Genomic DNA, 54,262 nt, shown 5'->3' on the forward strand with positions numbered 1-54,262 from the left:
CCAAGGTGCCCGCCCGCAAGCGCGGCGCGATGGTGCACGCCTGCTCGGCGGCGCTGAAGGCGCATGTCGAGGAGCTCGGCCGGCTGATCGCGCTCGAGACCGGCAAGGCGCTGCGCACCGAGTCGCGGGTGGAGGCCAACGTCGTGGCCGACATCTTCGAGTTCTTCGGCGGCCTCGGTTCCGAGCTGAAGGGCGAGAGCGTGCCCTTCGCGCCGAACGTGCTTTCCGTGACGGTGCGCGAGCCGCTCGGCGTGGTCGGCGCCATCATCCCGTGGAACGTGCCGATGCTGCTGATGGCGCTGAAGGTCGCGCCCGCGCTGGTGGCCGGCAACGCCGTGGTGGTGAAGAGCGCGGAGGAGGCGCCGCTCGCCGTGCTGCGGATCTGCGAGATCATGAACCGCGTGCTGCCGCCGGGCGTGTTCAACATGGTCAGCGGCTTCGGGCCGGAATGCGGCGCGCCGCTGGTGACGCATCCGCAGGTGCGCAAGGTGACCTTCACCGGCTCCGTCGAGACCGGGAAGATCGTCGCCAAGGCCGCGGCGGAGAAGCTGATCCCCGTCACGCTGGAGCTCGGCGGCAAGTCGCCGATGATCGTCTTCGCCGACTGCGACTTCGACAAGACCGTCTCCGGCGCGCTGACCTCCATGCGCTTCACGCGCCAGGGGCAGAGCTGCACGGCCGCCAGCCGCATCTATGTCGAGCGCCCGATCTTCGACCGCTTCGTCGCGGCGATGAAGGAGGCGGTCAACAACATGGTCATGGGCGATCCGCTCGACGAGAAGACCGACATCGGCACCATCGTCAGCGAAGGCCAGATGGAGAAGGTGAAGGCCTACATCGCCGAAGGCGCCGCGACGCCGGGGGCGACGGCGCATGTCTGCTCCGCCATGCCGACCGATCCGGCGCTGCGCAAGGGGCTGTTCATCCAGCCCGTCATCTTCACCGGCCTGACCGGCGAAAGCCGCCTGGTGCGCGAGGAGATCTTCGGCCCCGTCACCGTGATCCAGCCCTTCGACGACCCGGAAATCGTGCTGGCCGAGGCGAATGACAGCGAATACGGCCTGGCCGCCTCGCTCTGGACCAACAACCTCAAGGTGGGCCTCGACCTCGCGCACCGGCTGGAGGCAGGGCTGGTGCAGATCAACCAGAACCTCGTGGTGCAGGCGAATCTCAGCTATGGCGGCGTGAAGAGCAGCGGCCTCGGCAAGGAAGCCTCGCTGGAGGCGATGCTGGAGCACTTCACGCACAAGAAGACCATCATGGTGAACATGGCATGACGCGGTGACCATATCCCTCGAAAGCAAGAGCAGGTCGGAGCTCGAAGCGCTGCGCAGCAACGCGGAGCGCGTGCTCGCCGATGCCCGGCAGGCGAAGCGCCACGCCGCGGCGCGCGAGATCCTGCGGAACCTCGCCGCGATGCCGAAGCAGCAGCCGGCCGCCGGAAGGCTGCGCACGCGGCCCAAGGCCGTCGAGCTGCTGGCGCAGCTGGCGCGGGAGGCCGCGGAGGAGTTCGACCTGGCGCCGCCGGAAGGCACGCCGCAGCCGCACAAATTCACCGCGGCGAATGGCGAGCCGAAGGTCGGCGGCCGCCAGCGCAACAGGGTGGTGACGGTGGACCGCTACATCTCCCACCGCCGCGGCGACGAGGTCGCGAGCCTCGGCTGGCTTCGCCGGCATGACGAGGACCCGGAGACGGGCGGCGGCTGGTACATCGCCTATACCGGCGCGGACAGCCTGCCGCCGATGCTGCCCGACCAGGATTTCGATGCCGCGCGTGCCGCCTTCCTCGCGCGCCTCGAGGCGATCGGCACGCCGCGCCGGGGCGGGTAGCGGGCCGTCGCTCAGCCGCTGCGTGCCAGCCAGTCCATCAGGATCCGGTTGAACGCCGCCGGCTGCTCGACATTCGGCAGGTGGCGCGCGCCGGGTATGGCGTGGAAGCGGCCATCCGGCACCAGGCGGGCGATGCGCTCGCCCTCGGCCGGTGGCACGGCGTGGTCGTCCGCGCCGCAGAGGATCAGCGCCGGCATGGCGAGCGAAGGCAGCCGCGCGACGTGGGTGAAGGCGCTGATCGCCTCGGCGCAACCGGCATAGCCCTCGGCGTCGGTCGCGGCGATCGTCGCCAGGATCTCCGCCCAGCGCGCGGGATTCGCGGCCTGGAATTGCGGCGTCAGCCAGCGCTCGATCGTCGCCTGGGCGATCGGGGCGCAACTACCCGCCGCGCGCACCGCGCGGATGCGCGGGCTCCAGATCTCGGCCGCGTTCGGCAGCGATTCCGGCAGCGCATCGCAGATGACGACGGAGCGCAGCAGCGATGGGTGGTCCAGCGCCAGCGCCTGCCCGCTCATGCCGCCGAGCGACAGCCCGACATAATGCACCGGCCCGAGACCCAGCTGGCGCAGCACGAAGGCGAGATCCTCGCCAAGCGCCTGCATCGCGTAGGGGCCGGGCGGCGCACCGCTGCCGCCATGGCCCCGCAGGTCGATGCGCAGCACCGCGTATCCGGCTTCCAGCAGCACCGGCACCTGCTCCGCCCACATGCCGCCATCCGCGCCGAGCGAATGCACCAGGCACACCACCTGCCGGTCGCGCGCGCCGAGCAGGTCGGCGTGGATCTTCAGGCCGTCGCGGAGCAGCAGCATGCGCGGCTCAGTCGATCTGAACGTTCACCACGCGCACCACCTCTCGCCAGTTGCGCACCTCGTCGGCGACATAGCGCGTGGCTTGGTCGAGCGAGCCGCCGATCGGCTCGAACCCGCCATCGCGCAGGCGCTGCTGGAACAGCGGGGTCGCCATCACGCGGTTGATGTCGGCGTTCGCCTTCTCCAGCACCGGCCGCGGCGTGCCGGCGGGGAACATCACCGCCACCCAGGCGACATCCACGATCGGCTCGAACCCGGCCTCGGCGACGGTCGGCACCCCGGGCAGGGCGAAGTTGCGCGTGGCACTTGTCACCGCCAGGCCGCGCGCCCGGCCATCCTTGATCTGGCTGACGGCAGAGGGCAGCGAGGTCGCGACCATGTCGATGTTGCCGGCCAGCAGCGCCAGCATCGCCGGCCCCGCGCCGGTGTAGGGGATGTGCTGCGCATCCACGCCGCCGACACGCTTGAACAGCAGCTCCGCCGAGAGATGCGCGGCCACGCCGACGCCGGCGGTGCCGTAGTTCAGCGGCCGGCGCTTCCCGAGCTCCACCAGGTCGGGCAGCGTCCGCGCCTCGCTCTCGGCGCGCACCACGAAGAGGTTCGGCGTGCCGGCGATCACCGCAGCGACGTCGAATTCCTCCGGCCGGTAGCCAGGGTTGCGCGACAGGCTCAGGTTGATCGCGAAGGCGCCGGTGGTGACCAGCGCGGCGTAACCATCGGGCGTGGCCCGGGCGAGCTGCCGCGCCGCGACACCGCCGCCGGCGCCGCCGCGATTCTCCACCACCACCGTGTGCCCCCAGATCGGGCCGAGCTGCTCGGCGAGCATGCGCCCGATCACGTCGGTGAAGCCGCCGGGGGCGAAGGCGACGACGAAGCGCACCTGGCGCTGCGGCCAGGCGCCCTGCGCCTGCGCGCCGTGCAGCGCGGGCGCGGCGAGCGCCGCACCGAGCAGGATGCGTCGAGTGGTCATGGATCGGCCCCTTCCCTCTGGCGTTGCGCCCGCGGCGCCGCAGCACGCATCGCGCCTATCCCCCGGTTTACGCAGGCGGTGCCACCCCGTCCATAATACCCGCCGCAAGGAGCGACACATGCCCGAAACCAACCCCCGCATCCTGCTCGCCCGCCGCCCGCAAGGCGCCCCGGTGCCCGAGGATTTCCGCCTGGAGGAGGCGCCGATGCCCGTCCCCGCCGACGGTCAGGTGCTGGTGCGCCACCGCTTCCTTTCCCTCGATCCCTATCAGCGCGGCCGGATGGACGATGCGCGGTCCTATGCCAAGCCGGTGGAACTCGGCGGCGTGATGGAGTGCCAGGCGGTCGGGCAGGTCGCCGCGAGTCGCGATGCGCGCTTCAAGGAAGGCGACTGGGTGCTCGGCGGCTTCGGCTGGCAGACCTTCTCCGTGCGGCCCGCCAAGGCGCTGATCGCGATCGATCCGGCCGAGGCGCCGCCTTCCACCGCGCTCGGCGTGCTCGGCATGCCGGGGCTGACGGCCTGGGTGGGGCTTGCGGATATCGGCCAGCCGAAGGCGGGCGAGATGCTGGTGGTCTCGGCGGCGTCGGGCGCGGTCGGGCAGGTGGCAGGCCAGCTCGGGAAGATCGCGGGCGCGCGCGTGGTCGGCATTGCCGGTGGCGCGGCGAAATGCGCCTTCGTGAAGGACCAGCTCGGCTTCGACGCCGCGGTGGATCATCGTGCCGCGCTCGACCCGCAACTCGACGCCGCCTGCCCGGACGGCGTGGATGTCTACTGGGAGAATGTCGGCGGTGCGGTGCAGGCGGCGGTCTTCCCGCGGTTCAACAATTTCGGGCGCATGGTGATGTGCGGCATGATCGCGCAGTACAACACCAGCACCGGCGCCGATGCCGCCGGCGCGCCGCCCGGGCCCAATCTCGGCCCCGTGGTGCGCAAGCGGCTGCGCATCCAGGGCTTCATCGTCGGCGATACCGGATGGTCGCGCTACGCCGCCTTCCGCGCCGAGATGCTCGGCCACATCACCGCGGGAAAGCTGCGCTGGAGGGAGGATGTGGTGCACGGGCTCGCCCAGGCGCCGGCCGCCTTCATCGGCCTGCTGGAGGGGCGCAACTTCGGCAAGCTGGTGATCGCACTTGACTGACGGTGCCGCCGACGCGGCAGCCGAGGCAGCGCTTGCTGCACGGCTTGCCGGGCACCGCGTGCTGCTCTGCTACGGGCTGCTCGGCGAGGTGCTGGCCGGGCTCGGGCCGATCGGGATGGACTACATGGCGGGGCAGCTCGCCTGGCTGCGGCGCATCGGTGTGACCGCCGCGCCCGTGCCGCTGCCCACCGCCGCGCCGGTCGCCGAGAATGCCGCACGTCTCGCCGAGGCGATCCTGGCGGAGCCCTCGCCGGTGGTGCTGGTCGCCCACAGCAAGGGCGGGCTGGAGGCGCTTTCGGCGCTGCTGCTGCCCGGCGTGGCGGCGCGCTGCCATGGCTTCCTGGCGCTGCAATCGCCTTTCCACGGCTCGCCGGTGGCGGATGCCGCGCTCGGCATCGGGCCGCTGAAGGAGTTGGCGCACCATGCCCTGCGCGCTGCGCGGCTTGGCGACGGCCAGGGACTCGCCGACCTCACCTGCGCGCTGCGCGAGCCGTGGATGGCTGCGCATGAGGCGGAGATCGCAGCACTGGCCGCGAAGGTCCCGATCGCCAGCCTCGCCACCGCGCTCGGCGAGGCGCCGAGCTGGCGCGAACGGGCCTATCTGCCGCTGGTGCGCTGGATGGAAGCCCGCGGTGCCGGGCCGAATGACGGGCTGGTTCCGGTGGCATCCACCCTGCTGCCAGGCGCGCGGCATGCGGTATTCCCCGGCGGGCATCGTGCGCTGATCGCCGCCGCGCCGGGGCGCGATCCCGTGGGGCTGCTGCGTCGCGAACTGCGTCTGCTGATGCGCCCGGCAAGTCACGTATCGGAGCCTGTCGAGTAATCCTGTAAGGCCGCCGGGAGCACCTGCGCGACCGGAAAGCGTCCCGCGACAAGGCTTTCAGGCAGCTGGCGGAGGGCGGACGCGCGCAGCCTTCGCGCGCGCCCTGCCGGCTTCAGCCCTCCGCGACCTCCACCATCACCAGCTCGGCGTCCTCGGTGGCGGTGATCTCGATGGCGCTCTCGCGCGCCACCGCGATGCCGTCGCGGGCGCCGGCGGCCTGGCCGTTGACCGTGACCGCGCCCTTCGCCGGCACCAGATAGGCCGCGCGCCCTTCGCCGAGCGGCTGCACCAGCGTCTGTCCCTTCTTCAGCGTTGCCGCCATCACCGCGCCATCCACGTTGAGCGGCAGCGCGCCGTTGCCGGCATCGGCGGGACGGCCGGAGGCGAGCACCTCGAACCCTGCCTCGCGCGTCGCCTTCGGGAACTGCTTCGCGCCCCAGTTCGGCTTGGCGCCGAGGCGATCGGGCATGATCCAGATCTGGAAGATCTTCGTGGTCTGCGGTTCCAGGTTGTACTCGGCGTGCACCACGCCGGTGCCCGCGCTCATGATCTGCACGTCGCCGGCCTCGGTGCGGCCCTCGTTGCCCATGTTGTCCTTGTGGGTGATCGCACCCTCCCGGACATAGGTGATGATCTCCATGTCGCGGTGCGGATGCGGGTCGAAGCCGGTACCGGCGGCAATCTCGTCGTCATTCCACACCCGCAGCCGGCCCCAGTTCATGCGGTCGGGGTCGTGGTAGTTGGCGAAGGAGAAGTGGTGCTTCGCGTTCAGCCAGCCATGGTTGGCGCCGCCGAGGCTGGCGAAGGGGCGGATCTCGATCATCTGGAAGGTCTCCCGCGTCTCGCCCGGCGCCATGGCCGGGCCCGTCTGTTCGGCGCACGAGATAGGCGCTGGCAGCCGCCTGCGCAGCAGGGGCGTGCGGATGAGGCCCATTCACCCCGTCAATGTTGCGCGGAGACGCCGATCAGCCCCGCCCCGGCTGCCCCAGGGCGATGCGAAAGCGCAGCGCCTCCGTCCCGCCATGTGCGGGCAGCTTGGTGAAGCGCTCCAGGAAGGTGCCGCCATTCGCTTCGATCACCCGGATCGAAGCAGCATTTGCCGGGTCGGTCACCAGCTCCACCCAGGGCAGGCCGAGCTGCGCAAGCTCCGGCAGCAGCAGGCCGAGCGCGCGGGTCGCCTGCCCCTCCCCGCGTCGCCAGGCCACCACCAGGTAGCCGACATGGCCGAGCAGATGGGCGGGCAGTCCCGTGCTTCCCGTCTGCCAGCGGGCATGGATCACGCCGCAGAAGCCGCGATCGAGAATCCAGCGGGTGAAGCCCGGCAGCCGCGGCACCTCGCTTCCGTCCGGCAGCGTCACCGCGCCGCGGCCTTCGACATCCTCGAGCCCGGCGAGGAACGCCGCCGGGTCATGCTCGATGGCCGCCAGATGCGCCGCAGCGAGGGCCGGGCCGGCATAGGTGGAGGGCTCGAAGCCGCGCCGCAGCGCATCCGCGTAGCCCGGAAGGTGCTCCGCGGCCGGCCGGACGAGCCGCGTGCCGCCTACCTGCACATCAGAACGGGCAGGTCCGCATTCTCCAGCACGTGCCGTGTCACCCCGCCCAGGATGAGCTGCCGCAGCCGCGAATGGCTGTAGGCGCCCTGGCACATCAGGTCGGCGCCGAAATCCCGCGCCGCGCCCAGAAGCCCGGCACCCACCTCCCGCGTCGCCGGCTTGAACGGCACCGCCTCGGCCTCGATGTCGTGCCAGCGCAGATAGGCCTGGATGCCCTCCGCACCCGGACCGCGGCGCTGGTAGTCCTCGGAATAGAGGATGCGCACCGCCTGCGCCCGGTGCAGCCAGGGCAGCGCCGCAGCCACCGCCGCGGCACTCTCCGCGCTGCCGTTCCAGGCGATCACCACGCGCGTGCCGATCGTCGCCGGCGCCACGCGCGGCGCGATCAGCACCGGGCGGCCGGAATCGAACAGCACCGCATGCAGCGCGTCGGAGGAGCTGACATCCTCCTCCGCCTCGGGGTGCGGCACCACGGCCATGTCGAACAGGCGGGACTGCTGCGCCACCACATCCTCCTCGCGCCCCGAGATGGTCTCGAAGCTGAGGCTGACGCCCGGCGTCTTCACGGCGGTCGTGGCATCGGCCACCAGCGTCACGTCGCCATGGACGGTGGTGAAGCGCTCGAAGAGCTGGCGCACGCGGTTGGCGCGCTCGCCGCTCTCGCGTTCGGTGGCGGCCATCATCTCCTCGATCATCGCGCCCGAAAGGCCCTCGCCGGCCAGCGGCGCGACATCGCGCGCATCCACGCGGACATGCAGGCAGTGCAGATGCGCGTTCCACACGCGCGCCACCATCAGCGCGGTGGCGAGCGCGGCTTCCCCGGCAGCGGTCCCGGTGAGCGGCAGCAACAGGCGGCGATAGGCCATCGCACGACCTCCCTTCCCCAAAGCCTTCCCTGTTGAACGTTATGCCTCTGAATTGCCGTTCAAGGCCAGATGCTTGCGCAACATCGCGCGCGCGTCGCCGCTGACGTCCAGCCGGTGCCAGGTGATTGGGCCCGGATCGGCCCTCGCCGCATGCTCCAGAACCGCCACCGTGGCGTCCGAGGCGTCGCCGGTGCGCCCGGCCACCCGCGACCGCAGCACATCGAGCGGCGCCTCCAGCCAGATGCCGGTGAAGGCGGCATCACCGGCCGCCGCCTCGGCCGCCGCACGGTGGGCGGGGTCGAGGAAGACCGCGTCCAGCACCACCGAATGCCCGCCCGCCAATGCCTGGCGCGCGGCGGCAAACATCTCGGCATGCACGGCGAGGCTCTCCGCCTCGGCGTAGGCTTCGGGCGGCAGGCGCTGTTCAGGCGGCACGCCGGCGCGGCGCTTGCGGATCTCGTCGCTGCGCAGATGCAGCGCACCGGGTGCCACCCCGAGCAGCGGTGCGACGTCGCGCGCCAGCCAGGTCTTGCCAGTGCCCTGCAGGCCGCCGATCGCCACCAGCCGCGGCGGCACGGCCCGCAGGAACCGCGCCGCAGCGGCGAGGTAGGGCATGCCGTCCTGCCCGCGCGCCGGTTCCAGCTTGGCACGCACCAGCGCGCGCTGCGCCATCCAGAACGGCAAGGCGGCGAGCATCCCGATGTCGAAGCTGCGCGCCAGCACCCGGTTCATCACGCGGTTGGCGGCCGGCCGCGAGAGCCTGACCTCCAGATCCATCAGCAGGAAGGCCAGCTCATAGCCGGTGTCGATGCGCGCCAGCGCCTCGTCGAACTCCAGCGCATCGAAGGCGACCGGCCGACCTTCCCACAGGCAGAGGTTTCCGAGGTGCAGGTCGCCGTGGCAGCGCCGCACGAAGCCCGCCGCCGCGCGCGCCGCCATCAGTGGCGCCAGCTTGGCGAGACGTGCGCGCATCGCCTCGGCCACCGCCGCCACCTGGCTGCCATCGAGCCCGGCGGCAAGGCAGCCCTCGATGTTGCCTTCCAGCACCCGCGCCATGCGCGCGGGCGCGTCCACGCCCGCAGCCACCGGCGCGGCGGCGAGCAGCGCCGCCACCGCATCCGCCAGCGCGTCGAGCAGCACCGGCTCCAGCCCGCCGCGCGCGGCGATGGCGTCGAGGAAGTGGTCCGCCGGGACGGGCGCCATGCGCAGCACCCACTCCACCGCCTCGCGACCTGGACCCCTTGGGCCGCCGAGTTCCAGCCCGCCGTCGGCGCCGCGGGTGACGGGCAGCACCTCGCGATAGATGCCCGGCGCGTTGGGCCGGTTGAGCTCCAGCTCGCGGCGCACGAAGCGTTCGCGCGCCGCCAGCGGGGCGAAGTCGAGGAAGGGCAGCGTCACCGCCTTCTTGAGCTTGAACGCGTCCTGCGGTCCGACGAAGACGGCGGAGATATGCGTCTCGATCGGCGCCGCGCCGGTCAGCCGTCCGAGCAGCGCCGCGACCTCGCGCTGCTCGGACGGGATGCCGCCCATCCGATTCAGACCGCCGGTGCGCGCGGCGGGCGCCGCTGCGCCCTGCGGTCATCGAATGGCAGGATCACGGGAACAGCATCTCCATCTCCCACCCGTCATTGGCGCGGTGGAAGACGCGGCGTTCGTGCAGGCGGAAGGGCATGTCGCGCCAGAGCTCGATCCGGTCAGGCAGCAGGCGGAAGCCGGACCAGAAATGCGGGCGCGGGATCTCGCCCAGGCCGAACTTCAGCGTGTATTCCGCCACCGCCTTCTCCAGCGCGAAGCGGCCTTCCAGCGGGCGCGACTGGCGGCTGGCCCAGGCGCCGATGCGCGACCCGCGCGCGCGGGAGGCATAGTAGACATCGGCCTCCGCATCGCTCACCCGTTCCACCCTGCCCTCGACGCGCACCGAGCGCTGCAGGCTCTTCCAGTGGAAGCACAGCGCCGCGAAGGGGTTGGCGGTGAGCTCGGCGCCCTTGCGGCTTTCGAGGTTGGTGTAAAAGACGAAGCCGCGTGGATCCACGCCCTTCAGCAGCACCATGCGCGCGGAGGGGCGGCCCTCCGGCGTGGCGGTGGCCAGGCACACGGCATTGGGATCGTTCGGCTCGGACTTCGCCGCTTCGGCCAGCCAGGCCTCGAAAAGGGTGATGGGATCATCCGTCGCCGGCGTACGCGCGAGGTGGTCCAAGGGAAGTCTCCTGCGGGCGGGTGGCTTGCCCCGATGTGGGGCATGTGCCATCCCGCGCCAGCCTCCGCAACAAGCTCCGGTCCCCATATGCCCCAGCCCGAGTCGCCCGATTCCGTCGCTGCCGTACCCAGCGGCACGCTGATGGCCGGCAGGCGGGGGGTGGTGATGGGGGTGGCCAATGACCGCTCCATCGCCTGGGGTATCGCCCGCGCGGTGGCTGCGCAGGGGGCGGAACTCTGCTTCACCTTCCAGGGCGAGGCGCTGGAGAAGCGGGTGCGCCCGCTGGCCGAGCAGGCCGGCGCGAGCTTGGTGCTGCCCTGCGACGTGACCGACGACGCCAGCGTGGATGCGGTGTTCGAGCGGGTGAAGGCGGAGTGGGGCGGGCTGGATTTCCTGGTCCATGCCATCGGCTATGCCGACAAGCAGTTCCTGCGCGGCCGCTACCTGGACACGCCGCGGGCGGCCTTCCTGCAGGCGATGGACATCTCGGTGTATTCCTTCGCATCCGTCGCGCAACGGGCGGTGCCGCTGATGAAGCCGGGCGGCGCGCTGCTGACGATGAGCTATCTCGGCGCCGAGCGGGTGACGCCGCACTACAACGTCATGGGCGTGGCGAAGGCGGCGCTGGAGGCATCCGTGCGCTACATGGCGGCCGACCTCGGCAGTGCGGGGATCCGGGTGAACGCGATCAGCGCCGGCCCGATCAAGACGCTGGCCGCCAGCGGGATCGGCGATTTCCGCTACATCCTGAAGTGGAACCAGTACAACGCACCGATGGAGCGCAACGTGACGATCGAGGATGTGGGCGGTGCGGGGGTCTACCTGCTCTCCGGCCTGTCCTCCGGTGTCACGGGCGAAGTCCACCACGTGGATTGCGGCTACCACATCGTCGGCATGAAGAACCCGGACGCTCCCGACATCGCGACGGTCTGACCGACCCGCCTCCGTGTCGCCGCCGCGGGAGATCGACACGGCGCTGGTTGCACGGCTGGTCTCCGACCAGTTCCCCCAGTGGTCCGACCTGACCGTGACCCCGGTCGAGCCTGGCGGCTGGTGCAACTGCACCTTCCGACTCGGGGCCGACATGGTCGCAAGGCTGCCGCGCGCCGAGCGGTACGTCGCCCAGGTCGCCAAGGAGCAGCGCTGGCTGCCCGTGCTCGCCTCGGCCCTGCCGCTCCCCATCCCGCAACCGCTGGCCCAGGGCCATGCCGGGCGCGGCTACCCATGGTCCTGGTCCGTCTATCGTTGGATCGAGGGCGAGCCGGCGATCCAGGCCCGCATCGCGGATCTGCCGGCCTTCGCGGCTGATGTGGCGGGCTTCCTCCGTGCCCTCTGGCAGGCCGATACCATTGGCGGACCCGCGCCCGGCGCCCACAACTTCCATCGCGGTGGATCCCTTGCCGTCTACGACGCGGAGACGCACCAGGCATTGGAGGCCCTCGGCAATCGCATCGACAGGCCGGCGGCGGCGGTGGCCTGGGATGCCGCGCTGGCGAGCAGGCAGGACGGCCGACCGGTCTGGGTGCATGGCGACCTCAGCGCGGGCAATCTGCTGGTGCGGGAGGGGCGCCTCGCGGCCGTGATCGACTTCGGCAACATGGCCGTTGGCGATCCGGCCTGCGATCTCGCCCTCGCCTGGACCTTCCTGGATCGGCAGGGCCGCCGCGCCTTCCTCGATGCGCTCGCTCCGGACGCCGGCACCCTGGCGCGGGCGCGCGGCTGGGTTCTTTGGAAGGCGCTGATCGTGCTCGCCGGCCTGCCCGGCACCAACCCGGCCGAGGTGGAGACCGCCCGGCGCGTGCTGGCCGAGGTGCTGGACGAGGACGGCCCGGCCGGCGCGTGACGTGCCGGCGCCGGTGCGATAGGAACGCCGCGCCATGTCCCACAACAGCTTCGGCCACCTGTTCCGCGTCACCACCTGGGGCGAATCCCACGGCGCCGCCATCGGCTGCGTCGTGGATGGCTGCCCGCCCCGCATTCCGCTGACTGAAGCCGACATCCAACCCTTCCTCGACCGCCGCCGCCCCGGTCAGAGCAAGTTCGTGACTCAGCGACAGGAGCCGGACCAGGTGAAGATCCTGTCCGGCACCTTCGAGGGCGTGACCACTGGGACGCCGATCTCGCTGCTGATCGAGAACCAAGACCAGCGCAGCAAGGACTATGGCGAGATCAAGGACCAGTTCCGCCCCGGCCATGCCGACCTGACCTATGAGCTGAAATACGGCATCCGCGACTACCGCGGCGGCGGCCGTTCCTCCGCGCGCGAGACGGCGATGCGCGTCGCCGCCGGCGCCATCGCGCGCAAGGTGCTGGAAGGCGTCACCATCCGCGGCGCGCTGGTCTGCATCGGCGGCGACTGGGTGGACAATGCGAAGTGGGACTGGGCGGAAGTGGACAACAACCCCTTCTTCTGCCCCGACGCCACCGCCGCCGCACGGTGGGAGGAGAAGCTCGGCGCCGCCCGCAAATCCGGCAGCAGCCTCGGCGCCATCATCGAGCTGGTGGCCGAGGGCGTGCCGCCCGGCCTCGGCGCCCCGATCTACGGCAAGCTCGATTCCGACCTCGCGGCGGCGCTGATGTCCATCAATGCCGTGAAGGGGGTTGAGATCGGTGCGGGCTTCGCCGCCGCCGGCTTCTCCGGCGAGGAGAACGCCGACGAGATGCGCATGGGCGAGCACGGCCTGGTGCGGTTCGAGAGCAACCACGCCGGCGGTATCCTCGGCGGGATCAGCACGGGCCAGCCGGTCGTCGCACGCTTCGCGGTGAAGCCGACCAGCTCGATCCTGACGCCGCGGAACTCGGTGGACCGCTTCGGGCGAGAGGTGGAGCTGCGCACCAAGGGCCGCCACGACCCCTGCGTCGGCATCCGCGCCGTGCCGGTGGGCGAGGCGATGCTGGCGCTGGTGCTCGCCGACCACCTGCTGCGACACCGCGCACAGAACCCGGACGCGCCGAGCCAGGCCAGGCTGCCGCGGAACTGACCGCCGACGGCGGCCCGAACGCCACGCCGGAACCCCCACACGCAAGCGTCACCCGAAAAGGCTGGCATTCGGGCGCCCGAGGGCGCATGTAGGGCCTGTCACCCCTGCGTCCGGTCCGGCCTGTCCTCATCGCTCCTGCATGGAGCACCGAGCTTGGCCCCCCTCCGTCTCGTCCGGCTGATCCGCCACGCGATGTCCGCGCGGCGGTCCTCGTGCCTATCGGAATACAAGATCTCATGAATGTTGGCACCGTGAAGTGGTTCAACGCCACCAAGGGCTATGGCTTCATCCAGCCCGACGACGGCTCCAAGGACGTCTTCGTCCACATCTCCGAAGTCCAGCGCGCCGGCATGGACAGCCTCCAGGAAGGCCAGAAGCTCGGCTACGAGCTCGAGCAGGGCAACCAGGGCAAGCTTTCGGCCGCCCGGCTGCAGCGCGCCTGATCGGCGCCGGGCGAGGCCGCTTGCGGCCTCGCCCACCCCCCACACTCAAGGAGGCCTCCCCATGGCCCCGCACAAGTTCACCGTCGGCCAGGATGTCGAATTCCTGCCCGGTCCCTGGGACACCAACATCCCCCGCGGCACCTACACCATCACCCGCGCCCTGCCCGGCGACTCAACGGACCGCACCTATCGCGCCCGCAGTTCCAAGGATGGCCTGGAGCGCGTCTTCCGCGAGAACCAGCTCCGCTCCGGCAGCGACGTCTTCGCCGCGCGCTGACCCGCAGGCCGCCGGCACCCATCGGCGACATCCCGCGCGACCCGGCTCAACAATCTGACGCCGCCGCCGGCGAAGCCGCAATTGCGCTTCTCTCGCCATGCTGCGCGATCCCGACTCGGCTGCCCTCCGTCATGCTCTCGCCGGCTGATCAAGCCGCGTGGACCACGCCGGCCAGTCTCGCGGGCTTCCCCCAGCGAAGATGGGCATTGCTGCCGCCGGCGATTTCGCACGTCTGGCCGGTCTTGCAGGTTCCGTCGTCCAGCAGCACGGTCCGCCGGGCCTGAGTTCGCCGCGCGCCGGCGCATGGTGCAGCACCGGCAACATCATCCCCTGCACGAAACGCGCAGCTTCCAGCAGCGGCACCGCGGTGGTTGGAATGATCGCCGTTGCGCGACGCTGCGCGGCACGACAGCCTGCGGTAATCCCGGTGAGCAAGTCCGTTCCCGCGCCGGCCAGGGCTTTGCTCGAACCGCCCGCCATGCGCTAATCGGATCCGACCGGAACCGACCAAGGCCAGGAATGCCCGACACCAATCTGCCAGCCGATCGCCGCGCGGCCTTGCCGCGACGCATGACCGGGAATGGCGAGGTCATCGAAACCTCGGCGCCCATCGGCGACGAGGTGAAGACCACAACCTGTTACATGTGCGCCTGCCGCTGCGGCATCAAGGTCCATCTGAAGGATGGCCGGGTCCGCTACATCGAGGGCAACCCCGACCACCCGGTGAACCGCGGCGTGCTCTGCGGCAAGGGCTCGGCGGGCATCATGACGCAGTATGCGCCATCCCGCCTGCGCGCGCCGCTGAAGCGCGTGGGGCCGCGCGGCAGCGGCGAATTCGCGGAGATCTCCTGGGAAGAGGCGATCGAGACCGCGACCGGCTGGCTGAAGCATGTCCGGGAGACCAACCCGGCAAAGCTCGCCTTCTTCACCGGCCGCGACCAGTCGCAGAGCCTGACGGGCTTCTGGGCCGCGCAGTTCGGCACGCCTAACTTCGCCGCCCATGGCGGCTTCTGCTCGGTCAACATGGCGGCCGCCGGCCTCTACACCATCGGCGGCAGCTTCTGGGAATTCGGCGAGCCGGATTGGGACCACGCCAAGTACTTCATGATGTTCGGCGTCGCCGAGGACCACGACTCGAACCCGATCAAGATCGGCCTTGGCAAGCTGAAGGAGCGCGGGGCGAAATTCGTGTCCGTGAACCCGGTGCGCACCGGCTATTCGGCGATTGCCGACGAATGGGTCGGCATCCGCCCGGGCACCGACGGGCTGTTTGTCATGGCCCTGATCCACGAGCTGCTGCGGACGGATCGCATCGATCTCGACTTCCTCGTCCGCTACACCAATGCGCATTGGCTGGTGGTGAAGAACCCGGGCGGCGCGGATGACGGCCTCTTCGCGCGCGACGCCGATGGCAAGCCGCTCGCCTGGGACCGCGTCCGCGGCGCGATGGATGCGGCCACGGCGGAGATGCAACCCGCCATCGTGGGCGAGCACACCCTGCCAGATGGCCGGATCGCCGTACCGGTCTTCCAGCTGATGGCGGAACGCTACCTCTCGCCCGACCATGCGCCCGAGAAGGTCGCGGAGCGCTGCGGCGTGACCGCCGAGCGCATCCGGCGCCTGGCATCCGAGATCGCCGACATCGCCTTCAACCATACCATCACCATCGACCAGCCCTGGACCGACAGCCTCGGGCGGCGGCACGAGAAGATGGTCGGGCGGCCGGTCTCCTTCCACGCCATGCGCGGCATCAGCGCCCATTCCAACGGCTTTCATACCTGCCGCGCGCTGCACCTGCTGCAGATGCTGCTCGGCGCGATCGATGTGCCGGGGAGCTGGCGCTACAAATCGCCCTTCCCGCGGCCGATCCCGCCGGGGCCAGGGCCGGCCGGCAAGGGTGCGAAGCCCAATACGCCGCTGGCGGGCAACATCCTCTCCTTCCCGCATGGCCCGGACGACCTGCTGGTCAACGACGACGGCTCGCCGATCCGCATCGACAAGGCGTTCAGCTGGGACGCGCCGCTCTCGCTGCACGGCATGATGCACACGGTGATCGGCAATGCCGGCGCCGGCGACCCGTACGAGATCGACACGCTCTTCATGTTCATGGCCAACATGGCCTGGAACAGCGCGATGAATCCCGGCGAGGTCATAAGCTGCCTCACAGCCCGGAAGGAGGACGGCGAATACCGCATCCCGCACGTGATCTACTCGGACGCCTATTTCTCCGAGACGGTGCCCTATGCCGACCTGATCCTGCCCGACACGACCTATCTGGAACGCTGGGACTGCATCTCGCTGCTCGATCGCCCGATTGGCAGCGCGCACGGCCCCGGCGACGCCATCCGCCAGCCCGTCATCAAGCCCGACCGCGACGTGCGCGGCTTCCAGGAGGTGCTGATCGAACTGGGCGCGCGCCTCGGCCTGCCCGCCTTCGTGAAGGAGGACGGCTCGCCGCGGTTCAAGGACTACCCTGACTACATCATGAACCACCAGCGCATGCCCGGCGTCGGCCCGCTGGCCGGCTTCCGTGGCGAGGACGGCACGAAGAAGGGCGTCGGCGAGCCGAACCAGAACCAGTTGCAGAAGTACATCGAGAATGGCTGCTTCTGGAAGCACGAGCTTCCGCCCGAGCAGCTGTACTTCAAGCACGCCAACAAGGCGTATCTGGAGGACAGCAAGGCGATGGGCCTGATCGGGAAATCCGACCAGATCGTGCTGCAGATCTATTCCGAACCCTTGCAGAAATTCCGCCTCGCAGCACAGGGCCACGGCGCGAAGCAGCCGCCGGCGCATCTGCGCGACCGCATCGCCACCTATTGCGACCCGCTGCCGATCTGGTACGCGCCGCTCGAACAGCAGCAGCACGACACGACGCCCTTCCCGCTCTCCGCCGTCACGCAGCGGCCGATGGAGCACTACCATTCCTGGGGCAGCCAGAACGCCTGGCTGCGGCAGATCAAGGGCGCCAACAAGCTCTACATGAACCGTGTGACGGCGAGCCGCCTTGGCCTCTCGCAGGATGACTGGGTGTGGGTCGAGAGTCGAAATGGCCGCGTGAAGGGGCAGCTCGCACTGATGGATGGCGTGAACCCCGACACCGTCTGGACCTGGAACGCCATCGGCAAGCGTGCCGGCGCCTGGAACCTGTCGCCCGACAGCCCGGAGGCCACGCGCGGCTTCCTGCTGAACCACGTCATCAGCGAATGGCTGCCCGCCCAGGTGGCTTCGGAACAGGCCGCCCACCGCTTCGCCAACGCCGACCCCGTCACCGGCCAGGCCGCCTGGTACGACCTGCGCGTTCGCGTCACCAGATGCGCTGCCGACGAGATCCCCGTGACCGACCCACATCCGGAAACCCTGAAGCGCCCGCCGGGCATGTCGCCCGCACCCGGCATGGTCAGGGAGCCCGGCAAGTGACCGAACTTCCTCCGCCCACCGCGAAGAAGCTGGGCCTGGTCATCGACCTCGACACCTGCGTCGGCTGCCATGCCTGCGCGACCAACTGCAAGGAATGGAACGCCGGCGGCCACCTGGCACCGCTGCCGGACTTCAACGCCTATTCCGCCGGCGCCGAGGGCGTGTGGTTCAACCGCGTCCACTCCTACGAGGCGGGCGAGGGCGAGGAAGGCCGCACGGTTCACTTCCCCCGCTCCTGCCTGCATTGCGAGACGCCCGCCTGCGTCACCGTCTGCCCGACCGGTGCGTCCTACAAGCGCGCCGAGGACGGCATCGTGCTGGTCAACACCGACACCTGCATCGGCTGCGGCCTCTGCGCCTGGGCCTGCCCCTATGGCGCGCGCGAGCTGGACGAGGATGAGGGGGTGATGAAGAAGTGCACCCTCTGCGTGGACCGCATCTACAACGAGACCATCCCCGAGCCGCAGCGCCAGCCCGCCTGCGTCATCACCTGCCCGGTCGGCGCGCGGCACTTCGGCGACCTCGGCGATCCCACCAGCAAGGTCTCCCGCCTGGTGGCGGCGCGCGGCGGCTTCGACCTGATGCCGGAGCTCGGCTACGAGCCGGTGAACAAATACCTGCCACCGCGGGAGCGCCCGGCGCCGAACCCCAACCCGCCAGCCGAGGCCACGCCGACGCCGATGGACATCAAGAACCCGCTGCTGCAGTGGCTGGATCGGGCGCTGTCGCGGTGAGCGCGCGGCACTGGCGTCCCCGGGAAGGGCGCTGCCCTTCCCAGACCCCGCACGCCAGGAGGCTTAGCCTCCTGGACCTCGATCGGTTATCGGGTAAGGCAGGAGGGGGCGTCACCGGCGCCACCTTCATCACGGGCGCTCCGTGCCTCCTGCTGCGCCACCCGAAGGCTCATGGGTTCCAAGGGGCCACTGCCCCCTGGCAGGGAGGCCCCGGGACGGACGGTGTCCCTCCAGGCGCCGCCCGCACCGCACGCTCGCCCCGGACACGCGCATGAATCCCGCACCCAGCATCGTCTTCTTCACCACGGCCTCCGGCGCCGGCTATGGGCTGTTGTTCTGGCTGGGGGTGTTGCGCGCCTTCGGCCTCGTGCCGCCCGCGCCGGCCTTGGGCATCCTGGCGCTCCTGATCGCGCTCGCCTTGATCACCGCCGGGCTGCTCTCCTCGCTCAAGCATCTCGGCCGGCCGGAACGTGCCTGGCGGGCGCTCTCGCAATGGCGTTCCTCCTGGCTGTCGCGCGAGGGCGTGGCGGCGATCGCCACCTATGTCCCGGCGGGCCTTTTCCTGCTGGCGCTGGTGGCGGAAAGCCCCGCGCTGGCGACGCTCACCGGCCTGCTCGCGGCCGCCGGCGCGGTGGTGACGACCTGGGCGACGGGCATGATCTACGCGTCGCTCAGGCCGGTGCGGCAGTGGCATCATCCGATGGTGCCCTGGGGCTACCTGCTGTTCGGCGCCTTCTGTGGCGCGGCGCTGCTGGCGGCGCTGGCGGCGTTCTGGGGGGGTGGGCAGCCGCCGGCGGTGCTCGCCGCCCTGCTCGGCGGCGCCGCCATCGCGCTGAAGCGCGCCTACTGGGACAGCATCGACGCGCCGAAGCCGAAGGAGGCGCCGAGCATCGAATCCGCCACCGGGCTTGGCCGCATCGGCGCCACCCGCCCGCTCGATCCGCCGCATACCGAGCAGAACTGGCTGCTGCGCGAGATGGGCTTCCGCGTCGCCCGCGCACACCGCATGAAGCTGCGCGCCGTCACCCTGGCCGGTTTCGCCATGGCCACGGTGCTGGCGCTGCTCGCCCTGCCACTGCCCGGCGCCTGGCCCGCGCTGCTGCTGGTGCCGGCGGCGGCGGCCGCGCTGGCGGCCATGCTGGTGGAGCGCTGGCTCATGTTCGCCGAGGCGACCCATACGGTAACGCTGTTCTACACCGGAGAAGCGTGAGCCCGGGACCGTCAAGAAAGCATGACATGACCTGACGGGCTACTTGACGGCGCAGGCCCGATTGGGGTTAGGACACATTCAACCTACAACAAACCGGGCCGTCGCATGCCATTTGCCGACCATCGGCCGGATCCGGCCGCGCTCGCGCGCTTCCGCGCCCTGTGTGGCGACCGTCGATGGACGGCGCGCCTCTCCGAGATCAGCCGCCGCGCCGGCGCGCCCTCGCTGAGCGGCCGTGCCGCGCAGCAACGTCATGCGCTGGAACTCATCCTCGCCCGCCTGTCGGAGCCTGCCGCGCTGGCCAAGGCTTCCGCCGCCGAGCGGCGCACCGCGGCCTTTGCCGCCGAAGCAGTCCGCCTCGCCGCCACCCTTCCCGCCGAGCCCCGCAAGCGCCTGCGCGCCCGCATCGAGGCCGGGCTGACCGGCGAAGCCACGCTCGTACCCCTCTTCCACCTGCTGCGCACCGCCGCACTGCACCGCACCCGCGGCTTCGAGGTGGCGTTCACCGGCCTGGCCGAGGAAACCCCCTGGGACCTCACCATCACCCGCGAAGGCGCCACCGCCGAGGTGTCCTGCGAGAGCGTCTCGGCCGAGGAAGGCCGCGAGGTCCATCGCGGCGACTGGTATGCGCTGGTGGACCGGATGAACCCCGAGCTCCAGACCTGGCTCGCCGCCCATCCAGGCCGCTACCTGCTGAAGATGACGCTGCCCGAGGGCATGGCGACCGACATCCAGGTGGCGGAGCTGCATCGCCGCATTTCCAGCCTGCTGGCCGAGCAGAAGCGTCAGGATTCCGGGGCCGACGCGGTGCTGAAGCTCGATCCGCTGGTGCTGGCCGGCGCCCAGGCCGCCATGCGCGGCCTGCCGGGCCAGCTGCGCGCCCAATTCGGCGAGGAGGCGCATCTCGCCGTGACCGCCGGGCCGGATGGCGGTTCGGTCTTCGTCATGGCCGCCCGCGCCGGGCGGGAGAACAGAATCGCCACCGCCGCCACCCGCCGCATGGCCGAAGCCGCGGAAAACCGCCTCTCCGGCGAGCGGCCGGGCATCCTCTCGGTCTTCCTCGACGATATCGACCGCGGCGAATGGCGCTCCCTGCGCGAACGCATGGAACTGGAAGGCGCCACCCGCCGCTGGATGACCGAGCCCTCTGCGCGGCGCGTGGTGGCGGTGGCGTGCAGCAGTCGGATGGAGATGTTCGGCCTGGCGCCGCCGGATGCGGCGCCGGAGGGCGAGTTGCGCTTCCGCAACCCCGGCCATCCGGCGGCGAAATCGCCCGCGCTGGCCCCGGCCATTCTTTCCTCCAGCTGATCACGGGGCAGCACAGCCCGGAACGTGCCCTGTTCCGCACATTTTCGGCGAAGCCCTGACGCGCAACCACCTTCGCGCAGCCACGTTGATGCACGCATGATCCGGAGCAGCCGCCCCGCAAGGAGGGCTGCCCGGCGCACGGCACCGCAAGGCGAGAAAATGACACAGCGCGAGACCGAGGCGAAGCTGGCCGAACTCGATCGGCTCCTGAACGATCCGGAAACGCGCATGGACCCTCACCGGGTCTGGTCGCTTCTGGCCGAGCTCAGCGACAAGCCCACGCCGCGGCCGACCCCGCCCGCCCCCGCGCTGCGCGCACCGCGCCCCTGAAGGTCGCCTCGCCGGCCTCAGCAGAGGCGGTCCGAGCGCCTTCAGCCTGTCGCCCAGAAGACGCGCCGGCCACGCGGTCGCCGCTGGAGCACATGCCGTCGGACGCGCGGCGAACCTGACGGTGTCGGGCATCCGCGCGAGCGGCATGACCCCGAACATCCCGTCTCTCCTGTAGGGTCAGCCGCCGAGCGCGGCGGCGACCTCGGGCAGGTTCCACAGCCGGCGCACCGCGGCCTCGCCCGCTGCAGCAACCGCGGCTTCGTCGCCGCCGAGCCAGCGCCCGCCGCTGACCAGCGGCCGACCGGCGACGATCAGCGTCTCCATCCGCGCACTTCCCGAATAGGCCAGCAGCGCGCGTCGTGGATCGCGTAGCGGGGCGATCTGGGGATGCGTCAGGTCGAACACGGTGACGTCGCCCGCCGCACCTTCACGGATCGCGCCAAGGTCCGCACGCCCCAGCGCCGTCGCGGCGCCGGCGGTGACGCTTTCCAGCAACGCCTCCGCCGTCACCGCGCCCGCATCGCCCGCCCAAAGGCGCGAGACCATCGCAGCCATCGACAGGTCGCCCAGCAGGTCGCCGCCATAGCCATCCGTCGCGACGCAGACCTTCAGCCCGTGCCGCTCGAACCGGGCGAATGGCGCCAGGATCCCTTCGCGCGCGAAGATGCGCGGGCAGTTCAGCACCACCACGCCGCGCGCCGCCATCAGCCGCAGGTCGTCGTCACTGCACGCCACGCAATGCGCGGCGAGAGTTCCCGGCACCAGCACGCCGGCACGATCCAGGTATTCCGCCGGAGAACAGCCGTGCCGCGCCCGGATCGTCACCACCTCGTCCGGGCTCTGCGCCAGGTGGATGGTGAAGGGCACGCCAAGCTCGCGCGCGCGGTCGAGGCAGGCGCGCAGCAGGGCGGGATCGCAGGTATCGGTGGCATGCGGGCTCATCGCCACGGCGATGCGTCCGTCGCCGGCACCTTGCCAGCGCGCATGCAGTGCGTTCCACTCGGCCAGGTCGCGGCTGGAATCATCGGCGGTCGTCGCGGCGTAGTCCACGCTGCCATCGGCGCGGAACTGCGGATCAGCGGTGGAGAACAGGTAGGGCGCGCCCCAGTAGCGCAGGCCGAATTCCTCCGCCGCCTCGAACATCTCGGCGAGCACCGGGCGGAACGGCTCCATCACGGACGTACAGCCACCCAGCAGCAGTTGCAGCATGCCGAGCCGCGCGATCGCCAGCCGCTCCTGCTTCGAGAGCAGCGTGCCCGCGCGCAGCGTCAGCGGCATCAGCACCTGGTAGACGATCTTCGCCACCGATCCGGCACCACCCGGAGCCTCGCCGCGGGCGCGCGCGATCATCTCGCTGACGCTGTGGTGGTGAATGTTGATCAGCCCCGGCAGCACCAGGCGCCCGGGCGCGTCCAGCACCAGGTCGGCGGCGGGGCGCGCGGGGCTGACGGCGGCGATGCGACCCGCCTCCAGCAACACCCAGCGATCGGGCAGAACAGTCTGCACGCCGTCCTGCTCGGCCAGCACATGGCTGCCGAAGACGGCGATCGTCCGCGCGCTCATGCCGCAAGCCGCGCGCCGACGGCGCGATAAGCGCGCGCGGCGTTGATCAGATCCGGCACGCGCACGCGCTCCTCGTCGGTGTGGAACATGTCGGGGTCGCCCGGCCCCCACATCACGCCGGCGATCCCCAGATGCGCGAGATACCCCGCATCCAGCGCGCCGTTGGAATGATAGGTGCCGGGCGGCGGCAGGCCCTCGGCTTCCATCGCATGCTCGATCAGCCGCACCAGGGGCGCATCGCCGGCGATGCGGCAGCCATGCATGTAGGGCCCACGCTCCAGCACCATGCCGAGCGGCGGCGGCAGCGCGAGGGCCTCGCGCAGCCCGGCCAGCACCGCCTCGGGGTCTTCGCCCGGCAGCAGGCGGCGATCGAAGGTCAGGCGCGCCTCCGCTTGCAGCGTGTGCGTGGCGTCCGGCGCGGTGCGGATCGCGGTGCATGTCAGCGTCGCCGGGCCAAGCAGCGGATCGCGCCCCAGCGTCGCGCCGATCGCCTCCGCCTTCTCGAGCGCGAGCCGTACGCCGCGCGTCGCGTCCACGCCAAGCCAGGGCGTGGAGCTGTGGCAGGCGACGCCCTTGATCGTCATCAGCAGATCCAGCCGCCCGCGATTGCCGAGCGAGATCCGCCCGCCGGTGCCGAGTGCCACGATGCCCTGTTCCGGCGGCGCGCCGAGCGCCGCCATCGTCGCCGCGATCGCGTCGTGCCGCCCGGTCTCGCCTGCCGTCAGCAGGCACCATGCGAGGCGTCGCCGCAGCGTGCCGGATCTCGCCAGGTCGAGGAAGGCGGCGAGCGAGGCGACCAGCGCCGCCTTCTGCTCCGCCACGCCGCGGCCGCGGATCTCAGCGGCCTCACCCTCGCCCAGCAGCTCGCCGGCGAAGGCATCGCGCATGGTGGAGCGCGGATGCGTCATCGCATAGGCGAAGAAGGCGAGCGCCGGCGCGCCTTCCGGCCCGGCCTCGGCAATCAGGTTGCCCATCCCGTCGCGGCGCAGCGTGACGGGCGCATCGGCGAGCAGCGGCGCCACGCCCTTCTCGATGAAGGCGGCGATCGCCGGGTCGCCCTCCATCAGCGCGGTCTGCTCGCTCGGGATGCGGGCGAGCTGGCGCGTCCAATGCACCAGCGTGCCGGCGCCGAGCGCGTGGAATCCGGGAACCGTCATGCGCCCTCCTCCCGCCGCGGCGCCAGCGCGCCGAAGCGTACTTCGAGCATCGCCTGCACCGCCTTGCGGTCCGGCTTGCCGGCCGAGGTCAGCGGCAGCTCCTCCACCAGCAGCACGGCGCGCGGGATGGTGTGCGTCGGGCCGTTGGCGGCGCAGAAATCCTTGATCGCCTGCGGGTCCGGCGTGGTGCCGGCGCGCGGGCGGATGGCGGCGGCCGGCGCCATGCCCTTGGTCGCGTGCGGCAGCGGCACCACCACGGCGTCGTCCACCTCGGGGTGGCCGAGCAGCAGGTTCTCCACCTCCTTCGGATAGACGTTCTCGCCGCCGCAGACGAACATGTCGTCGCTGCGGCCGAGGAAGTGGAAGAAGCCCTCGGCATCCACGCGGAACAGGTCGCCGGTGCAGAGCCAGCCGTCGCGGATGCGCGCCGCCGTCAGCTCCGGCCGGTTGACGTATTCCTTCAGCACGTACGGGCAGCGCACCCAGAGCTCGCCCTCGTTCGGATGTTCGCTGCCGTCCGGGGCGAGCAGCTTCACCTCGGTCTCCGGCGGCACCACGCCGACGCTGCCGCGCGGCACCTCGCGCCCATCGAGCGGCGGCCGCAGCACGCCGCCGCCTTCGGTCAGGCCGTAGCTCTCCTTCACCGCGACGCCGGGGAACAGTGCCGCCAGACGCTCCAGCAGCTCCACCGGCACGGCGGCGGAACCCATCGAGAGCAGCTTCAGCGCGGAGAAATCCAGGTCGCGGATCAGCGCCTCGTGCCGCGCGATCTCGGCATACATCGCCGGCACGCCGCCCGCGCCGGTGACGCGCCACTCGGAGAGCGCACGCAGGAAACTCGTCGCCTCGAAGCGCGGCAGGATCACCACCGATCCGCCGCCGCGCAGCAACGGCTTGATCACGCCGCGCATCGCGTTCTTGTGGAACATCGGCGCAGCGACGATGCCGCGCTCCTGCGGCGACACCGGCCAATAGCGCTCCGACTGCTCGATGCCCCAGAGCATGCCGCCATGCGTCAGGCAGATGCCCTTCGGCATGCCCGTCGAGCCCGCGGTGTAGGGCTGGAAGGCCTGCCCGTCGAAGTCCATCGGCTCGACATGGGGGTCCGGCGCCGCGGCCGCGAGCAGCGCATCGAAATCACGCCAGCCCTCGCGCGTGGCGCGGGTGGCCAGGCGCAGCGCCAGCCCCGCCTGCTCCGCCGCCTCGCAGGAGCTTGCGGCCTCCGTCGGATCGGCAAGGATGCCGGTGGCGCCACTGTCGCGCAGCATGAAGCCGATGGCCTCGCGGCCGAGCTTGTGGTTCACGGGCACCGGGATTGCGCCCAGCCGCATCGCCGCGAGGAAGCCGACCAGGTAGGTCGCGGAATTGCCAAGCGCCAGCGCGATCCGCCCGCCGCGCGCGACCCCCGCCGAGCGCAGCAGCGTCACCGCGCGGCGGATCTCCTCCTCCAGCGCGGCATAGGTGATCTGGCGCGGCGCCGCGCCCGAGAGGTCCACCAGCGCGACACGCTCCGGAAACGCCACGACCGCCGCATGGAAGAAGGCGCCGAGATTGCCGCTGGGGTGCAGCCCCGGTATCGCTTGCAGCACGCTCCCTTCGCGACCCGTCACGGAGATCCCCCTTGGACGACGTCGAGAAACTCAATGCCTTCATGGCCCGCGCGCCGTTCCATCAGTGGCTCGGCTGCCACGTCACGGCGCACGACGCCACGACGGGTACCCTGCGCATCACCCTGCCCGCCCGTCCGGAGCTGCGCCATTCGCCGGACCGCGAGACGGTGCATGGCGGCGTGATCACGGCGCTGGTGGACCTGGCCGCACATGCCGCGCTGAACGCGGTGACCGGCATCGGCATGCCGACGATCGACCTGCGCACCGATTTCCTCCGTCCGGCCGTCGCGCCACTGGAAGCCGTGGCCACGCCGCGCCGCGTCGGACGTTCGCTCGGCGTGGTGGACATCGAGGTGTTCGGCTCCGACGGCAAGCTCGCTGCCCTCGGGCGCGTCGTCTACCGCACGGCGAAGGACTAGCCGCAAGACTCAGCTCCGCGGCGGGATGGTGAGCACCACCTTCCCCACCACCTCGCGCGATTCCAGCAGCCGATGCGCCTCCTGCACCTGGTGGATGTCGAGAACTCGGGAGATCAGCGGCTTCGCCTCGCCGGCGGCGCAGATCTCGAAGGCGCGCTCGATGTCCTGCTTGGTGTAGCCGTTGGAGCCGAGAACCTGCAGCTCGCGCACCCAGATGTAGCGGATGTCCTCGGGCGGGTCGTAGCCGGCGGTGGCGCCGCAGGTCACCAGCCGGCCGCGCTGGCGCATCGCGCGCAGCGAGGGCACCCAGGTGTCGCCGCCGGTGTAGTTCAGCACCATGTCCACGCCCTGCTTGCCGGACAGGCGCCAAGCGGCGCGGCTGAAATCCTCGGCCGCCATGTCCACCACATGGTCGGCGTGCGGCGCCAGCAGCGACGCCTTGTCGGCCCCCCGCGTCACCGCGATGCTGCGCGCGCCGCGCTGGCGGATGAGCTGCAGCGCCGCGGTGCCGACGCCGCCGCTCGCACCGATCACCAGCACCAGTTCGCCCGGCTGGAGGTGGCCGATGGTCTCCAGCATCCGCAGCGCGGTGCCGAAATTGATCGGGATGGCGGCGGCGGTGACCTCGTCCATGCCATCGGGGATGCGCACCAGATGCGTCTCCGGCACGGTGCAGAGCTGCGCCATGCCGCCCTGCACCTCCTCGCCCATCATGCCGGCGGGCGTCATCGGGTTGACCGCAACGCGGTCCCCCACGCGCCAGCGCGTGACGCTCTCGCCGAGCGCGGCGACGCGCCCGGCGATGTCGCCGCCGGAGATGAAGGGCGTCGTCACCGGGAAGCCCGGCATCCCGCGGCGGACGAAGATGTCGAGGTGGTTCAGCCCGACGGCGCGGACCTCCACCAGCACCTCGCCCGGCCCCGGCACCGGATCCGGCCAGTCGCGCACCGCCAGGTTGGCGATGTCGCCCTGGCGTTCGATCACCGCGGCCAGCATCGCGCTCGGCCTCAGGAGGCGGCGAAGGCCAAATCCGCCGGTGGCGGCAGGTAGCGCGTGGTGTAGAGCTGCGATGCCGGCGGCGGATTGGCGATTCCAAAGGCCTGGCCGACCTCCTTCATCGTGCTGTCGAGGCGGTCCATGTCCACCGCACTGAAGCCGTTGGCGCGCACATGTGGCGTGACGAACATCATGTCGTTGGCGATCCTGATCCGCTCCGCCTCGATGTCCACGTCGAGCAGCGGCTCGCGCCGCTTGGCGGCCTCGGCCGCGGCGCGCGGGTCGGCGATCATCGCGCGCAGGCCGCGCACCGTGCCCTTCGCGCAGGCGGTCAGCACCGGCGCATTGGCTTCCGCGAAGGCCGTGGTGCTGAACAGCACATGGCCGTAGAGCGGCACGCCGAAATCCGAATAGGGGAAGAAGCGCACCGCCTCCCGCGGCAGCCCGGCGCCGCGGATGTTCATCGCCACCGTGGTGACGTGGCCGGAGATGCCGTCGGCCTGGCGGCGCAGCAGCATCGCCTCCCGCAGATCCGCCGACACGTCGAGCCAGCGCACCGCGCCCGGGTCGAAGCCCGCCTTCTGCGCGAAGAGCGGGAAGACCGAGCGGCTGGCATCGCCGGGCGGCGCGGCCAGAGTCTTGCCGGCGAAATCGGCGGGCTGCCGGATCGGGCTGTCGGCCATCACCGCCAGCGACAGGGCGGAGCGGTCATGCACCATGAAGAAGGCGACCATCCGCTGCGCCGGGTTCTGCGCCAGGAAGCGCATCAGCGTGTAGACGTCGGCATAGCCGAGCTCGACCGCGCCGCTCGCCACCTTCACCACCGTGTCGCCCGAGCCGAAGCCGCGCGTCACGGCGATCTCGGCGCCCGCTTCGCGGAACCAGCCGCGATCCTCCGCCATGGTCCAGGGCGCGGTGACGCCCTGCAACGCCCAGTCCATGGCGATGGTCGCGCGGCGCGGCGCGCCCTGCGCGGCCAGATGGCGCGGTGCGGCGAGCAGCGCGCCGGAAGCGGCGATCAGGTGTCTGCGGTACATGCCCCGTCTCCCAACCAATTGCCGGGAGCCTAGTATCCATGGATCCAATCTGTGAAGCGGCAAACGGCATGCGCCACGCCGGTCACCAAGGCGCGAGCATCGCCGGTCCGAGCGCGCCGCGGCGCTATTCCTGCGCGGCGGCCGCCGCATCCACCGCGCAGGACACCGCGCGCCGCTGGCGCCAGGCGCTGCGCAGCACCGCATAGGGATCGAGCGATTGCGCCTCGATCCGGCGCAGCGCCTCCTCGGCGGCGGCATAGGCCAGGAAGCCGTCGCTGCCCTGCCACGCCGCCACCGGCGCGATACCGAGGCCCTGCGCCAGCGCCGCATTTGCCGCGAAGCCCGCCGTCGCGTCGCGCAGCGAGGACGGGCCGAGCAGCGGCAGCACCAGGTACGGGCCGCTCGGCACGCCCCAGGCGCAGACGGCATCGCCCGGCGCGAAGGGGCGCCGCGGCCAGCCCCACTCCGCCGCCGCATCGCGCACCCCGCCGAGGCCAAGCGTGGTGTTGATGCCAAAGCGGAGCAGCGCCTGGCCCGCCACGGCGGGCTCGCCGGCCGCGAGGCCGCTCGCCGCGGTCACCGGCTCGCCGAGATTGGCCACCGCCTGGCCGATGCCGCGCCGCCAGCCCTCCGGCACATGGGTCCGCCAGAGCGCCGCCATCGGCGCCAGGACATGCTCCTGCGCGAGCGCGTTGAAGGCATGCACGCGGCGGTTCACCGCCTCCAGCGGGTCATACGCCGCAGGCGCGGTGGCCGGCGCCAGCAGCACCGCGGCGGTCGCGATCGCCAGACATGCCTGCCGCATCGTGCTCATCCCCCGACCCGCAGCACCGCGATCCCGGCGGCGATCAGCGCCACGCCGCCGATCCGCGCCGCCGTCGCCGGCTCGCCCAGCACCAGCATCCCGAAGGCGGCGGTGCCGACCGCGCCGATGCCGGTCCAGACCGCATAGGCGGTGCCGACCGGCAGCGACTTCAACGCCAGGCCGAGCAGGAAGATGCTGGCTGCCATGGTGCCGAGCGTCAGCACGGTCGGCCAGAAGCGGGTGAAGCCGCCGCTCATCTTCAGGCCGATCGCCCAGCCCACTTCCAGCAGGCCGGCGAGAAACAGCAGCAGCCAGGCCAAACGCGCCCCCCTTACGATCCCCGCGCGTCAGCCAAGCCCGGCGCGCCGCAGTTCCGGCCCGAGCCGGCCGGTCAGCAGCAGCCAGGCCATACGCAGGTCGCTCGCCAGCGACCACAGCGGATGGCGGAAGGTCGCCGGCCGGTTGCGCTCCACCAGCAGGTGCGAGCCCCAGGCGAAGCCATAGCCCACCACCAGCGCCACCAGAACCAGCCAGAGCGGGCCGAACAGCAGACCCCAGAGCAGCACCAGCACGCCCAGCACCGTCCCCGCCGCATGCACCAGCCGCGTCAGCGGGCTGGCATGCTCGCGCAGGTAGTGCAGCCAGAATTCCTCATAGGTGGCGATCGGACCGGGCATGGCGGAAAGCTAAGCCGATCGCGGGCAGGTCTGCCAGCACGGCTTTGCGCTTCCTCCCGGTGCTTCCGGCCTGCAATGGTGGTTGCGCCCATGCATCTTCCCTCCGCCCTCGCGCCGTTGCGCCATCCGTCCTTCCGGCTGCTCTGGCTGGCGAACCTCGTCGCCAATACCGGCATGTGGATGCAGAACACCGGGGCGGGGTGGTTGATGACCTCGCTCGCCCCCTCGCCCATCATGGTCAGCCTGGTGCAGGTGGCGTCCCTGCTGCCGGTGTTCCTGCTGGCGCTGCCCGCCGGCGCGCTGGCCGACATCATGGACCGGCGGCTCTACCTGATCGCCGCGCAGGCCTGGATCGCGCTCTGCGGCGTGCTGCTCGCGGTACTGGCCTTCGCGCATGTGCTGGGGCCCTGGGGGCTGATCGCCTTCACCTTCGCGATCGGCGCCGGCACGGCGATGAACTCGCCAGCCTGGGCCGCCACCACGCCGGAGACGGTGCCGCGCGCCGACCTCACCCAGGCCATCGTGCTGAACGGCATCGGCTTCAACCTGACGCGCGCGGTGGGTCCGGCGATCGGCGGCTTCGTCGTCGCCGCCTTCGGGCCGGAGGTGAACTTCGCGATCAACGCGCTGGCCTTCTGCGTGGTGATCCTCGCCCTGCTGCGCTGGAAGCGGCCGGAGGCACGGGCGACGCTGCCGCAGGAGCATTTCCTCTCGGCGATGCGCGCCGGGCTCGGCTTCGCGCGCGCCAGCCCCGTGCTGCGCGCCACCGTCATCCGGGGCTGCATGTTCTTCGGGCCCGCCGCGGCGGTCTGGGGCCTGCTGCCGCTGCTGGTGCGCAAGCAGCTCGGCCTCGGGCCCGAATGGTTCGGCATCCTGCTCAGCGCGATGGGGATTGGCGCCGTCGTGGCGGGCTTCGTGCTGCCCTCGCTGCGCGGCCGGCTGGACCGCAGCGGCACGGTGACGGGTGCCGCGGTGATCGGCGGGGCCGCGCTGCTGGTGCTCGGCCAGGCCGGGCATTGGTCGGTGGCGCTGGTCGCCATGCTGGGCTTCGGCGTCGCCTGGATCACCGGCGCCTCGACGCTGCAGGCCGCGGCCCAGATCGCCGTGCCGGCCTGGGTGCGGGCGCGGGCGATCGGCATCTACCAGCTCGCCACCTTCGGCGCCCTGGCGCTCGGCGCGGCGCTCGGCGGCTGGGCGGGCGAGGCGGTGGGGCTGCCTCTGGCGCTCGGCGGTGCCGGGCTTGCCTGCGCGCTGGGCGGCTTCGCGGTGCGCCGCTTCCCGCTGGAACCGCCGCCCGCCGGCCCGGTGCCTGCCGCGGAGGCGCCGCAGCCGCGGCCGGAGCCGGCCGACCCCGCCCTGGCCCCGCTGCTCGCCACCGAGCGCAACCAGCTGCTGGAAGTGGTGCGCTACCACGTGGACCCGGCGAACCGCGCCGCCTTCCTCCGCGCCATGGTGGAATGCCGCGGCGTCCGGCTGCGCAGCGGCGCGCTGGCCTGGCGGCTCTACGAGGATGTGGCGCATCCCGACCGCTGGGTGGAGCTGTGGATCATGGAGAGCTGGATGGCCCATCTGCGGGAGGAAGGCCGGCTGACCGAGACCGACCGCGCCGCGCTGGCCCGCGCCGCCGCGCTGCACCACGGCGAGGGCCCGCCGGAGGCGGTGCGCTACCTCAACGTCATGCCGGACATGTTCCGATGACGTGTGCAACAGCGCCGCGCCACACCACGTTTGCCTGCGGACCCGAAGCCGCGAGGAGCGCACGATGCCACAGAGCCGCAACGACCTGCACGACAACGCCAAGAAGACCTCGATCGGGGTGCTGCAGGGCTGCCTGACCGATTCGATCGACCTGTACAACGCCACGCGCCATGCGCACTGGAACGTGAAGGGTCCGCACTTCTCGGCACTGCACACGATGTTCGAGGAATTCTACACCACCCTGGCGACCGACATCGACGAGCTGGCGGAGCGCCTGGTGCAGCTTGGCGGCACGGCGATGGGCACCAGCCAATCGGTCCAGGGCAGCACGCGCCTGCCGGCCTACCCCACCGACATCAAGGCCGGCATGGACCATGTGAAGGCGCTGCTCGACCGCTACGCGATGGTGGCGAAAGCGCTGCGCGAGGGGATCGACGCCACCGACGAGGCCGGCGACGCCGACACTGCCGACATCCTGACCGGCGTCAGCAAGAACGCCGACAAGGCCTTGTGGATGCTGGAGGCGCACACCCAGGGTTGATCGCCGAGGCGGCGTGAGGCGGCCGGGCGCACTGCCCGGCCGTCTCCCAGACCGTCTTGCGACCGTTCAGCTGTCGGCGGCACGCCGCCGCACGACGGCGAGACCGAGGAGGCCGAGGCCGAACATCGACAGGCTCAACGGCTCCGGCACCACGGCGTCGTTGGCGGTGTAGGTGTAGGTGACCATCAGCTCGGCCGAGGCGAAGTTGTCGAACGTCTGGCTCGCCAGGGGCGCGTTCGTGGGCGCGGTCACCAGGTTGTCGCGCAGGATCGCCAGCGCGACATTGACAGATCCGGGGCCGATGAACTGCGCGAAGAGGGCCGGCGCCAGCGCGGCGGTCACCGAGCCCGAGGTCGAGAGGCTCGCCGAGCCTGTCAGAGCGGCATTCTTGTCGATCGAAATCGAGCCGGACGCCACCACATCCTGCAACTCGGCCACGGCGCTCGGGCCGACCGTCAGCGCGAAATCCGCGCCGAGTTCCACCGGGTAGGCCTGCACGCGCGGGCCGTTGTTCAACCGCGTCAGGCTCACCGTACCGCTGACGCCGCCGGTGAACTGCAACTCGATGGCCGTCAGCGTGGCGTTCGCCACGTCGAAGCGGTCGATCGTCAGCGTCGCGTTGAGGCCACCCGTGGGCAGCGCGGTGGATGCGAGCGAGGCCTGCTCCACCACCGTCGCGGCCGAGGCCGAGCCGAGGGTGATCAGGAGGAAGCCGCCGGCGAGGACGGGCGCGAGGCGCATCATGTCGTTCCGATCGTCTGTGGCCCCATGGCGCCGGGCAGGCGCATGGAAACCTTCGGTCGTTCGATAGCAGGCCTCGTGCCGCGTACAATTTCATGTCTTGTCCAATGCAGTAGGGCGCGGCGTGCAAAGGTGATGGCACCAACCGCTCGCGCATTCCGACCAGCAAAACCCGCTTCGTCCGACTCGCCCCTGCTTGGTTGTGTGCCGCGGACGGCATGGCTATCTTGGGCCGGAGAGCGAGAACACAGCATGAACGACCTGTTCGGTCCCGGCGGCGCCCGCAAGGGCGGCGCGGCGATGACCGCGACCCGCAAGACCACGCCGAAGTCCGCCGCCATCCTCCCCGGCGGCGGGGACTACTCCGCCAAGGACATCGAGGTGCTGGAGGGGCTGGAGCCCGTCCGCCGGCGCCCCGGCATGTATATCGGCGGCACCGACGAGAACGCCCTGCACCACCTGGCCGCCGAGATCCTCGACAACGCCATGGACGAGGCGGTGGCCGGACACGCCGACTTCATCGAGGTGACGCTGGAAGCCGGCAACTGGCTGACGGTCCGCGACAACGGCCGGGGTATCCCGGTGGACCCGCACCCGAAATTCCCGAAGCTCTCCGCGCTCGAGGTCATCCTCACCACGCTGCACAGCGGCGGCAAGTTCTCCGGCAAGTCCTATGAGACCTCAGGCGGCCTGCATGGCGTCGGCAGCAGCGTCGTCAACGCGCTGTCGGAACGGATGGAGGTGGAGGTCGCGCGCGACCGCACGCTGTTCGGCCACGCCTTCGAGCGCGGCAAGCCGGTGCAGAAGCTGAAGAACCTTGGCGCCATCCACAACCGCCGCGGCACCACCGTCCGCTTCCGTCCGGATCCGGAGATCTTCGGCAAGCTCACCTTCAATCCCACCAGGCTGCACCGGCTCTGCCGCTCCAAGGCCTATCTGTTCCGCGGCGTCGAGATCCGCTGGCGCTGCGACCCTTCGCTGGTCGCCGGCACCGAGACACCGGCCGAGGCGGTGCTGCACTTCCCCGGCGGCCTCTCCGACTTCCTCGCCGCCTCGATCGAAGGCCGCGCCGCGGTGGTGCCCGCCCCCTGGTGCGGCGAGGCGGGTTTTCCGGACGGCGCCGGGCGCTGCGAATGGGCGCTGACCTGGCTGGAGCAGGGCGAGGGTTTCCTGAGCACCTACGCCAACACCATCCCCACCCCCCAGGGTGGCACCCATGAGGCCGGGCTGCGCGCCGCGCTGGTCAAGGGCCTGCGCGCCTATGGCGAGCTGAAGAAGGACCGCCGCGCTGCCAACGTCACCGCCGAGGACCTGCTCGGCGGTCTCGCCGGCATGCTCAGCCTGTTCATCCGCGAGCCGCAGTTCCAGGGCCAGACCAAGGACAAGCTGACCTCGCCAGAGGCCGCGCGGCTGGTGGAGGCGGCGCTGCGCGACCATTTCGACCATTGGCTCACCGGCGACCCCGCCTCCGCCGACAACCTGCTGGCCTGGGCGGTGGAGCGCGCCGAGGAGCGCATCCGCCGCCGCGAACAGAAGGACACGCCGCGCAAGAGCGCGACCCGCAAGCTGCGCCTGCCCGGCAAGCTCGCCGACTGCGCGCGCGAGAGCGCGGAGGGGACGGAGCTGTTCCTGGTGGAGGGCGACAGCGCCGGCGGCTCCGCCAAGCAGGCGCGCGACCGCGAGACCCAGGCGGTGCTGCCCTTGCGCGGCAAGATCCTGAACGTCGCCAGCGCCAGCGCCGACAAGCTGCGCGGCAACCAGGAGCTGAAGGACCTGATCGAGGCGCTGGGCTGCGGCGCCGGCGAGAAGTTCGACCTGGCCCGGCTGCGCTACGGCCGGGTGGTGATCATGACCGACGCCGATGTGGACGGCGCGCACATCGCCGCCCTGCTGATGACCTTCTTCTACAAGGAGTTGCCGGAGCTGGTGCGCGGCGGCCGCGTCTATCTGGCGCAGCCGCCGCTCTACCGGCTGCAGGCCGGCGGCAAGACGGTCTATGCGAAGGACGATGCCGACAAGGACCGCCTGGTCAAGCGGGAGTTCAAGGCGAACCAGAAGGTGGATGTCAGCCGGTTCAAGGGCCTCGGCGAGATGCCGCCGGCCTCGCTGAAGGAAACCACGATGGACCCGAAGCGGCGCACGCTGCTGAAGGTGGTGCTGCCGCCGGAGGAGCGCGCGCGGACCTCCGACCTGATCGAGGCGCTGATGGGCCGCAAGCCGGAATTGCGCTTCCGCTTCATCCAGGACAATGCCGCGAAGGTCGACGAGGCGGCGGTGGACGCCTGACTTTCCACGCCTCCCGCGCCTTTTTCTCCCTCTGCCGCAGGGCGAGAGAGGGTCGCGTGGGGGTGGATGGCGCCCTACGCACCCCTCGCGGCCTGTGCGATCTCCACCGCAAACAGGAGCGGATCCACCGGCCGCACTGGCCGCAGCGGCGCGGTCACCTGCACTCGCAGGAACCGCCCTGCCGCGGCGCCAAGGCATACAAGTTCCGTCATTTGCTGGCGGCCGTAGGTGCCCTCCAGCCGCGAGCAGGTCAGCGGCGCGCCACCGGGCACCGGCGCCTCGCTACGCTCCTGCTCGGCAAGCCGCTGCTGGGTACGCGTGCCCGCCAGCGCCAGCACATCGGCGATCACAATCTCGAACTCACTCGAGAGCCGAGGATCCCCGGGAGCGCCAGCCACGGCCCCTTGACCACGGTCGTAGAGGTTGACCGTTGCCACTGCCGCGCGTGCCGGCGCGGCATAGTCCACCGTCACGCCGAATCCCGGCCGCTCCGGCTCGTGCCAGACCGTATTGCCGCGGGTGAAGCCGGCGACCTCCGCCGGCAGCCGCGCCGCCTGCGCTTCAAGCCCCCCCGGAGCCGGCCCGCCGGCGGCGGAAGGGCGCCCCGCTTGCTGCGGTGCGCAGGCAGCGGCGAGGGCAAGGCCGGCGAGAGCCAGGGCGCGCATTGCTCAGCGGTTCCGCCGCAGCAGTTGCAGTGTGAGGTCCACCACCACCGTCGCGACGGCCGCGAAGAACATCACCTGGAACACCGTCACGAAGAACCAGAGGCCGATCGGGAAGGTGGCTGCCGGCACCGCCATCCAGCCAAGCGGCAGCAGCAGGTAGCCATAGGCCTGCGGCACGTTCTCGGCGATCTGGAAGGTGCCCTCGTAGATCATGCTGCCCGCGACGTAGAGGATCACCAGCAGGCCGACCCAGGCGATCCAGCGATGCTTGTCGAGCAGCTTGGCAATGAAGGTCGCGGCGACGCCCATCAGCACAACCGAGACGGCGAGGCCGAAGATCAGGATGTAGGGATGGTCCTTCGCCGCGCCGGCGACGGCCAGCACGTTGTCGAGGCTCATCGAGACGTCGGCGACCAGGATCTGCGTGATTGCCTGGCGGAGGGTCTTCCGCGGCGGACCGCTCGCTTCGCCCTCCAGCGCCTCGACGCCCTCATGCTCGGGGTCGTGGCTCGCACCGCTGCGCAGCTCGCGGTACATCTTCCAGCACACCCAGAGCAGCAGGACGCCGCCGGCGAAGACGATGCCGACGATGGACAGCAGCTGCACAGTGATCGAGGCGAAGGCGATGCGCATCACCGTCGCCGCGATGATGCCCCAGAAGATCGCCTTGCGGCGCTGGTCCGGCGGCAAACCCGCCGCGGCCATGCCCACGACGATGGCGTTGTCGCCGGCAAGGACGATGTCGATGAAAAGAACCTGGCCGAGTGCAACGAGCTCCTCGGTCCCGAAAAATGAAGAAAAATCCATGTTTAGCGAGCCTGTTCCTCGATCGACGCGCGCACATCAGTCGCGGCGCCGCGGGCTTGTCAACTGCCTGCACGGCGCCCCATGACGCGCATTGCCGAGACTGCCCACGGCCCATGGGGGAGCCCCGCATGATCCCGCGTTACAGCCGCCCCGAGATGACGGCCATCTGGTCTCCCGAGAACCGTTTCCGCATCTGGTTCGAGATCGAAGCCCTGGCCGCCGAGGCGATGGCCGAGCTCGGCACCATCCCGCGAGAGGCCGCCCGCGCCATCCGCGAACGCGGCGCGCCGCTTCTGGCCGCGATCTCGCAGGCCGACCTCGACCGCATCGACGCGATCGAACGGGAAACGCGCCATGACGTGATCGCCTTCCTCACCTGGCTCGGCGAGGGGATCGGCGAGTCGGCGCGCTTCATGCACCAGGGCATGACCAGCTCCGACGTGCTGGACACCTGCCTGGCGGTGCAGCTGACGCGGGCGGCGGACCTGCTGATCGCCGATGTCGATCAACTGCTCGACGCGCTGCGCACCCGGGCGCTGGAGTTCAAGCACACGCCGACCATCGGCCGCAGCCACGGCATCCATGCCGAGCCGACCACCTTCGGCCTGAAGCTGCTCAACCACTGGGCGGAGTTCCGCCGCCACCGCGACCGCCTGGTTGCCGCCCGCGCCGAGGTCGCGACCTGCGCCATCAGCGGACCGGTCGGCACCTTCGCCAGCGTGGACCCGCGGGTGGAGGCGCATGTCGCGAAGCATCTCGGCTTGGCGGTGGAGCCGGTCTCGACGCAGGTGATCCCGCGCGACCGCCACGCCGCCTTCTTCGCCGCACTGGCGGTGGTAGCCTCCGGCATCGAGCGGCTGGCGACCGAGGTGCGGCACCTGCAGCGCAGCGAGGTGCGCGAGGCGGAGGAGTATTTCCACCCGGGCCAGAAGGGCTCGTCGGCCATGCCGCACAAGCGCAACCCGGTCCTGAGCGAGAACCTGACGGGCCTCGCGCGCATCGTGCGCGGCTATGTGGTGCCCGCGCTGGAGAACGTCGCTCTCTGGCATGAGCGCGACATCAGCCATTCCTCCGTGGAGCGGATGATCGGGCCGGACGCCACCGTCACGCTCGACTTCGCGCTGGTGCGCGCGGCTGGGATGATGGCGAAGCTGACGGTCTATCCGGAGCGGATGCAGGCCAATCTCGAATCGCTCGGCGGCGTGGTGCACAGCCAGAAGGTGCTGCTGGCGCTGACCCAGGCGGGGATGAGCCGGGAGGCCGCCTATGCCGCCGTGCAGCGCGCCGCGATGGCGACGTGGACGGCGCTCGGCAGGCCGGGGGCGCGGAACTTCGCGGCCAACCTGCTGGCCGATGCGGAGGTCGCGTCGCGGCTCGATGCGGCGGCGCTCGCCGCGGCGATGGATCCGGCGCGGGATTTCGGCCAGGTGGACACGATCTTCGCCCGCGTCCTGGCGGAGGCGTGAACAAGGCGTTGCCGCCCATCTCTCGCCACACGCGGCACGTATACCGTGCGCTGTCGAGAGGAGGTTGCGTCCATGCGTTTCCCGCTCAAGCTTCTGTCCCTGGCGGCCCTCGGCGTCGCGCTGATCGGCGTGGCGCCGGCCGAGGCCGATGGCAGGCGTCATGGCCGTGGCGGCTATTGGGTTGATCCGCCGCCGCGCTTCGTGCCGGCGCGGCCGCGCCACTGGCACGGGCCGCCGCGCGGCTACGGTTACTATGCGCCGCCGCCGCGCGTGTACTACCCGCCGCCGCGCGCCTATTATCCGCCGCCGCGCTACTACGCGCCGCAGCCGGGCGCGGGCTTCTACTTCCGCTTCTGACGACGCAAGGCGTGGCGCGCTACCACGCGGCAATCGTCCCGCGGTAGCGCCGCCACGCATCCGGGTGGTTGCCGACGGCAGCGCAGGCTGCAAGGCTCGCGCCCATGCGCATCCACATCCAGAATCCGCCCGGCGAGCAGGATTTCGCCATCACGCTCGCCCAGTGGCAGGCGGCGCTGGCCCGCGGGCCGTCGCTCGGCCCAGTCGAGGTCAGCATCGCCGATGACGATGCCGGCTTCTCCGCCGCGATGCGCGAGGCGGAGGTGCTGCTCACCTGGACCAAGGTGGTGCGTGCGCGCTTTCCCGTCGGCGCGCTGCCGGAGATCGCGCCGCGGCTGAAGGTGATCGCCTGCACCTCCGCCGGGCTCGACCGCCTCGCGCCCTTTGACTGGCTGCCCGAGGATGTGCTGCTGCTGAACAACCGCGGCACCCATGCGGCGAAGGCCGGCGAGTTCGCCATCATGTCGCTGCTGATGCTGGCCGCGCACATGCCGCGCCTGGCGACGGCGCAGCGCGAAGGCAGGTGGGAGTCGCGCTTCGGCTCGGTGCTGGCGGGGCGCACCGTCTGCATCGTCGGGCTCGGCACCATGGGCGGCGCGGCGGCACGCCAGGCGCGCGCCTTCGGCATGCAGGTGATCGGCATCCGCGCCCGCCCCGCGCCGCACCCGGATTGCGCCGAGGTCCATGCGACCGATGCGCTTGATGCCGTGCTGCCGCGAAGCGAGTTCCTGCTGCTCGCCTGCCCGCTGACGCCCGCGACGCGCAGCCTGATGGATGCGCGCCGCCTCGCGCTGCTGCCGAGAGGAGCCAAGGTGGTGAACATGGCGCGCGGGGCGGTGTGGGACCAGGACGCCGCCTGCGACCTGCTGGAGAGCGGCCATCTCGACGGCTGCATCACCGATGTCGCGGTGCCCGAGCCGCTGCCGCCGGAGCACCGGCTGTGGCGCACGCCGGGCATGACCGTGGTGCCGCACGTGTCATCGGACGATCCGGCGACCTACAACGACCGCACGCTGGACATCCTGCTGGCGAACCTCGCCGAGCTGCGCGCGGGCAGGCCCGCGCCGAACCGGGTGGATCCGGCCCGGGGCTACTGATTCGATACAGCTACTGGATGCGCAGGCCCGCGCCCTCGATCACGCGGCTCCACTTCGCGTCCTCTGCGCGCACGAACTGCTCGAAGCGCGCCGGCGGCATGAAGAAGGCGCGGCAGCCCTGCGCTGAGAGCGCCTGCACCACCGCCGGCTCCGCCACCGCCTTCTCCAGCGCGGCGGAGAGGCGCGCGACCACGGACTCCGGCATGCCGGCGGGACCGACGATCCCCCACCAGGGCGCGATCGAGAAGCCGGGCATGCCGGCCTCCATCAGCGTCGGGATCTCGGGCGCCTGCGCGGCGCGCGCCGAGGTGGTCACGCCCATGATCTGGATGCGGCCGGCGCGCACATTCTCCAGCACGGTGCTGAAGGCGTCGAAGTAGTAGTCCACGCGGCCCGCCACCAGGTCGGTCATCGCCGGGGCCGAGCCGCGATAGGGCACATGCGTCGCCTGGATGCCGGCCGCGACGTTGAACGCCTCCGCCGTCAGGTGGCTGGTCGCGCCCTGGCCGGAGGAGGCGAAGTTGAGCTGGCCCGGCCGCGCCTTCACATGCGCGATGAAGGCCGGCAGCGTCGCCGGCAGGCCGTTGCGCACCACCAGCGCGAACGGGCCGTCGCCGATCGGGCCGACGAAGCCGAAATCCTTCGCCGGATCCCAGGGCACGTTCCGCTCGATCAGCGGGCGGTAGAAGGTGCCGGCGCCGGCGATCAGGATCGTATAGCCATCCGCCGGCGACTTCGCGGCGTTCTCCGACCCGATCGCCCCGCCCGCGCCGGCGCGATGGTCCAGCACCAGCGGCTGGCCGAGATGCGGCGTCATCGCATCGCCCACCACGCGCGCGATGTTGCTGGTGGCTCCGCCCGGCGGCCAGGGCACGACGAAGCGCACCGGCCGCGTCGGATAGCCGCCCTGCGCGCGTGCGAAGCCGGGCGCGGCGAGCGTCAGGGCGGTGGCGGCGATCAGTGAGCGGCGCGTGGTCATGCCGGTCTTCTCCTCGGGCGATGAGGGCATGTTGCACGTGCGAAGCGACGTGGTGCAACAATCACGAGACCACTCAGGAGATCAGCGCATGCCCAAGCCCGTGCTCCACCTCGGCAGCGCCTGGTCCTCCTCCTGGTCGGTGGTGGGCTGGATGGCCTGCCGGCTCGGCGGGCTGGAGGTGGAGGAGCGCACCATCTTTCTCTCCCGCCCCGACAGCCCGGCGAAGCTGAAGGCGATCAGCCCGTCCGGCCGCGTGCCCGCGCTGCATGTGGAGGGAATGGTGCTGTGGGACAGCCTGGCGATCGCCGAATGGCTGTGGGAGCGTGACCCGAGCTGCGCGATCTGGCCGCAGCACGCCGAGCGCCGCGCCTATGCCCGCTGCCTCGCCGCGGAGGTGCACAGCCATTTCGACGATGTGCGCAACGGGCTGCCGATGAACCTGGTCAAGCGCTGGCCGCTGCGCGACGGGCTGCCTTCGAACGTCAAGCTGATGAACCGCCCCGGCGTGCGCGCCGGCACCGAGCGGATGGAGGCGATGTGGCGCGAGGCGCGGCGCCGCTACGGCGGGCCGTATCTGCTCGGCGAGACCTTCTGCTTCGCCGATGCGGTCGCCGCGCCGATGTGCAGCCGCTACGTCACCTACGGGGTCGAACTCGCACCCGACAGCATGGCCTTCATCGCGGCGCAGATGGAAAGCCCGCTGATGCGCGAATGGCGCGCCCGCGCCGAACGGCAGGCGGATGAGGTCGGGCGCGAGATCGTGCTGCAGTACCCGTGACAGAAGCAGGGCTCCGCCCCGCACCCCGCCGGGGACGATGGGCGACGTATACGTCGCCCCCCGGACCCCTCCATCCTCAGCCTCGCTGCGGGCCGCGCCCCGCCGGATAGGGCCAGCGCGGGTCGTTGAACTCCTGGATCTCCAGCCAGTAGCCCTCGGGGTCCTTGAAGAAGCAGGAATAGACGGTGCGGCCGCCCAGCATGTTGGGCGGGCCGTCGAACGCCACGCCGCGCGCATTGTAGTACTCGTACGCCGCCTCGACGTCCTCGACGAGGAAGGTGAACATCATCCCCTTCGTCCCGCGCGGCCGCCCCTCCTTGTTGCAGACCCCGAGGAAGCCCGTCGGGCTCACCTGGAACACACGGCAGACGCCCTGGTCCAGCACCTGCGGCAGCTCCATCACGTCGCGATAGAAGCCGGCGAGCCGGTCGAGGTCGTCGGTGTAGAGCCAGACCACGTTCTGCTCGATGAACGGCTTCTTCGGCGCGTCCGCCATGTGCCACCCTTCCCCCTTCGGCAGCGCCAGCTTGGCGCGATGGAGGCCATCCGGCAATGACACCCCTCGACGAGACGCTGCGTGCAAGGCTGGCCGCGATGCCGGTGCCGACGCTCTCGGCCGTCCTCTATGCGCGCGGCCTCCGCAGCCGCTTCCTGCACGGACTCGCGCCCGCCGATCCCGCCGCGCCGCGCATGGTCGGCCCGGCCCGCACCATCCGCGCCATCCCCGTGCGCGAGGATCTGCGCGATGCGGTGGCGCGCGGCGAGGCGCCGAACCTGCACCGCGCCTTCCTCTCGGAGATACCGGCAGGCGCCGTGCTGGTGTTCGCGACCGGCGGCGCGTCGCATGTCTCGGTGCTGGGCGACATCATTGCCACCGCACTCGCGCGGCGCGGCGTTGCGGGCGCGGTGGTGGACACCGGCGTGGCCGACCTGCCCGCCGTCGCGGCGCTGACGCTGCCGGTCTTCCATGCCGGCGGCTCGGCGCCGGTGCCTTCGGGCGCGGCGGTGATGGTGGCGGATCGCGACCTGCCGGTGGGCATCGGCGCCGTCGCGATCTTCCCCGGCGACATCATGGTCGGCGATGCCTCCGGCGTGGTGTGCATCCCCGCCGCCATCGCCGAGGCAGTGGCGGCGGAAGCGGCGGAGAAGCTGGCGCTGGAGGACTGGATCCAGCAGCAGATCGCCGCCGGCGCGCCGCTGGAAGGCACCTACCCGCCCGACGCCGCCACCAAGGCGCGCTACGCGGCCTGGAAGACCGGCCGGTAGCCGCCGCACGGGATCAGTTCAGGAACGGATTGCGGCCCCGGGCAGGTGCCTGCGCCGCCCCGAAATGGGAAGCGAGGTAGTCCACGATCAGCGACCGCATCTCGCCTTCCAGCGGGTTCATGCCGTGCCGTTCCGTCATCCAGTCCATCAGCCCGTCCCACTGGTCACGGGAGAAGCGGCTGCGGCGGATCAGTGCGGTGTTGTGGCAGGCGGTGCAGTAGCCGAAGGTCTCCGCCCTGCCCTCGCCCTCGGGCAGGATCGTCTCCTCCTCCGCCTGGGCGCTGACCTGGCGAGCGATCTCGGCCTGGCGCTGGGCTTCCGTCTGACGCGCGGCCGCCGCTTCCTCCGCCTGCTGGAAGGCGATGGCCGCCGGCGTCGGCGGAAAGCTCTGCCGCTCGCCGATCTTCGGCCCGGGACCGCTGATCAGCGCGCCGAGCGCGGCCACCACCAGGATGGCCACGACGACGTTGTTCAGGTTCACCCGATGCAGCACGGTCAGCCCACCAGGATCGCCGCGCGGCTGATCGGATTGCCGCCATAGCCCTGCGGGTTCCAGTTCGCCGCGACATGCGGCTGCATCCGGCCCTCGCTGTCGGTGCCGCGGTACCAGATCTCGTAGTAGCCGTCGGAGGGCAGCGCGACGCGGCCGGTCCAGCGCTGCCAGGCGTGGCGGTTCGCCGGCGCCGCCACCTGCATCTCGGTCCAGGTCGCGCCGAAATCCACGCTGGCATGCACCGCGCGCACCGTCAGGTCGCCCGCCCAGGCGGCGCCGCGCAGGTCGAGGCTGCGGGTGCCGGCCGGCAGCCGCGTGCCATGCGCGTGGGAGGACAGGATCGCGCGCACCGGCATGCTCTCCATGTCGGCGAAGTCGGCGCCGTTGTTGTTGCTGCCGGGCACGATGGGGCGCACCGGCACGCGGTAGGAGGTGCCCCCCATGCCCTGGCCGCGATGCGGCTGGGCCAGCAGCGTGACACGGGTGAGCCATTTCTGGCTCAGGCTGCCCGGCCAGCCCGGCACCAGCAGCCGCACCGGCGCGCCATGGACCTGCGGGATCGGCTGGCCGTTGAGGCGGAAGACGATCAGCGTGTCCTCGTCCATCGCCTTCTGGATGCGCATGCCGCGGCTGATCGCCGCGCGGTTCGGATCGCCCGAAAGGTGCGGGTCGGCGCCGAAATGGCCGGTGTGGCGCGCGGTGTCCTTCACGCCAGCCGCCTGCAGCACGTCGCGCAGGCGCACGCCGGTCCACTCGCCGTTGCTGATGGCGCCGTTGCCCCATTGGTTCCCGCGCCCCTGCGGCTGGAAGAAGGAGCGGCCATTGCCGCCGCATTCCATCTGCAACTGCCGGGTCACCACCGGGAATCGGCCTTCCAGCTCGCCCACGGTGAGTTCGAGCGGTGCGTTTACCTCCCCGTCGATGCGGATCTTCCACGCGCGCGGGTCGCCGGCAGGCTCCGGGATGCCGCCATTGTTGCGGATGAAGAAGTTGGCGTAGCTGGTGACCGGCTCGTCGAGCAGGTGCTCCGGCGTCTCGGCGTTGAGCGGGCGCTCGCCCTGGAGGATCAGCGGGCCCTTGCCATCCATTCGCAGGACCTGTGGGCCGGCACCGGCTCCTGTCCCCTGGGCCGCCGCGGGGCGCGCGAAGAGCGCGGGCAGCGTGCCCTCAGGCATGGTCCGCGCGAAGGGGATGGCCGCGCCGACGGTGGCGCCCATCGCCGCGAGCGCGGCCCCCTTCAGCGCGCCGCGGCGGTTGAAGGCGAGCGCGTCGGCGCGCTCCGGGTCGTCGCGATAGAGTTCCTGGATCGAACGCTCGGCCTTGCCGTGGCGCAGGGTCATCGTGGTTTCCTCCCTTTGGGTTGGTTCAGCCCGCCGCGTCCTGGCAGGGGCGGCGGGAAAGGCCGGCGATCATCATCCCGCCCGGCGGCGGCGCCTTCAGCGCCCGCTCCACCGCCAGGGCGATCGGCCGCAGCCGCTCGCGCGGCAGTGCCGCGGTGACTGCGAAGAGATGGCGGCCATCCGACCAGCGATAGGTGACCAGGCCGCCGGGCTCATCGTTGCAGCGCAGGTCGTGCGGTGCCGGATCGGGCGCCGGCCGGCGCCAGATCGAGAGCGCTGCGCCGTCCCCATCGATGTAGTGCAGCACCGCCGTGCGGCCCTCGGCGCCGGGCATCACCCACGCCGCTGCGGCGCCGAAGCCGAAGGCGGCCAGGTCGGGCAGGGGCATCGGCGTGCCGAGCCGGTCGGCGAGCCACGAGCCGAGATCGGCCTCGGCCGCCGAAGCGGCCTGCACGCGCGGCGATGCCTCCGCGAGCAGCAGGTGCAGCGCGGCGGGCGCCGAAGCCACCGGCGGCGAGGCCGCCTCCGGCATGCCGCGGACCAACCAGCCGAGCCCGCCCCCGGTGAGCAGCAGCACCGCCGCCGCCGCCGCGACCCGTGCCTGCCCGGCCACCGCCCGGCGCCGCGCCGCCCGCAGATTGGCCAGGCGCAAACGAGGCGGGATCGGTTCGGCTGCCTTGAAGGCGAGCGCGCACCGCAGCGCGTCACGCTGGGTGATCATCGCCCGCAGCCGCGCCGCCGCCTCCGGCCGCGCCTCCAGGTAGCGCTGCACCGCTGGCGCGCGGGCGGGCGACAGCCGCCCGTCCATGAGGGCGTGCAGATCGTCCTCCCCGATCGGGGCCTCGGGCTCAGCCACAGGTCAGACCACGCGGCGCAGCGCGGCGACCGGCGCGGGGCGGCCCTCGGCCATCTGCCGTAGCCGCTCCCGCCCGCGGGACAGGCGGGACATCACGGTCCCCGGGGGGACGCCGAGCACCCGCGCCGCTTCCTCGTAGCCAAGTCCCTCGACACCGACCAGCAGCAGCACGTCGCGCTGTTCCGTCGGCAGGGTGTCGAGCTGCGCGAGCACCTGGCCGCATTGCACCGCGGCATCCTGGCCGCTCATCGGCGCCGGTCCGGCCTCGAACTGCGCCATCTCGCCCAGCAGGCGCCCGCGCCGCGCCCGGCGCCGCCGGTCCGAGACGTGGAGGTTGTAGAGGATGGTAAAGAGCCAAGCGCGCAGCTTCCCCTCGGCATTCCGCCGATGCCAGGCGCCCAGGGCGTGTTCCAGGCAGTCCTGCACCAGGTCGTCGGCCTCGTCGGCGTTGCGGGTGAGCGACCAGGCAAAACGGCGCAGCGAAGGCACCAGCGCTTCCATGCGCGCGTCCCACTCGCTCACCGTCTCGCTTCCTCCGGCCGCATCCGCTTCGTCGCGATGCAGATCACCATGGTGGGACGCGCGGGCGGGTCGCCTTATTCCCGCCCGCGATACAATTTCTGGTTCTGGCCGGCGCTACTCGGCGGGCACCGCCCGCGCCGGCGGCTGGGAGGCCGTCGGCGGCAGCAGGCCATCGGCCTCCGTGCCAAGTTCCGTCCGCCAGGGGCGCCAGCGCTCCATGCCCCACAGCGTCGCCGCCAGCAGCACGGCGAAGCCCAGCGCCAGCAGCGGGAAGGACAGGCCCAGCACCTTGTCGAGCGTCAGCTTGCCCTGCCCGGCCGCGTCGATGTACGGGCGCAGCGAGGGCTCCGCATAGGTGAAGGCCAGCGCGCCGGCGAGGCCGCCGGCCAGCGTCATCCAGGCGTCGCGGTAGCCGGCGCCGATCTGCGCCATCACCGTGCCAGGGCAGGCGCCGGCCAGCGCGATGCCGACGCCCAGCACCAAGCCGCCGAGCAGGTCGGCAACCGGCAGCGTGGCCTTGGGCGAAAGGCTCGCCCAGCCGAAGCCGACGAGCACCGCGAGCACCACCAGCCCCGCGGCGACCGCGGCGAGGAAGACGCGCAGCATCAGGAAGCTGCGGAGTTGGAACTGGCCGAGGATGACGGCCGGTTCGAAGACGCGGGCCTTCTCCAGCAGGAAGCCGAAGGCGGCCCCCATCACCAGGCCCAGGATCACGGCGTTCAGGATGGACATGGCAGGTGCCTCCTCAGCGGACGGGGCGCATCAGCAGCGCGGTGGCGATGCCGCCGGCGAACATGGCGCCGACCGCGATGAAGGAGCCGAGCGCAAGCTGCGCCATGCCGGAGATGCCGTGGCCGGAGGTGCAGCCATCGGCGATGCGCGCGCCGAGCAGCATGATAAAGCCGCCGGCAAAGGCCATCGCGAAGCGCCCGCCCGCCCCATAGGGCGTGACCCGCTTCCAGACCGCGGCGACGCCCCGCCGCCGGCTGCCGGACAGCGTGGCGGAGAGCAGGGCGCCGAGCGCGATGCCGATGACCAGCGCCACCTGCCACCAGCTCTTCGCACCGGCGAGGTGGCTCGCCGCGTAGCGGATCTCGGTGATGGCGGGATCAAAGACCTCCGCGATCGCCACGGCGCCGGTGACGTAGGAGGATGAGGCGCCGAGCGCGGTGCCGAGCGCGAGGAAGGCGGGAATCTGCAGCAGGCCGATGCCTGCGCCGGCCAGATAGGGGGACCAGGCCTTGTCGCCGAGCCTTGGCATGATGGGTGTCCTCAACCGGATGTCGCCCGGCCGACCACGTCCGCCGGCCCGGCAATGCGATCATATGCACCTCGGCTAATATTAGCATATTAAAATACCGAAAGGCGGGCGGCTCTCCGCGCGGCCTTGATCCGGGTCAACGCCAATCGCGCCGGGGCCGGCTACCTGGGCGGCATGTGAGCAGGGCCGCATGCAATGACCGTCTCGATCCGCCGCAACTGGCGACGCCTTCCCGTCGCGGTGCGCTTCTTCCTCAGCCATGCGCTGGTCGGCTTCGCGCTGGGAACGCTGTTCGCGGCGGCGCTGCTCTGGGCGGACCCGGGCGGCGTCGGCACCATCCTGCGTCGGGCACCGGGACATCCCGGCCCGCTTCTGCTGCTGTGGTTCTTCCTCTCGCTCACGCTTGGCGGCGTGCAGACCGGCGTTGCGGTGATGCTGCTGGGCTACCCGGATCCGCCGCCACCGCCGCCCCGCAGCGGCACGAGGGCGGCGGAAGCGGTACAGGCCCGCCGAGGATAGGAGCTGGCCCCTGCCAGCTTCCCGTCTGGCCTGAACCGGGCGGTTCCTGAACGCGTGTTGTAGTGAACCACCGAGACGCGCAGGACGCCGCCGCCCTGCGCGAGCACCCGGCGTTTCGATCAGGCGGCGTGAGTGGAAATCGCCATGGCGGATGCCAACGCCGTCCGGATACACGGCGCCGAAGATGTGCTGCGGCCGGCTGCCCTCGACGGTGAAGGAGATCGTCGGCACGCGCCCGCCATCCATGGTGCGGCGGCCGATGATGCGCGCGCCATTGCGCTGCTCCAGCCGGCCGAGCAGGCGCTGGCCGGTCGCGCCGTGCTGCTCGGTGACGATGCCGGCTTCGGGCAGGATCAGGTGGTCGGACGGGTTCGGGAAGGCGGAGCGGCGCGAGGCCGATCACCCGGAACGGACTCCCAGCGTCACGGGGAGCCGGCATCGGTGCTGCGCGCAATGGCCAGGCTGGTCGGAGGCAGCGCCTCGGCGAGCGCGCCGCGCGGCGCATCGTCGGTCACCAGTACAGCAAAGGCGTGAAGGGAGGCGATCCGCTCCAGCGCCGCTCGCCCGAACTTGCTGGAATCGGCGAGGAGCATCGCCTGCCGTGCCGCGGCGATGGCGGCACGCTTGAGCGCGATCTTCTCCGCATCGAAGTCGCACGGCGCCCCGGTCCCGTCGAAGCCGGAGCAGGCGATCACCGCGATGTCGAGCGCGAGCCCGCCCAGGGTGCGCACCGCTTCACCGCCGACCAGCGATCCGTCGGCACCCCGCAGCGTGCCGCCGAGCACGCGCACGGCCGGCCCGTCGGGCCCCGCCAGCCGCAACGCCGCCTGCATGTTGTTGGTGAACACACGAAGATCGCTGCGCGCCGCCAATGCCACGGCCAGGGCCTCGGCCGTGGTGCCGACATCCAGGAACAGCGATGCCCCGGGCGGAATCCGCGCCGCCGCCGCCGCGCCGATGCGTGCCTTTGCCTCCCGCTGGCGCTCCGCCTTCTCGGCGTGGCCCAGGCGGACCGCGCCGGCCGGGCCGGCGCCGCCGTGGAAGCGCTGCAGCAGTCCACGCGCGGTCAGCGCGATGATGTCCCGCCGCACGGTCTGGGTGGAGACGCCGAAGCGGCGGGCGAGGCCCTCCACGGTGCCGAAGCCCTGCTCGCCGACCAGGCGCAACAGGGCGGCCTGGCGTGGCGCCAGGGCGGGATCGGGACCGGGAACGGCTTCGGGCGGCATGGAAGGAATCCTACATACAACAGGCGAGTCCGGGCATGACTCTCGCGGGGCCGGCTTGCTGGCCTTGGGCGAAGCCCTTTAGCTGGTCGAAGTTCTTGCACATTTCGTGGCGCAGCCATCATGCGCCCGCCCCGTGTCATCAAACGATCATTTGCTGCTAGGCTGGCGGAAACCGATTAGGGTCACGCCGTGGAGCCGCTCGCCGCCCGATCAACCGAACCGCCCCGCGGCAGCGCCGCCGGCCTGTCGCTGCGCGGGATCGCCAAGAGCTTCGGCAGGACCCGCGTGCTCGACGGCGTGGACCTCGAGATCCGGCCAGGCGAATTCCTCACGCTGGTCGGCCCCTCCGGCTGCGGCAAGTCCACGCTGCTGCGGGTGATCGCCGGGCTGGAGCCGCAGGACGCCGGCAGCGTGGTGATCGGCGGCCGCGCAGTGGACGAACTGCCGCCGCCCGAGCGCGACGTCGCGATGGTGTTCCAATCCTACGCGCTGTATCCGCACATGACCGTCGCGGCCAACATCGCCAGCCCGCTGGAGCTCCGCCGGCTCAGCCTCGCAGAGCGGCTGCCGCTGCTCCGCCTGCTGTCGCCGCGCCGCCGGCGCGTGATGCGGGAGATCATGGCGGAGGTGCGCGCGATGGCCGCTCAGCTGGAGCTGACCGGCCTGCTGGATCGCCGCCCGTCGCAGCTCTCGGGCGGGCAGCGCCAGCGCGTCGCGCTCGGCCGCGCGATGGTCCGCCGCCCGGCGGCCTTCCTGATGGACGAACCGCTCTCCAACCTCGATGCCAAGCTGCGCGTGCACATGCGCACCGAGCTCGCAGAGCTGCATGCGCGGCTCGGCGCCACCTTCGTCTATGTCACGCACGACCAGGTCGAGGCGATGACCATGTCCGACCGCGTGGCACTGATGGAGGCAGGAAAGATCCTGCAGCTCGGCTCGCCGGCGGAGCTCTACGACACGCCGGCCGATCTCACCGTCGCACGCTTCATCGGCAGCCCGCCGATCAACCTGCTCACCGCCACCGCAGCGCCGGATGGCTGCGTGCGGATCGCCGGGCTGGCGCTGCAGGCGCCCGCGGGTGGCGCGGTGACCGTCGGCATCAGGCCGGAGGCGCTGCGCATCGCGCGCGCCGAGGCGCCAGGGCTGCTCGCGGCGCGGCTCCGCCGGGCGGAAAATCTCGGCGCCGAATGGCTGCTGCACGCCGAGACCGCCGAGGGCACGCCGCTCGCCATCCGCCTCACCGCCGCGGAGCACGCCGCGGTCGCCCCGATCGGCGAGCGCCTGGCCCTGCGCGCGGAGCCGGCCGGGGTGCACGTGTTCGGCGCCGATGGCCGCCGCCTCGCGCTGCGCGCCACCGCGGAGCTGGCGGCATGAGGCGGACGCGCCAGACCTCGGAGGCGCGCGCAGGCGCCGGCTTCGCCCTGCCGGCCTTCCTGCTCATCCTGGTGCTGCTGCTGGCGCCGCTGGCGGCGCTGCTCGCGCTCTCGGTCACCGACTACCGGCTGGGCGCGCTCACGGTGCGACTCGTCGGACTCGACCATTACGCGGCGCTGTTCGGCGACGAGGTGTTCCAGCGATCGCTGCGCAACACCTTTCTCTACGTCGCCCTTGTGCTGCCGGGCGCGGTGTTCGGCGGGCTCGGCGTCGCGCTGCTGGTGCATGCGCGCACCCGCACGCGCGGCTTCTACGAAGTCGCCTATTTCCTGCCAGTGACGGCGACGCTGGTGGCGATGGCCACGGTCTGGCAGTTCATGCTGCACCCCTCGCTCGGCCCGGTCAGCGCCCTGCTGGCGTGGCTCGGCTTCGGCCAGGTGGATCTGCTGAACGATCCTTCCCTCGCACTCGGCACGCTGGCGCTGATCGGGCTGTGGCAGGTGATCGGCTTCAACATGGTGCTGTTCCTGGCCGGCCTTTCGGCCATCCCGCGCGAGCTCTACGAGGCCGCGGCGCTGGATGGCGCGCGCTTCGGGCCCGACCGGTTCCTGCGCGTCACCTGGCCGATGCTCGGCCCGACGACGATGTTCGTCACCATCACCAGCACCATCACCGCCTTCAAGGTGTTCGACACGGTGGTGGTGCTGACCCGCGGCGGGCCGCTCGGGAGCACGGAGACACTGCTCTACGTGCTCTACCTCGAGGGCTTCCAGTATTTCCGGACCGGCTATGCGGCAGCGATGACGGTGGTGCTACTGGTCTTCCTGGTGCTGCTCTCGATCCTGCAGGCGCGTGTCATCGAGCGGAAGGTGCATTACGCATGAGGCGCCGCCGCATCCTGCCGGCGCTGCTCTCCCACGCCGTGTTGGCCGCCGGCGCGGCGGTGATGCTGGCGCCCTTCCTGTGGATGCTGCTGACCTCCATCCGCCCGGCGGAGGAGGTGTTCGGCGCCGTCTTCAACCCGATACCGGGCCGCTTCGCCGCGCCCGAGAACTACGCCCGCGCGCTGACGGAGGGGAACCTGCCGCGCGCGATGCTGAACGGCGCGATCGTCTGCCTTGGCATCCTGGCGGTGCAGCTGCTGGTCGCCATCCCGGCGGCCTATGCGCTGGCGAAGCTGCGCTTCCGCGGCCGCGGCGTGCTGTTCGGGCTGGTGCTGTTCGGCCTCTGCGTGCCGATCCAGGTGCCGGCGCTCCCGCTCTACCTGGCGCTGGCCCAGACCGACCTGCTCGACAGCTACTTCGCGCTGATGGCGCCGTTCTTCCTGACGGTGTTCGGCATGTTCCTGTTCCGGCAGTTCTTTCGCGCCTATCCGGACGAGGTGCTGGATGCCGCGCGGCTCGACGGCATGGGCGAGTTCGAGATCGTGTGGCGGCTGGCGGCGCCGGCGGCGGTGCCGGCGATCGCGGCCTTCTCGGTGTTCTCGGTCGTCGCGCATTGGAACGACCTGTATTGGCCGCTGATCGTCGTCACCTCGAGCGAGCTGGCCACGCCACCGCTCGGCATCCTCGCCTTCCGCGACACCGAATCGGGAGGCAACTACGGCGCGCTGATGGCGGGTGCGGCGCTGGTGACCGCGCCGCTGATCCTCGCCTTCCTCGTCGCCCGACGCGCCTTCCTGCGCGGGATCACCATGACCGGCCTGCGCTGACGTCCAACCAGAAGAGAGGAGAAACACGCCATGTTCACCCGTCGCACCACCCTGCTGGCCGGCGCCGCCGTGCTGGCCGCGCCCGCCATCCCGCGCGCGCAGGCGCCCGTCACGCTCGACGTGCTGTTCGCCAACCCCTCCTTCGCGCGCTTCTTCAACCCGATTGCGGAAGCCTTCACCCGCGCCAACCCGGATGTGCGCATCGCCTTCCGCCAGCCGGCGCCGAGCTACGACGACCAGCACCAGGCGCTGCTGCGCGGCGCACTGACCAACCAGCTGCCGGACGTCACCTTCCCCGGCTTCAACCGCCTGCCGGAGCTCGCGCGCACGCTGGCGCCGCGCAACCAGATCCTGGACCTCGCACCGTTGATCGCCGAGGAAGGCGCGGCCTGGAAGGGCGAGAACTTCGCCGACCGGATGCTGGCGCTCGGCCAGGTGGATGGGAAGCAGTACGGCATGCCGTTCAACGCCTCCTCCCCCATCGCCTACTACAACCCCGAACTCGTCGCACGGGCGGGCGGCAACCCGGATGCCTTCCCGACCAGCTGGGATGCGGTGGTGGCGCTCGGCGGCCGCATCAAGGCGGCCGCACCGCAGGCGATGGGCGTTTCCTACTACATCAACTCCTTCGACAGCGACTGGCTGTGGCAGGCGCTGATCCAGCAGGGCGGCGGGCGGATGCTGAACGAGGCGGGCAATGCACCGGCCTTCGGCGATGCCGCCGGCCGTGCCGCCATCACGCTGGCCCGCCGCTTCGTCACGGAGAGCGGCATGGGGCTGATCGGCGCCGACCAGAACCGCCAGCAATTCGCCACCGGCGGCACCGGCATCATCTTCGACAGCCCGGCGCGGCTGAACGTGATCACCGGGCTGGTCGGCGGGCGCTTCCCGCTGCGCACGGCGCCCTACCCCATCACCGACCAGGCGCGCGGCGGCGTGCCCACCGGCGGCAATGCGGCGGTGATCCTCACCCGCGATGCCGCCAGGCGCGCGGCGGCCTGGCGCTATGTGAAGTTCTCGGCGGGGCCGGAAGCGCAGACGATCGCGGTGCAGATGACCGGCTACCTGCCGACCAACAAGCGCGCGACGGCGGAGCAGTTCCTCGGCAACTGGTACCGCGAAAATCCGAACGCGCAGGCCGCCGCCCGCCAGGCCGACCGCTCGCTGCCATGGGAGGACTACGGCGCCAACGGCCCGCGGATCCACCGCATGCAGCAGGAGGTGCTGACCGCCGTGATGCGCGGCGACATCGCGCCCGAGCCGGGCCTCGAGCGGATGGTGTCGCAGACCGCGCAGATGATGCGCGGCTGATCAGTCGAGCGCGAGGTAACGCGCGGCGACGCGCGCGGCGGCCTCCCCGGCCGTCGCGCAGCGCACAACGCCCGGCAGGTCCGGCGCCTCGGGCATGCCGAGCACCAGGCGGCCGTGACGCAGGCCGAAGGCCATCTCGCTGATCGTGCCGTAGCTCACCGGCTCGGCGCGGCCGCCGCAGGCGACGAGCGCGAAGCCCGCCGTCGCGATCACGGCATTGCGCGCCTCGCCGATGCCGGTGGCGATCGGCACCGAGACATGCGCGTTGGCCTCGCGCCAATCGTCGGAGGGCAGAATGCCGATCATCAGCCCGCCAGCCGCGGCGCAGCCCCGCGAGGCCGCCTCCATCGCGCCGCCGCGCCCACCGCAGATCAGCGGGAAGCCCAGTTCGGCCAGCGCGTAGGCCACCTGTTCGGCCGCGGCGAGAGCGGCCGGCGTGGGATCGCGCGGCCCGATGATGGCGGCCGGCAGCCGGCGCCCACCGCCTTCGCGCAGCAGCCAGCGCGCCGCCTCGAGGAGGGAGACACGCTCCGCCTGGCCGCCAGGCGGCGTCGCCGGCGACCAGGCGAGGGCGGCCGGATCGAAGCGCAATCCACCTTCGCGCCAGAGAGCGCCGGAGGCGACCAGCAGGTGACGGTCCATGGTGTCGGGGATAGCGCGCATGCGCAGCGGCGGGAAGCGCCGCTACGCAGCTCCGGGAGGGGCGCCGCCCCTCCCGGGTCAGCGCCCTGTCAGCGCATCGGCGGGGCGTATTGCAGCCCGCCGCGAGTCCAGAGGTTGTTGACGCCGCGCGGGAAGCCGATCGGCGTCAGGTTGCGCTCCCACACCTCGCCGTAATTGCCCACGGCGCGGACCACGCGCACCGCCCAGTCATTCTCCAGCCCCATCATGCGGCCGAGATCACCGCTGCGCCCCATGAAGCGGGCGACGTCCGGGTTGGTGCTGCTGGCGAAGCTGTCGATGTTCGCCTGCGTCATGCCGAGTTCCTCGGCCGTCACCAGCGCGAAATGCGTCCAGCGCACGATCTCGAAGAAGCGCCAGTCGCCCTTCCGCACCGCCGGGCCGAGGGGCTCCTTGGAGATGATCTCCGGCAGCAGCAGGTAGCGGTTGGCGTTCGGCCCCTGGCTGGCGGCGAAGGAGGCGAGCGAGGAGCTGTCGTTGGTGTAGACGTCGCAGCGGCGATTGATGAAGGCGCTGCGCACCTCCTCGACATTCTCGATCACCACCGGCGTGTAGCGGAGGTTGTTGGCGCGGAAATAGTCGGCCAGGTTCAGTTCGGTCGTGGTGCCGGGCTGCACGCAGACGGTGGCGCCATCGAGCTGGCGGGCCCCGGTGACGCCGCTGTCGCGATGCACCATGAAGCCCTGGCCGTCATAGACGTTCACGCCGGCGAAGGCCATGCCGAGCGAGGCCTCGCGACCCAGCGTCCAGGTGGTGGTCCGGACGATCAGGTCCACCTCGCCCGACTGCAGCATGGTGAAGCGCTGCTGGGTGGAGGAGGGCACGATCCGGATCTTGTTCGGATCGCCGAGGATCGCCGCCGCCACTGCACGGCAGTAGTCGACGTCGATGCCGCGCCAGACGCCCTGGCTGTCCGGCAGCGAGAAGCCGACCGTCGAGGGCGAGACCGTGCACAGCAGCTGGCCACGAGCACGGATGGCGGCGACGGTGTCGGCCGCCGGCTGCGCCCATGCGGGCAGCGCGGCCAGGAGCGCCGCGCCAAGCGCGAGCGCGGTACGAACAAGTCTCATGAAGGCCTCTCCCTGGTGGTCCTGGACGGGCGGCACAACGGCACGCCACGCAACGACTTATTCC

56 protein-coding genes and 1 pseudogene (1 of these 57 cut by a window edge) are annotated in these 54,262 nt (G+C 71.4%); 28 read left to right on the forward strand and 29 right to left on the reverse strand.

Annotated elements, in window-relative coordinates; all coding sequences use genetic code 11:
• Both ACESM1_RS06355 and ACESM1_RS06360 read left to right on the forward strand, forming a co-directional pair.
• A protein-coding gene (locus tag ACESM1_RS06355) for an aldehyde dehydrogenase family protein (protein WP_372618789.1) crosses the window boundary here: on the forward strand, nucleotides 1-1,277 show its 3' portion. The gene continues 235 nt to the left of window position 1, outside the view; 1,277 of the gene's 1,512 nt are visible here — the last part of the coding sequence; the start codon falls outside the window, past its left edge; it ends in the stop codon at nucleotides 1,275-1,277.
• 4 nt (nucleotides 1,278-1,281) lie between these two features.
• Entirely contained in the window at nucleotides 1,282-1,830 is a 549-nt protein-coding gene (locus tag ACESM1_RS06360; protein WP_372618791.1) for a hypothetical protein, read from the forward strand.
• Between the two features lie 11 nt (nucleotides 1,831-1,841).
• Here ACESM1_RS06360 and ACESM1_RS06365 read toward each other — a convergent pair whose 3' ends face one another.
• On the reverse strand, nucleotides 1,842-2,639 hold the full coding sequence (locus ACESM1_RS06365) for an alpha/beta fold hydrolase (RefSeq protein ID WP_372618793.1): 798 nt from the start codon (nucleotides 2,637-2,639) through the stop codon (nucleotides 1,842-1,844).
• A gap of 7 nt (nucleotides 2,640-2,646) precedes the next feature.
• Nucleotides 2,647-3,609, reverse strand: coding sequence for a Bug family tripartite tricarboxylate transporter substrate binding protein (locus ACESM1_RS06370; protein ID WP_372618795.1), 963 nt, complete (start codon nucleotides 3,607-3,609; stop codon nucleotides 2,647-2,649).
• Between the two features lie 118 nt (nucleotides 3,610-3,727).
• Here ACESM1_RS06370 and ACESM1_RS06375 point away from each other — a divergent pair, with 118 nt between their 5' ends.
• Both ACESM1_RS06375 and ACESM1_RS06380 read left to right on the forward strand, forming a co-directional pair.
• Complete coding sequence (locus ACESM1_RS06375; RefSeq protein ID WP_372618797.1) at nucleotides 3,728-4,747, forward strand: NADP-dependent oxidoreductase; 1,020 nt, start codon at nucleotides 3,728-3,730, stop codon at nucleotides 4,745-4,747.
• Nucleotides 4,740-5,570 (forward strand): hypothetical protein, encoded by an 831-nt coding sequence (locus ACESM1_RS06380; RefSeq protein ID WP_372618799.1) that lies wholly within the window; start codon nucleotides 4,740-4,742, stop codon nucleotides 5,568-5,570. Before ACESM1_RS06375 ends, ACESM1_RS06380 begins: the two co-directional genes overlap by 8 nt.
• Nucleotides 5,571-5,682: 112 nt before the next feature.
• On the opposite strand, the gene ACESM1_RS06385 is transcribed toward ACESM1_RS06380, so the two are convergent.
• From ACESM1_RS06385 to pdxH, 5 genes are all read right to left on the reverse strand, one after another.
• Entirely contained in the window at nucleotides 5,683-6,393 is a 711-nt protein-coding gene (locus ACESM1_RS06385) for a pirin family protein (RefSeq protein ID WP_372618802.1), read from the reverse strand.
• Nucleotides 6,394-6,535: 142 nt separating this feature from the next.
• Nucleotides 6,536-7,120 (reverse strand): GNAT family N-acetyltransferase, encoded by a 585-nt coding sequence (locus ACESM1_RS06390; RefSeq protein WP_372618804.1) that lies wholly within the window; start codon nucleotides 7,118-7,120, stop codon nucleotides 6,536-6,538.
• The gene (locus ACESM1_RS06395) at nucleotides 7,111-7,989 is read right to left on the reverse strand and encodes a universal stress protein (protein WP_372618805.1); all 879 of its coding nucleotides are present in this window, start codon (nucleotides 7,987-7,989) and stop codon (nucleotides 7,111-7,113) included. Before ACESM1_RS06395 ends, ACESM1_RS06390 begins: the two co-directional genes overlap by 10 nt.
• Nucleotides 7,990-8,028: 39 nt before the next feature.
• A complete protein-coding gene (locus ACESM1_RS06400) occupies nucleotides 8,029-9,519 on the reverse strand; it encodes an AAA family ATPase (protein ID WP_372618807.1) in 1,491 nt (496 codons plus the stop codon).
• 64 nt (nucleotides 9,520-9,583) lie between these two features.
• A complete protein-coding gene (pdxH, locus tag ACESM1_RS06405) occupies nucleotides 9,584-10,186 on the reverse strand; it encodes a pyridoxamine 5'-phosphate oxidase (RefSeq protein ID WP_372618809.1) in 603 nt (200 codons plus the stop codon).
• Nucleotides 10,187-10,273: 87 nt separating this feature from the next.
• Between pdxH and fabI the strand changes: the two genes are divergently transcribed.
• The 10 genes from fabI (at nucleotide 10,274) to ACESM1_RS06455 (ending at nucleotide 20,889) form a co-directional block, all read left to right on the forward strand.
• Nucleotides 10,274-11,119 carry an enoyl-ACP reductase FabI gene (gene fabI, locus ACESM1_RS06410; RefSeq protein ID WP_372618811.1) on the forward strand — a complete coding sequence of 282 codons (846 nt, stop codon included), beginning with the start codon at nucleotides 10,274-10,276 and terminating at the stop codon, nucleotides 11,117-11,119.
• Nucleotides 11,120-11,132: 13 nt separating this feature from the next.
• Nucleotides 11,133-12,029: an aminoglycoside phosphotransferase family protein gene (locus tag ACESM1_RS06415; RefSeq protein ID WP_372618813.1), complete on the forward strand. Its 897-nt coding sequence runs from the start codon at nucleotides 11,133-11,135 to the stop codon at nucleotides 12,027-12,029.
• Nucleotides 12,030-12,063: 34 nt separating this feature from the next.
• A complete protein-coding gene (aroC, locus tag ACESM1_RS06420) occupies nucleotides 12,064-13,167 on the forward strand; it encodes a chorismate synthase (protein WP_372618815.1) in 1,104 nt (367 codons plus the stop codon).
• Between the two features lie 236 nt (nucleotides 13,168-13,403).
• Nucleotides 13,404-13,610: a cold-shock protein gene (locus tag ACESM1_RS06425; protein ID WP_372618817.1), complete on the forward strand. Its 207-nt coding sequence runs from the start codon at nucleotides 13,404-13,406 to the stop codon at nucleotides 13,608-13,610.
• 61 nt (nucleotides 13,611-13,671) lie between these two features.
• On the forward strand, nucleotides 13,672-13,887 hold the full coding sequence (locus ACESM1_RS06430; protein ID WP_372618819.1) for a hypothetical protein: 216 nt from the start codon (nucleotides 13,672-13,674) through the stop codon (nucleotides 13,885-13,887).
• Nucleotides 13,888-14,406: 519 nt separating this feature from the next.
• Nucleotides 14,407-17,307 (forward strand): molybdopterin oxidoreductase family protein, encoded by a 2,901-nt coding sequence (locus ACESM1_RS06435; RefSeq protein WP_411278360.1) that lies wholly within the window; start codon nucleotides 14,407-14,409, stop codon nucleotides 17,305-17,307.
• Nucleotides 17,304-18,041: a 4Fe-4S dicluster domain-containing protein gene (locus tag ACESM1_RS06440; protein ID WP_372618820.1), complete on the forward strand. Its 738-nt coding sequence runs from the start codon at nucleotides 17,304-17,306 to the stop codon at nucleotides 18,039-18,041. Before ACESM1_RS06435 ends, ACESM1_RS06440 begins: the two co-directional genes overlap by 4 nt.
• 271 nt (nucleotides 18,042-18,312) lie before the next feature.
• Entirely contained in the window at nucleotides 18,313-19,251 is a 939-nt protein-coding gene (locus tag ACESM1_RS06445; RefSeq protein WP_372618822.1) for a dimethyl sulfoxide reductase anchor subunit family protein, read from the forward strand.
• 105 nt (nucleotides 19,252-19,356) lie between these two features.
• Entirely contained in the window at nucleotides 19,357-20,559 is a 1,203-nt protein-coding gene (locus tag ACESM1_RS06450; RefSeq protein WP_372618824.1) for a hypothetical protein, read from the forward strand.
• A 159-nt stretch (nucleotides 20,560-20,718) separates the two neighbouring features.
• The gene (locus tag ACESM1_RS06455; protein WP_372618825.1) at nucleotides 20,719-20,889 is read left to right on the forward strand and encodes a hypothetical protein; all 171 of its coding nucleotides are present in this window, start codon (nucleotides 20,719-20,721) and stop codon (nucleotides 20,887-20,889) included.
• A 177-nt stretch (nucleotides 20,890-21,066) separates the two neighbouring features.
• On the opposite strand, the gene ACESM1_RS06460 is transcribed toward ACESM1_RS06455, so the two are convergent.
• The 3 genes from ACESM1_RS06460 to ACESM1_RS06470 are packed head-to-tail and all read right to left on the reverse strand — an operon-like array spanning nucleotide 21,067 to nucleotide 25,198.
• Complete coding sequence (locus tag ACESM1_RS06460; protein WP_372618827.1) at nucleotides 21,067-22,452, reverse strand: amidohydrolase family protein; 1,386 nt, start codon at nucleotides 22,450-22,452, stop codon at nucleotides 21,067-21,069.
• A complete protein-coding gene (locus ACESM1_RS06465; protein WP_372618829.1) occupies nucleotides 22,449-23,609 on the reverse strand; it encodes a M20 family metallopeptidase in 1,161 nt (386 codons plus the stop codon). Before ACESM1_RS06465 ends, ACESM1_RS06460 begins: the two co-directional genes overlap by 4 nt.
• The gene (locus tag ACESM1_RS06470; protein ID WP_372618831.1) at nucleotides 23,606-25,198 is read right to left on the reverse strand and encodes a class I adenylate-forming enzyme family protein; all 1,593 of its coding nucleotides are present in this window, start codon (nucleotides 25,196-25,198) and stop codon (nucleotides 23,606-23,608) included. The genes ACESM1_RS06465 and ACESM1_RS06470 overlap by 4 nt, the downstream gene beginning before the upstream one ends.
• A 32-nt stretch (nucleotides 25,199-25,230) precedes the next feature.
• Between ACESM1_RS06470 and ACESM1_RS06475 the strand changes: the two genes are divergently transcribed.
• The gene (locus ACESM1_RS06475) at nucleotides 25,231-25,638 is read left to right on the forward strand and encodes a PaaI family thioesterase (protein ID WP_372618832.1); all 408 of its coding nucleotides are present in this window, start codon (nucleotides 25,231-25,233) and stop codon (nucleotides 25,636-25,638) included.
• A 9-nt stretch (nucleotides 25,639-25,647) separates the two neighbouring features.
• On the opposite strand, the gene ACESM1_RS06480 is transcribed toward ACESM1_RS06475, so the two are convergent.
• The 5 genes from ACESM1_RS06480 to ACESM1_RS06500 all read right to left on the reverse strand — a co-directional run bounded on the left by ACESM1_RS06480 (nucleotide 25,648) and on the right by ACESM1_RS06500 (nucleotide 29,153).
• Complete coding sequence (locus ACESM1_RS06480; RefSeq protein WP_372618834.1) at nucleotides 25,648-26,634, reverse strand: alcohol dehydrogenase catalytic domain-containing protein; 987 nt, start codon at nucleotides 26,632-26,634, stop codon at nucleotides 25,648-25,650.
• Nucleotides 26,635-26,645: 11 nt separating this feature from the next.
• Nucleotides 26,646-27,671: an ABC transporter substrate-binding protein gene (locus ACESM1_RS06485; RefSeq protein ID WP_372618836.1), complete on the reverse strand. Its 1,026-nt coding sequence runs from the start codon at nucleotides 27,669-27,671 to the stop codon at nucleotides 26,646-26,648.
• A gap of 124 nt (nucleotides 27,672-27,795) precedes the next feature.
• Nucleotides 27,796-28,476, reverse strand: a complete 681-nt coding sequence (locus ACESM1_RS06490; protein ID WP_372618838.1) for an MlaA family lipoprotein — start codon at nucleotides 28,474-28,476, stop codon at nucleotides 27,796-27,798.
• A 5-nt stretch (nucleotides 28,477-28,481) separates the two neighbouring features.
• Nucleotides 28,482-28,796: a DMT family transporter gene (locus ACESM1_RS06495; protein WP_372618840.1), complete on the reverse strand. Its 315-nt coding sequence runs from the start codon at nucleotides 28,794-28,796 to the stop codon at nucleotides 28,482-28,484.
• A gap of 27 nt (nucleotides 28,797-28,823) precedes the next feature.
• Nucleotides 28,824-29,153 (reverse strand): Mpo1-like protein, encoded by a 330-nt coding sequence (locus ACESM1_RS06500; protein WP_372618842.1) that lies wholly within the window; start codon nucleotides 29,151-29,153, stop codon nucleotides 28,824-28,826.
• 90 nt (nucleotides 29,154-29,243) lie between these two features.
• Between ACESM1_RS06500 and ACESM1_RS06505 the strand changes: the two genes are divergently transcribed.
• Nucleotides 29,244-30,851 carry an MFS transporter gene (locus ACESM1_RS06505; RefSeq protein ID WP_372618844.1) on the forward strand — a complete coding sequence of 536 codons (1,608 nt, stop codon included), beginning with the start codon at nucleotides 29,244-29,246 and terminating at the stop codon, nucleotides 30,849-30,851.
• A 64-nt stretch (nucleotides 30,852-30,915) separates the two neighbouring features.
• The gene (gene dps / locus ACESM1_RS06510) at nucleotides 30,916-31,392 is read left to right on the forward strand and encodes a DNA starvation/stationary phase protection protein Dps (protein WP_372618845.1); all 477 of its coding nucleotides are present in this window, start codon (nucleotides 30,916-30,918) and stop codon (nucleotides 31,390-31,392) included.
• A 66-nt stretch (nucleotides 31,393-31,458) separates the two neighbouring features.
• Here dps and ACESM1_RS06515 read toward each other — a convergent pair whose 3' ends face one another.
• Nucleotides 31,459-32,136, reverse strand: a complete 678-nt coding sequence (locus tag ACESM1_RS06515; RefSeq protein WP_372618847.1) for a choice-of-anchor E domain-containing protein — start codon at nucleotides 32,134-32,136, stop codon at nucleotides 31,459-31,461.
• A 249-nt stretch (nucleotides 32,137-32,385) separates the two neighbouring features.
• Here ACESM1_RS06515 and parE point away from each other — a divergent pair, with 249 nt between their 5' ends.
• Nucleotides 32,386-34,419 (forward strand): DNA topoisomerase IV subunit B, encoded by a 2,034-nt coding sequence (parE, locus tag ACESM1_RS06520; protein WP_372618849.1) that lies wholly within the window; start codon nucleotides 32,386-32,388, stop codon nucleotides 34,417-34,419.
• 74 nt (nucleotides 34,420-34,493) lie between these two features.
• Here the strand turns inward: parE and ACESM1_RS06525 are convergent, their stop codons facing one another.
• Both ACESM1_RS06525 and ACESM1_RS06530 read right to left on the reverse strand, forming a co-directional pair.
• Nucleotides 34,494-35,084, reverse strand: coding sequence for a hypothetical protein (locus ACESM1_RS06525; protein ID WP_372618851.1), 591 nt, complete (start codon nucleotides 35,082-35,084; stop codon nucleotides 34,494-34,496).
• Nucleotides 35,085-35,255: 171 nt separating this feature from the next.
• Nucleotides 35,256-35,891: pseudogene (locus tag ACESM1_RS06530) on the reverse strand (TerC family protein); the annotation flags it as partial.
• A gap of 128 nt (nucleotides 35,892-36,019) precedes the next feature.
• Here ACESM1_RS06530 and purB point away from each other — a divergent pair.
• The 3 genes from purB (at nucleotide 36,020) to ACESM1_RS06545 (ending at nucleotide 38,811) form a co-directional block, all read left to right on the forward strand.
• Nucleotides 36,020-37,357: an adenylosuccinate lyase gene (purB, locus tag ACESM1_RS06535; protein ID WP_372618854.1), complete on the forward strand. Its 1,338-nt coding sequence runs from the start codon at nucleotides 36,020-36,022 to the stop codon at nucleotides 37,355-37,357.
• Nucleotides 37,358-37,429: 72 nt separating this feature from the next.
• On the forward strand, nucleotides 37,430-37,714 hold the full coding sequence (locus ACESM1_RS06540) for a hypothetical protein (RefSeq protein ID WP_372618856.1): 285 nt from the start codon (nucleotides 37,430-37,432) through the stop codon (nucleotides 37,712-37,714).
• A 104-nt stretch (nucleotides 37,715-37,818) separates the two neighbouring features.
• Nucleotides 37,819-38,811, forward strand: a complete 993-nt coding sequence (locus tag ACESM1_RS06545; protein WP_372618858.1) for a D-2-hydroxyacid dehydrogenase — start codon at nucleotides 37,819-37,821, stop codon at nucleotides 38,809-38,811.
• Between the two features lie 10 nt (nucleotides 38,812-38,821).
• Here ACESM1_RS06545 and ACESM1_RS06550 read toward each other — a convergent pair whose 3' ends face one another.
• Complete coding sequence (locus tag ACESM1_RS06550) at nucleotides 38,822-39,790, reverse strand: Bug family tripartite tricarboxylate transporter substrate binding protein (protein ID WP_372618860.1); 969 nt, start codon at nucleotides 39,788-39,790, stop codon at nucleotides 38,822-38,824.
• Between the two features lie 88 nt (nucleotides 39,791-39,878).
• Here ACESM1_RS06550 and ACESM1_RS06555 point away from each other — a divergent pair, with 88 nt between their 5' ends.
• A complete protein-coding gene (locus tag ACESM1_RS06555; RefSeq protein ID WP_372618862.1) occupies nucleotides 39,879-40,568 on the forward strand; it encodes a glutathione S-transferase family protein in 690 nt (229 codons plus the stop codon).
• Nucleotides 40,569-40,644: 76 nt separating this feature from the next.
• Here ACESM1_RS06555 and ACESM1_RS06560 read toward each other — a convergent pair whose 3' ends face one another.
• Nucleotides 40,645-41,064 (reverse strand): VOC family protein, encoded by a 420-nt coding sequence (locus tag ACESM1_RS06560; protein WP_372618864.1) that lies wholly within the window; start codon nucleotides 41,062-41,064, stop codon nucleotides 40,645-40,647.
• A gap of 56 nt (nucleotides 41,065-41,120) precedes the next feature.
• On the opposite strand from ACESM1_RS06560, the gene ACESM1_RS06565 reads away from it, so the two are divergent.
• Complete coding sequence (locus ACESM1_RS06565) at nucleotides 41,121-41,834, forward strand: ribonuclease activity regulator RraA (protein WP_372618866.1); 714 nt, start codon at nucleotides 41,121-41,123, stop codon at nucleotides 41,832-41,834.
• A 13-nt stretch (nucleotides 41,835-41,847) separates the two neighbouring features.
• Here the strand turns inward: ACESM1_RS06565 and ACESM1_RS06570 are convergent, their stop codons facing one another.
• The 6 genes from ACESM1_RS06570 to ACESM1_RS06595 all read right to left on the reverse strand — a co-directional run bounded on the left by ACESM1_RS06570 (nucleotide 41,848) and on the right by ACESM1_RS06595 (nucleotide 46,306).
• Entirely contained in the window at nucleotides 41,848-42,327 is a 480-nt protein-coding gene (locus tag ACESM1_RS06570; RefSeq protein ID WP_372618868.1) for a hypothetical protein, read from the reverse strand.
• 2 nt (nucleotides 42,328-42,329) lie between these two features.
• Entirely contained in the window at nucleotides 42,330-43,667 is a 1,338-nt protein-coding gene (locus tag ACESM1_RS06575; RefSeq protein WP_372618870.1) for a sulfite oxidase, read from the reverse strand.
• Nucleotides 43,668-43,692: 25 nt separating this feature from the next.
• A complete protein-coding gene (locus ACESM1_RS06580; RefSeq protein WP_372618872.1) occupies nucleotides 43,693-44,523 on the reverse strand; it encodes an anti-sigma factor family protein in 831 nt (276 codons plus the stop codon).
• Nucleotides 44,524-44,526: 3 nt separating this feature from the next.
• Nucleotides 44,527-45,045 (reverse strand): sigma-70 family RNA polymerase sigma factor, encoded by a 519-nt coding sequence (locus ACESM1_RS06585; RefSeq protein WP_372618874.1) that lies wholly within the window; start codon nucleotides 45,043-45,045, stop codon nucleotides 44,527-44,529.
• 114 nt (nucleotides 45,046-45,159) lie between these two features.
• Nucleotides 45,160-45,777: a YeeE/YedE thiosulfate transporter family protein gene (locus ACESM1_RS06590; protein ID WP_372618876.1), complete on the reverse strand. Its 618-nt coding sequence runs from the start codon at nucleotides 45,775-45,777 to the stop codon at nucleotides 45,160-45,162.
• Between the two features lie 13 nt (nucleotides 45,778-45,790).
• Nucleotides 45,791-46,306 (reverse strand): YeeE/YedE thiosulfate transporter family protein, encoded by a 516-nt coding sequence (locus tag ACESM1_RS06595; RefSeq protein ID WP_372618878.1) that lies wholly within the window; start codon nucleotides 46,304-46,306, stop codon nucleotides 45,791-45,793.
• Nucleotides 46,307-46,501: 195 nt separating this feature from the next.
• Between ACESM1_RS06595 and ACESM1_RS06600 the strand changes: the two genes are divergently transcribed.
• Nucleotides 46,502-46,825, forward strand: coding sequence for a hypothetical protein (locus ACESM1_RS06600; RefSeq protein ID WP_372618880.1), 324 nt, complete (start codon nucleotides 46,502-46,504; stop codon nucleotides 46,823-46,825).
• A 422-nt stretch (nucleotides 46,826-47,247) separates the two neighbouring features.
• Here the strand turns inward: ACESM1_RS06600 and ACESM1_RS06605 are convergent, their stop codons facing one another.
• Nucleotides 47,248-48,051, reverse strand: a complete 804-nt coding sequence (locus tag ACESM1_RS06605; RefSeq protein ID WP_372618882.1) for a DeoR/GlpR family DNA-binding transcription regulator — start codon at nucleotides 48,049-48,051, stop codon at nucleotides 47,248-47,250.
• Between the two features lie 189 nt (nucleotides 48,052-48,240).
• Between ACESM1_RS06605 and ACESM1_RS06610 the strand changes: the two genes are divergently transcribed.
• Genes ACESM1_RS06610 through ACESM1_RS06625 form a run of 4 tightly spaced genes read left to right on the forward strand, consistent with a single transcriptional unit; the run spans nucleotide 48,241 to nucleotide 52,447 of the window.
• On the forward strand, nucleotides 48,241-49,425 hold the full coding sequence (locus ACESM1_RS06610) for an ABC transporter ATP-binding protein (protein ID WP_372618884.1): 1,185 nt from the start codon (nucleotides 48,241-48,243) through the stop codon (nucleotides 49,423-49,425).
• Complete coding sequence (locus ACESM1_RS06615) at nucleotides 49,422-50,309, forward strand: carbohydrate ABC transporter permease (RefSeq protein ID WP_372618886.1); 888 nt, start codon at nucleotides 49,422-49,424, stop codon at nucleotides 50,307-50,309. Before ACESM1_RS06610 ends, ACESM1_RS06615 begins: the two co-directional genes overlap by 4 nt.
• Entirely contained in the window at nucleotides 50,306-51,136 is an 831-nt protein-coding gene (locus tag ACESM1_RS06620) for a carbohydrate ABC transporter permease (RefSeq protein ID WP_372618888.1), read from the forward strand. Before ACESM1_RS06615 ends, ACESM1_RS06620 begins: the two co-directional genes overlap by 4 nt.
• Before the next feature lie 30 nt (nucleotides 51,137-51,166).
• Nucleotides 51,167-52,447 (forward strand): extracellular solute-binding protein, encoded by a 1,281-nt coding sequence (locus ACESM1_RS06625; RefSeq protein ID WP_372618890.1) that lies wholly within the window; start codon nucleotides 51,167-51,169, stop codon nucleotides 52,445-52,447.
• On the opposite strand, the gene ACESM1_RS06630 is transcribed toward ACESM1_RS06625, so the two are convergent.
• Together ACESM1_RS06630 and ACESM1_RS06635 are read right to left on the reverse strand one after the other, a co-directional pair.
• Entirely contained in the window at nucleotides 52,448-53,110 is a 663-nt protein-coding gene (locus ACESM1_RS06630) for a DNA-binding protein (RefSeq protein ID WP_372618892.1), read from the reverse strand. It abuts the gene before it with no gap.
• A gap of 68 nt (nucleotides 53,111-53,178) precedes the next feature.
• Nucleotides 53,179-54,198 (reverse strand): amino acid ABC transporter substrate-binding protein, encoded by a 1,020-nt coding sequence (locus ACESM1_RS06635; RefSeq protein ID WP_372618894.1) that lies wholly within the window; start codon nucleotides 54,196-54,198, stop codon nucleotides 53,179-53,181.
• Nucleotides 54,199-54,262: the final 64 nt, after the last annotated feature.

This window comes from Falsiroseomonas sp. (assembly GCF_041690465.1).
In the GTDB taxonomy this organism is placed as follows: domain Bacteria; phylum Pseudomonadota; class Alphaproteobacteria; order Acetobacterales; family Acetobacteraceae; genus Falsiroseomonas.

What these genes read in the sequence shown, in the direction of transcription:
- ACESM1_RS06575 (WP_372618870.1), bottom strand. Translation starts at nt 43,667, where the DNA reads ATGACCCTGCGCCACGGCAAGGCCGAGCGTTCGATCCAGGAACTCTAT.
- ACESM1_RS06375 (WP_372618797.1), top strand. Translation starts at nt 3,728, where the DNA reads ATGCCCGAAACCAACCCCCGCATCCTGCTCGCCCGCCGCCCGCAAGGC.
- ACESM1_RS06460 (WP_372618827.1), bottom strand. Translation starts at nt 22,452, where the DNA reads ATGAGCGCGCGGACGATCGCCGTCTTCGGCAGCCATGTGCTGGCCGAG.
- ACESM1_RS06450 (WP_372618824.1), top strand. Translation starts at nt 19,357, where the DNA reads ATGCCATTTGCCGACCATCGGCCGGATCCGGCCGCGCTCGCGCGCTTC.
- ACESM1_RS06505 (WP_372618844.1), top strand. Translation starts at nt 29,244, where the DNA reads ATGCATCTTCCCTCCGCCCTCGCGCCGTTGCGCCATCCGTCCTTCCGG.
- ACESM1_RS06425 (WP_372618817.1), top strand. Translation starts at nt 13,404, where the DNA reads ATGAATGTTGGCACCGTGAAGTGGTTCAACGCCACCAAGGGCTATGGC.
- ACESM1_RS06515 (WP_372618847.1), bottom strand. Translation starts at nt 32,136, where the DNA reads ATGATGCGCCTCGCGCCCGTCCTCGCCGGCGGCTTCCTCCTGATCACC.
- ACESM1_RS06600 (WP_372618880.1), top strand. Translation starts at nt 46,502, where the DNA reads ATGACCGTCTCGATCCGCCGCAACTGGCGACGCCTTCCCGTCGCGGTG.
- ACESM1_RS06430 (WP_372618819.1), top strand. Translation starts at nt 13,672, where the DNA reads ATGGCCCCGCACAAGTTCACCGTCGGCCAGGATGTCGAATTCCTGCCC.
- ACESM1_RS06630 (WP_372618892.1), bottom strand. Translation starts at nt 53,110, where the DNA reads ATGCGCGCTATCCCCGACACCATGGACCGTCACCTGCTGGTCGCCTCC.
- ACESM1_RS06635 (WP_372618894.1), bottom strand. Translation starts at nt 54,198, where the DNA reads ATGAGACTTGTTCGTACCGCGCTCGCGCTTGGCGCGGCGCTCCTGGCC.
- fabI (WP_372618811.1), top strand. Translation starts at nt 10,274, where the DNA reads ATGCCCCAGCCCGAGTCGCCCGATTCCGTCGCTGCCGTACCCAGCGGC.
- ACESM1_RS06565 (WP_372618866.1), top strand. Translation starts at nt 41,121, where the DNA reads ATGACACCCCTCGACGAGACGCTGCGTGCAAGGCTGGCCGCGATGCCG.
- ACESM1_RS06480 (WP_372618834.1), bottom strand. Translation starts at nt 26,634, where the DNA reads ATGCTGGCCGCGGTGATCGAACGCCAGGGCGACATCGCCAACCTGGCG.
- dps (WP_372618845.1), top strand. Translation starts at nt 30,916, where the DNA reads ATGCCACAGAGCCGCAACGACCTGCACGACAACGCCAAGAAGACCTCG.
- ACESM1_RS06545 (WP_372618858.1), top strand. Translation starts at nt 37,819, where the DNA reads ATGCGCATCCACATCCAGAATCCGCCCGGCGAGCAGGATTTCGCCATC.
- ACESM1_RS06595 (WP_372618878.1), bottom strand. Translation starts at nt 46,306, where the DNA reads ATGCCAAGGCTCGGCGACAAGGCCTGGTCCCCCTATCTGGCCGGCGCA.
- ACESM1_RS06560 (WP_372618864.1), bottom strand. Translation starts at nt 41,064, where the DNA reads ATGGCGGACGCGCCGAAGAAGCCGTTCATCGAGCAGAACGTGGTCTGG.
- ACESM1_RS06395 (WP_372618805.1), bottom strand. Translation starts at nt 7,989, where the DNA reads ATGGCCTATCGCCGCCTGTTGCTGCCGCTCACCGGGACCGCTGCCGGG.
- ACESM1_RS06490 (WP_372618838.1), bottom strand. Translation starts at nt 28,476, where the DNA reads ATGCGGCAGGCATGTCTGGCGATCGCGACCGCCGCGGTGCTGCTGGCG.
- ACESM1_RS06445 (WP_372618822.1), top strand. Translation starts at nt 18,313, where the DNA reads ATGAATCCCGCACCCAGCATCGTCTTCTTCACCACGGCCTCCGGCGCC.
- ACESM1_RS06370 (WP_372618795.1), bottom strand. Translation starts at nt 3,609, where the DNA reads ATGACCACTCGACGCATCCTGCTCGGTGCGGCGCTCGCCGCGCCCGCG.
- ACESM1_RS06485 (WP_372618836.1), bottom strand. Translation starts at nt 27,671, where the DNA reads ATGTACCGCAGACACCTGATCGCCGCTTCCGGCGCGCTGCTCGCCGCA.
- ACESM1_RS06590 (WP_372618876.1), bottom strand. Translation starts at nt 45,777, where the DNA reads ATGTCCATCCTGAACGCCGTGATCCTGGGCCTGGTGATGGGGGCCGCC.
- ACESM1_RS06465 (WP_372618829.1), bottom strand. Translation starts at nt 23,609, where the DNA reads ATGACGGTTCCCGGATTCCACGCGCTCGGCGCCGGCACGCTGGTGCAT.
- ACESM1_RS06525 (WP_372618851.1), bottom strand. Translation starts at nt 35,084, where the DNA reads ATGCGCGCCCTGGCTCTCGCCGGCCTTGCCCTCGCCGCTGCCTGCGCA.
- ACESM1_RS06625 (WP_372618890.1), top strand. Translation starts at nt 51,167, where the DNA reads ATGTTCACCCGTCGCACCACCCTGCTGGCCGGCGCCGCCGTGCTGGCC.
- ACESM1_RS06540 (WP_372618856.1), top strand. Translation starts at nt 37,430, where the DNA reads ATGCGTTTCCCGCTCAAGCTTCTGTCCCTGGCGGCCCTCGGCGTCGCG.
- ACESM1_RS06550 (WP_372618860.1), bottom strand. Translation starts at nt 39,790, where the DNA reads ATGACCACGCGCCGCTCACTGATCGCCGCCACCGCCCTGACGCTCGCC.
- parE (WP_372618849.1), top strand. Translation starts at nt 32,386, where the DNA reads ATGAACGACCTGTTCGGTCCCGGCGGCGCCCGCAAGGGCGGCGCGGCG.
- ACESM1_RS06620 (WP_372618888.1), top strand. Translation starts at nt 50,306, where the DNA reads ATGAGGCGCCGCCGCATCCTGCCGGCGCTGCTCTCCCACGCCGTGTTG.
- ACESM1_RS06455 (WP_372618825.1), top strand. Translation starts at nt 20,719, where the DNA reads ATGACACAGCGCGAGACCGAGGCGAAGCTGGCCGAACTCGATCGGCTC.
- ACESM1_RS06615 (WP_372618886.1), top strand. Translation starts at nt 49,422, where the DNA reads ATGAGGCGGACGCGCCAGACCTCGGAGGCGCGCGCAGGCGCCGGCTTC.
- ACESM1_RS06435 (WP_411278360.1), top strand. Translation starts at nt 14,407, where the DNA reads ATGCCCGACACCAATCTGCCAGCCGATCGCCGCGCGGCCTTGCCGCGA.
- ACESM1_RS06400 (WP_372618807.1), bottom strand. Translation starts at nt 9,519, where the DNA reads ATGGGCGGCATCCCGTCCGAGCAGCGCGAGGTCGCGGCGCTGCTCGGA.
- ACESM1_RS06385 (WP_372618802.1), bottom strand. Translation starts at nt 6,393, where the DNA reads ATGATCGAGATCCGCCCCTTCGCCAGCCTCGGCGGCGCCAACCATGGC.
- purB (WP_372618854.1), top strand. Translation starts at nt 36,020, where the DNA reads ATGATCCCGCGTTACAGCCGCCCCGAGATGACGGCCATCTGGTCTCCC.
- ACESM1_RS06500 (WP_372618842.1), bottom strand. Translation starts at nt 29,153, where the DNA reads ATGCCCGGTCCGATCGCCACCTATGAGGAATTCTGGCTGCACTACCTG.
- ACESM1_RS06555 (WP_372618862.1), top strand. Translation starts at nt 39,879, where the DNA reads ATGCCCAAGCCCGTGCTCCACCTCGGCAGCGCCTGGTCCTCCTCCTGG.
- aroC (WP_372618815.1), top strand. Translation starts at nt 12,064, where the DNA reads ATGTCCCACAACAGCTTCGGCCACCTGTTCCGCGTCACCACCTGGGGC.
- ACESM1_RS06365 (WP_372618793.1), bottom strand. Translation starts at nt 2,639, where the DNA reads ATGCTGCTGCTCCGCGACGGCCTGAAGATCCACGCCGACCTGCTCGGC.
- ACESM1_RS06605 (WP_372618882.1), bottom strand. Translation starts at nt 48,051, where the DNA reads ATGCCGCCCGAAGCCGTTCCCGGTCCCGATCCCGCCCTGGCGCCACGC.